General features: G+C 65.0%; 42 protein-coding genes, 1 tRNA gene and 2 pseudogenes (1 of these 45 only partly in view). 26 read left to right on the forward strand and 19 right to left on the reverse strand.

The window, feature by feature from the left end; translation table 11 throughout:
- The 5 genes from IVA98_RS17175 to IVA98_RS17195 all read left to right on the forward strand — a co-directional run.
- A protein-coding gene (locus IVA98_RS17175) for a DUF3108 domain-containing protein (protein WP_247298015.1) crosses the window boundary here: on the forward strand, window positions 1-440 show its 3' portion. It extends 370 nt beyond the left edge of the window; 440 of the gene's 810 nt are visible here — the last part of the coding sequence; its start codon lies off the left edge, out of view; it ends in the stop codon at window positions 438-440.
- Between the two features lie 602 nt (window positions 441-1,042).
- Entirely contained in the window at window positions 1,043-4,459 is a 3,417-nt protein-coding gene (locus IVA98_RS17180; RefSeq protein WP_247355236.1) for a helicase-related protein, read from the forward strand.
- 22 nt (window positions 4,460-4,481) lie between these two features.
- Entirely contained in the window at window positions 4,482-4,733 is a 252-nt protein-coding gene (locus tag IVA98_RS17185) for an RNA-binding S4 domain-containing protein (RefSeq protein ID WP_346657725.1), read from the forward strand.
- A 132-nt stretch (window positions 4,734-4,865) separates the two neighbouring features.
- Complete coding sequence (gene fdxA / locus IVA98_RS17190; protein WP_018643465.1) at window positions 4,866-5,204, forward strand: ferredoxin FdxA; 339 nt, start codon at window positions 4,866-4,868, stop codon at window positions 5,202-5,204.
- 344 nt (window positions 5,205-5,548) lie between these two features.
- The gene (locus IVA98_RS17195; protein WP_247297901.1) at window positions 5,549-6,358 is read left to right on the forward strand and encodes a CarD family transcriptional regulator; all 810 of its coding nucleotides are present in this window, start codon (window positions 5,549-5,551) and stop codon (window positions 6,356-6,358) included.
- Window positions 6,359-6,442: 84 nt separating this feature from the next.
- Here the strand turns inward: IVA98_RS17195 and IVA98_RS17200 are convergent, their stop codons facing one another.
- The 7 genes from IVA98_RS17200 to cyoA are packed head-to-tail and all read right to left on the reverse strand — an operon-like array spanning window position 6,443 to window position 13,385.
- Window positions 6,443-6,976: a response regulator transcription factor gene (locus IVA98_RS17200; RefSeq protein WP_247276317.1), complete on the reverse strand. Its 534-nt coding sequence runs from the start codon at window positions 6,974-6,976 to the stop codon at window positions 6,443-6,445.
- Window positions 6,966-8,372 (reverse strand): ATP-binding protein, encoded by a 1,407-nt coding sequence (locus tag IVA98_RS17205; protein WP_247297904.1) that lies wholly within the window; start codon window positions 8,370-8,372, stop codon window positions 6,966-6,968. Before IVA98_RS17205 ends, IVA98_RS17200 begins: the two co-directional genes overlap by 11 nt.
- On the reverse strand, window positions 8,344-9,189 hold the full coding sequence (locus tag IVA98_RS17210; protein WP_247298018.1) for an SURF1 family protein: 846 nt from the start codon (window positions 9,187-9,189) through the stop codon (window positions 8,344-8,346). Before IVA98_RS17210 ends, IVA98_RS17205 begins: the two co-directional genes overlap by 29 nt.
- Before the next feature lie 19 nt (window positions 9,190-9,208).
- Window positions 9,209-9,589: a cytochrome o ubiquinol oxidase subunit IV gene (gene cyoD / locus IVA98_RS17215; protein ID WP_247297907.1), complete on the reverse strand. Its 381-nt coding sequence runs from the start codon at window positions 9,587-9,589 to the stop codon at window positions 9,209-9,211.
- Complete coding sequence (cyoC, locus tag IVA98_RS17220; protein ID WP_247297909.1) at window positions 9,586-10,215, reverse strand: cytochrome o ubiquinol oxidase subunit III; 630 nt, start codon at window positions 10,213-10,215, stop codon at window positions 9,586-9,588. The genes cyoD and cyoC overlap by 4 nt, the downstream gene beginning before the upstream one ends.
- Window positions 10,216-12,213: a cytochrome o ubiquinol oxidase subunit I gene (cyoB, locus tag IVA98_RS17225; RefSeq protein ID WP_247297912.1), complete on the reverse strand. Its 1,998-nt coding sequence runs from the start codon at window positions 12,211-12,213 to the stop codon at window positions 10,216-10,218.
- An 11-nt stretch (window positions 12,214-12,224) separates the two neighbouring features.
- A complete protein-coding gene (gene cyoA / locus IVA98_RS17230) occupies window positions 12,225-13,385 on the reverse strand; it encodes a ubiquinol oxidase subunit II (RefSeq protein ID WP_247297915.1) in 1,161 nt (386 codons plus the stop codon).
- 181 nt (window positions 13,386-13,566) lie between these two features.
- Between cyoA and IVA98_RS17235 the strand changes: the two genes are divergently transcribed.
- Window positions 13,567-14,895 carry an MFS transporter gene (locus tag IVA98_RS17235; protein ID WP_247355237.1) on the forward strand — a complete coding sequence of 443 codons (1,329 nt, stop codon included), beginning with the start codon at window positions 13,567-13,569 and terminating at the stop codon, window positions 14,893-14,895.
- A gap of 22 nt (window positions 14,896-14,917) precedes the next feature.
- Here IVA98_RS17235 and IVA98_RS17240 read toward each other — a convergent pair whose 3' ends face one another.
- Window positions 14,918-16,408 carry a M48 family metalloprotease gene (locus IVA98_RS17240; protein WP_524536385.1) on the reverse strand — a complete coding sequence of 497 codons (1,491 nt, stop codon included), beginning with the start codon at window positions 16,406-16,408 and terminating at the stop codon, window positions 14,918-14,920.
- A gap of 34 nt (window positions 16,409-16,442) precedes the next feature.
- A complete protein-coding gene (locus IVA98_RS17245; protein ID WP_524536384.1) occupies window positions 16,443-17,243 on the reverse strand; it encodes a thermonuclease family protein in 801 nt (266 codons plus the stop codon).
- Window positions 17,244-17,498: 255 nt separating this feature from the next.
- Between IVA98_RS17245 and IVA98_RS17250 the strand changes: the two genes are divergently transcribed.
- The 4 genes from IVA98_RS17250 (at window position 17,499) to IVA98_RS17265 (ending at window position 22,620) form a co-directional block, all read left to right on the forward strand.
- Window positions 17,499-18,704: an ABC transporter substrate-binding protein gene (locus IVA98_RS17250; protein ID WP_247297926.1), complete on the forward strand. Its 1,206-nt coding sequence runs from the start codon at window positions 17,499-17,501 to the stop codon at window positions 18,702-18,704.
- A gap of 117 nt (window positions 18,705-18,821) precedes the next feature.
- The gene (locus IVA98_RS17255) at window positions 18,822-19,613 is read left to right on the forward strand and encodes an enoyl-CoA hydratase (protein WP_247333325.1); all 792 of its coding nucleotides are present in this window, start codon (window positions 18,822-18,824) and stop codon (window positions 19,611-19,613) included.
- A 2-nt stretch (window positions 19,614-19,615) separates the two neighbouring features.
- Window positions 19,616-20,362 carry a VOC family protein gene (locus IVA98_RS17260; protein WP_247297932.1) on the forward strand — a complete coding sequence of 249 codons (747 nt, stop codon included), beginning with the start codon at window positions 19,616-19,618 and terminating at the stop codon, window positions 20,360-20,362.
- Window positions 20,363-20,505: 143 nt separating this feature from the next.
- Complete coding sequence (locus IVA98_RS17265; RefSeq protein ID WP_247333332.1) at window positions 20,506-22,620, forward strand: acetate--CoA ligase family protein; 2,115 nt, start codon at window positions 20,506-20,508, stop codon at window positions 22,618-22,620.
- A gap of 173 nt (window positions 22,621-22,793) precedes the next feature.
- On the opposite strand, the gene IVA98_RS17270 is transcribed toward IVA98_RS17265, so the two are convergent.
- The 3 genes from IVA98_RS17270 to IVA98_RS17280 all read right to left on the reverse strand — a co-directional run bounded on the left by IVA98_RS17270 (window position 22,794) and on the right by IVA98_RS17280 (window position 26,050).
- Entirely contained in the window at window positions 22,794-23,612 is an 819-nt protein-coding gene (locus IVA98_RS17270; RefSeq protein ID WP_247297951.1) for an enoyl-CoA hydratase/isomerase family protein, read from the reverse strand.
- 196 nt (window positions 23,613-23,808) lie between these two features.
- Complete coding sequence (locus IVA98_RS17275) at window positions 23,809-24,969, reverse strand: acyl-CoA dehydrogenase family protein (RefSeq protein ID WP_247276331.1); 1,161 nt, start codon at window positions 24,967-24,969, stop codon at window positions 23,809-23,811.
- 16 nt (window positions 24,970-24,985) lie between these two features.
- Window positions 24,986-26,050, reverse strand: a complete 1,065-nt coding sequence (locus tag IVA98_RS17280; RefSeq protein ID WP_247297954.1) for an acyl-CoA dehydrogenase family protein — start codon at window positions 26,048-26,050, stop codon at window positions 24,986-24,988.
- Window positions 26,051-26,284: 234 nt separating this feature from the next.
- Here IVA98_RS17280 and IVA98_RS17285 point away from each other — a divergent pair, with 234 nt between their 5' ends.
- Window positions 26,285-27,070, forward strand: coding sequence for an SDR family NAD(P)-dependent oxidoreductase (locus tag IVA98_RS17285; RefSeq protein ID WP_247297955.1), 786 nt, complete (start codon window positions 26,285-26,287; stop codon window positions 27,068-27,070).
- A gap of 131 nt (window positions 27,071-27,201) precedes the next feature.
- Here IVA98_RS17285 and IVA98_RS17290 read toward each other — a convergent pair whose 3' ends face one another.
- Together IVA98_RS17290 and IVA98_RS17295 are read right to left on the reverse strand one after the other, a co-directional pair.
- Window positions 27,202-27,474, reverse strand: a complete 273-nt coding sequence (locus IVA98_RS17290; RefSeq protein WP_247276334.1) for a GlsB/YeaQ/YmgE family stress response membrane protein — start codon at window positions 27,472-27,474, stop codon at window positions 27,202-27,204.
- Window positions 27,475-27,502: 28 nt separating this feature from the next.
- Window positions 27,503-28,078, reverse strand: a complete 576-nt coding sequence (locus tag IVA98_RS17295; RefSeq protein WP_247276335.1) for a YidB family protein — start codon at window positions 28,076-28,078, stop codon at window positions 27,503-27,505.
- Between the two features lie 163 nt (window positions 28,079-28,241).
- Between IVA98_RS17295 and IVA98_RS17300 the strand changes: the two are divergent.
- A pseudogene (locus IVA98_RS17300) lies at window positions 28,242-29,242 on the forward strand (2-dehydropantoate 2-reductase).
- Window positions 29,243-29,260: 18 nt separating this feature from the next.
- On the forward strand, window positions 29,261-29,464 hold the full coding sequence (locus tag IVA98_RS17305) for a hypothetical protein (protein ID WP_247276337.1): 204 nt from the start codon (window positions 29,261-29,263) through the stop codon (window positions 29,462-29,464).
- 194 nt (window positions 29,465-29,658) lie between these two features.
- Here IVA98_RS17305 and IVA98_RS17310 read toward each other — a convergent pair whose 3' ends face one another.
- Window positions 29,659-30,288, reverse strand: a complete 630-nt coding sequence (locus tag IVA98_RS17310; RefSeq protein ID WP_247297964.1) for a hypothetical protein — start codon at window positions 30,286-30,288, stop codon at window positions 29,659-29,661.
- A 237-nt stretch (window positions 30,289-30,525) separates the two neighbouring features.
- Between IVA98_RS17310 and IVA98_RS17315 the strand changes: the two are divergent.
- The 5 genes and pseudogenes from IVA98_RS17315 to IVA98_RS17335 form a co-directional block, all read left to right on the forward strand.
- Window positions 30,526-30,845 (forward strand): annotated as a pseudogene (locus IVA98_RS17315) (alpha/beta hydrolase); the annotation flags it as partial.
- 126 nt (window positions 30,846-30,971) lie between these two features.
- Window positions 30,972-32,489, forward strand: a complete 1,518-nt coding sequence (locus IVA98_RS17320; RefSeq protein WP_247297967.1) for an AMP-binding protein — start codon at window positions 30,972-30,974, stop codon at window positions 32,487-32,489.
- A gap of 35 nt (window positions 32,490-32,524) precedes the next feature.
- The gene (locus IVA98_RS17325) at window positions 32,525-33,163 is read left to right on the forward strand and encodes an RraA family protein (RefSeq protein ID WP_247297970.1); all 639 of its coding nucleotides are present in this window, start codon (window positions 32,525-32,527) and stop codon (window positions 33,161-33,163) included.
- A 23-nt stretch (window positions 33,164-33,186) separates the two neighbouring features.
- Window positions 33,187-33,558 (forward strand): dimethylsulfonioproprionate lyase family protein, encoded by a 372-nt coding sequence (locus tag IVA98_RS17330; RefSeq protein WP_247276341.1) that lies wholly within the window; start codon window positions 33,187-33,189, stop codon window positions 33,556-33,558.
- 47 nt (window positions 33,559-33,605) lie between these two features.
- Window positions 33,606-34,562, forward strand: coding sequence for a tripartite tricarboxylate transporter substrate-binding protein (locus IVA98_RS17335; protein ID WP_247297973.1), 957 nt, complete (start codon window positions 33,606-33,608; stop codon window positions 34,560-34,562).
- Here the strand turns inward: IVA98_RS17335 and IVA98_RS17340 are convergent.
- Window positions 34,552-34,935, reverse strand: a complete 384-nt coding sequence (locus IVA98_RS17340; RefSeq protein ID WP_247297974.1) for a VOC family protein — start codon at window positions 34,933-34,935, stop codon at window positions 34,552-34,554. The two genes, IVA98_RS17335 and IVA98_RS17340, sit on opposite strands and share 11 nt — an antisense overlap.
- A 133-nt stretch (window positions 34,936-35,068) precedes the next feature.
- Here IVA98_RS17340 and IVA98_RS17345 point away from each other — a divergent pair.
- Window positions 35,069-35,145 (forward strand) — tRNA-Arg (locus tag IVA98_RS17345).
- A 126-nt stretch (window positions 35,146-35,271) separates the two neighbouring features.
- Window positions 35,272-36,411, forward strand: coding sequence for an amidohydrolase/deacetylase family metallohydrolase (locus IVA98_RS17350; protein WP_247333330.1), 1,140 nt, complete (start codon window positions 35,272-35,274; stop codon window positions 36,409-36,411).
- An 11-nt stretch (window positions 36,412-36,422) separates the two neighbouring features.
- On the opposite strand, the gene IVA98_RS17355 is transcribed toward IVA98_RS17350, so the two are convergent.
- Entirely contained in the window at window positions 36,423-37,568 is a 1,146-nt protein-coding gene (locus IVA98_RS17355) for an acyl-CoA dehydrogenase family protein (protein ID WP_247355239.1), read from the reverse strand.
- A 122-nt stretch (window positions 37,569-37,690) separates the two neighbouring features.
- On the opposite strand from IVA98_RS17355, the gene IVA98_RS17360 reads away from it, so the two are divergent.
- Window positions 37,691-38,368 carry an alpha/beta hydrolase family protein gene (locus IVA98_RS17360; protein WP_247297977.1) on the forward strand — a complete coding sequence of 226 codons (678 nt, stop codon included), beginning with the start codon at window positions 37,691-37,693 and terminating at the stop codon, window positions 38,366-38,368.
- Between the two features lie 3 nt (window positions 38,369-38,371).
- Here IVA98_RS17360 and IVA98_RS17365 read toward each other — a convergent pair whose 3' ends face one another.
- Entirely contained in the window at window positions 38,372-39,346 is a 975-nt protein-coding gene (locus tag IVA98_RS17365) for a ketopantoate reductase family protein (RefSeq protein WP_247297980.1), read from the reverse strand.
- A 153-nt stretch (window positions 39,347-39,499) separates the two neighbouring features.
- Between IVA98_RS17365 and IVA98_RS17370 the strand changes: the two genes are divergently transcribed.
- Window positions 39,500-40,303 carry an enoyl-CoA hydratase-related protein gene (locus IVA98_RS17370; protein ID WP_247297983.1) on the forward strand — a complete coding sequence of 268 codons (804 nt, stop codon included), beginning with the start codon at window positions 39,500-39,502 and terminating at the stop codon, window positions 40,301-40,303.
- Window positions 40,304-40,307: 4 nt separating this feature from the next.
- Here the strand turns inward: IVA98_RS17370 and IVA98_RS36975 are convergent, their stop codons facing one another.
- Window positions 40,308-40,442 carry a hypothetical protein gene (locus IVA98_RS36975; protein WP_256466461.1) on the reverse strand — a complete coding sequence of 45 codons (135 nt, stop codon included), beginning with the start codon at window positions 40,440-40,442 and terminating at the stop codon, window positions 40,308-40,310.
- A gap of 45 nt (window positions 40,443-40,487) precedes the next feature.
- Between IVA98_RS36975 and IVA98_RS17375 the strand changes: the two genes are divergently transcribed.
- The 4 genes from IVA98_RS17375 to IVA98_RS17390 all read left to right on the forward strand — a co-directional run bounded on the left by IVA98_RS17375 (window position 40,488) and on the right by IVA98_RS17390 (window position 44,570).
- A complete protein-coding gene (locus IVA98_RS17375; RefSeq protein WP_247297986.1) occupies window positions 40,488-41,849 on the forward strand; it encodes an FAD-dependent oxidoreductase in 1,362 nt (453 codons plus the stop codon).
- Between the two features lie 43 nt (window positions 41,850-41,892).
- On the forward strand, window positions 41,893-42,897 hold the full coding sequence (locus IVA98_RS17380; RefSeq protein WP_247297989.1) for an ABC transporter substrate-binding protein: 1,005 nt from the start codon (window positions 41,893-41,895) through the stop codon (window positions 42,895-42,897).
- Between the two features lie 82 nt (window positions 42,898-42,979).
- The gene (locus tag IVA98_RS17385; RefSeq protein WP_247297991.1) at window positions 42,980-43,753 is read left to right on the forward strand and encodes an ABC transporter ATP-binding protein; all 774 of its coding nucleotides are present in this window, start codon (window positions 42,980-42,982) and stop codon (window positions 43,751-43,753) included.
- A complete protein-coding gene (locus IVA98_RS17390) occupies window positions 43,746-44,570 on the forward strand; it encodes an ABC transporter permease (protein ID WP_247297994.1) in 825 nt (274 codons plus the stop codon). Before IVA98_RS17385 ends, IVA98_RS17390 begins: the two co-directional genes overlap by 8 nt.
- Window positions 44,571-44,763: the final 193 nt, after the last annotated feature.

A 44,763-nucleotide genomic window follows, 5' to 3' on the forward strand; every position in this document is an offset into this window, starting at 1 on the left:
GCATCGTCGTCACCGAAGCGCATCGCCGCGGCGTCTGGGATCCGATGACGGCCTCGCTGCTGCGCGTGCCCGGCAATGGCGATCCGGTGTCGCCCGAGGCCTGCCATAATAGCGCGCCCGTGTTCGACGGCCGCATGCGCTACGACTTGAAACTCGATTTCAAGCGCATGGAGAGCGTGAAGGCCGAGAAGGGCTACAAGGGCCCGGTCGTGGTCTGCGCGCTCTATTTCGTGCCTGTGGCCGGCTACATCCCCGATCGCCCCGTGATCAAATACCTCGCCGCCCAGCGCAACATCGAGATCGCCTTTGCGCCGGTGGCGGGAACGCGCATTCTGGTCCCGTTCTGGCTGAAAGTGCCGACGCCGTTGGGACCTGCGATGCTGGAAGCGACCAGCTTCATCACCTCCCCCCAGCCGCCACGCGTCGCCAAGACGCAGTAGGGGTTCTTAACCCTCCCCTCCAAGGGAGGGTAAAAGGAAGTCTTGTGAATTCAACGGCTTACCTACTGTGCATGGGGTTGTTTTCGCACTTTTTGTTTGGCAGGTCGGCGAAGCTGGAATCCATTTGACTCCCGCCTGATTCTGATTCGACTCCCGGCCGTCCCCAGCCTTAAGGAACACGTCATCAAATCGTCGCTTGTACGGCAGCCGGAGCCTTCATCTAGTGCACGCCTGTGGCGAGTCCCGCGACATGTTGCGTGAACGGAACGGGACTCGGCAGGGAGTCAGCGATTCGGCCGCGATTCGTTCTAGAGTCGTTCCGAAGCTTAAGGCGAACGGGAAAAGCGTCGCAAAGTGAGACACTGCGCGAGGTTGGGAAGACTGCTCCGCGTTCGCTGTCACCGCGCGGCTTGACCGGGCGATCCAGTACGCCGAGGCAATCGTGGTTGAGCCGATGAGCCGCGGCGGACTGGATGCCCCGGTCAAGCCGGGGCATGACAGCGGAGCGCGTGGTGGCGTTCGGAGACATCGCTGACACCTGATCGCCTCATCGTCTCAAACAGCACTGACATTCGCCCAAATCGGCACTACCTATCTCCAGAATGGCTTTTTCTTCCTCCCCCTTCGCTTCCGAGCGTGCCCCCGGTGCCGGCGTCACTGCGGTGCTCGGGCCGACCAACACCGGCAAGACCCATCTCGCCATCGAGCGGATGCTCGCGCATCCCTCCGGCATGATCGGCCTGCCGCTGCGCCTGCTTGCGCGCGAGGTCTACAACAAGATCGCCGATCGCGCGGGGCCAGAGAGCGTCGCGCTCGTGACCGGCGAGGAGAAGATCAAGCCGAAGAAGCCGCGCTATTGGGTCTCGACCGTCGAGGCGATGCCGCGCGATCTCGACGTCTCCTTCCTCGCCATCGACGAGGTCCAGATCGCCTCGGACCTCGAACGCGGCCACGTCTTCACCGACCGCATCCTCAACCGCCGCGGCCGCGACGAGACGCTGCTCTTGGGCGCTGCGACCATGCGCCCGATCATCGAGCGCCTCTTGCCGGGCGTGTCCATGATCACGCGGCCGCGCCTGTCGCAGCTCGAATTCGCCGGCGACCGCAAGATCACGCGCCAGCCGCGCCGCACCGCCATCGTCGCCTTCTCCGCCGACGAGGTCTACGCCATTGCCGAGCTGATCCGCCGCCAGCATGGCGGCGCCGCCGTGGTGCTGGGCTCGCTCAGCCCTCGCACCCGCAACGCGCAGGTGGCGATGTTCCAGAACGGCGATGTCGACTATCTCGTCGCCACCGACGCCGTCGGCATGGGCCTCAATCTCGACGTTGACCACGTTGCCTTTGCCTCCGATCGCAAGTTCGACGGCTACCAGTTCCGCCGCCTGACACCCTCGGAATTTGCGCAGATCGCCGGCCGCGCCGGCCGCGCCACGCGCAACGGCACCTTCGGCACCACCGGCCGCTGCGCGCCGTTCGAGCCCGAACTCGTCAACGCGCTCCAGAACCACACCTTCGATGCCGTGAAGATGCTGCAATGGCGCAACTCGAAGCTGGATTTCTCCTCGCTCGGCGCGCTCCAGGTGTCGCTGAACCTGGGCCCAGGGCACGAGGCGCTGACGCGCGCCCCGATCGCCGAGGACATGCGCGTGCTCGACCACGCCGCCCGCGACGTCGATGTGCGCGATATCGCGCATGGCAACGCGGCCGTGGAGCGCCTCTGGGAGGCCTGCCAGGTCCCCGATTACCGAAAGCTGTCGCCGGCCGCTCATGCCGAGCTGGTGACGACGCTGTACGGCTTCCTGATGCAAAAGGGATGCATCCCCGATAGCTGGTTTGCCGCCCAGGTCGATCAGGCCGACCGCGTCGATGGCGACATCGACACGCTGTCGGCCCGGATCGCGCAGATTCGCACCTGGACCTTCGTCGCCAACCGCCCGGATTGGCTGAAAGACCCCGAACGCTGGCAGGGGATCGCGCGCGAGGTCGAAAATAAATTATCGGATGCGCTCCATGAACGCTTGACTGAGCGTTTCGTTGATCGCCGTACCAGTGTATTGATGCGCCGCCTGCGGGAGAACACGAGCTTGAATACTGAAATCGGCAAGACCGGCGAAGTCATCGTCGAAGGCCACGTCATCGGCCGCCTCGACGGCTTCACCTTTGCACCGGACGCTGCGGAAGCCGGCTCCGATGCGAAAGCCTTGCAGGCTGCAGCGCAAGCGGTGCTCGCCGGCGAGATCAACGCGCGCGCCGAAAAGCTGGGCAATGCACCGGACGAGCAGTTCGTGCTGACCTCGGAAGGCATCATCCGCTGGACCGGCGATGCCGTGGCGCGCCTGTCCGCCGCAGACGACGCGCTGCATCCGCGCATCCGCATCATCTCCGACGAGCGCCTGACCGGCGGCCCGCGCGAGAAGGTGCAGGCCCGGCTCGAGCTCTGGCTCAAGACGCATATCGAAAAGCTGCTCGGGCCGATGTTCGAGCTGTCAAAGGCCGAGGATGTCACCGGCATCGCCCGCGGCATCGCCTATCAGCTGGTCGAGGCGCTCGGCGTGCTGGAGCGTCCGAAGATCGCCAGCGAGCTGAAGGATCTCGACCAGTCCTCGCGCGCGGTCTTGCGCAAGTACGGCGTCCGCTTCGGGGCCTATCACATCTACTTCCCCGGCCTGCTCAAGCCCGCCGCGCGCGCCCTCGCAGCGCTGCTCTGGGCGTTGAAGCAGGACAATGTCGATCTCTCCGCGCTGTCTGGCGCTCAGCATTTGGCATCTTCGGGCCGCACCTCGTTCCCGGTCGACAAGCAGCTGCCGCGCGATGCCTATCGCGTGCTCGGCTACAAGCAGGCCGGCGAGCGCGCCGTGCGCGTCGATATTTTGGAGCGGCTTGCCGATCTGATCCGCCCGGCGCTGGCTTGGCGCGAGAACTCGCCCGGCGAAAAGCCGGCCGGCGCGTTCGACGGCCGCGGTTTTGTGGTGACGCAGGCGATGACCTCGCTCACCGGATCGGCCGGCGAGGACTTTGCGTCGGTGCTGCGCGCGCTCGGCTATCGCATGGAGAAGCGTCCGCCGTTGCCGCCAAAGCCTGTGGTGACCGAGACGGTCGCGGCAGAGACGCCGCCCGTCGAGGGCAGCGCGGAGACGTCGACCGAGACCGCAGCGGAGGCCGTAGCGGGTCTGCCCGCAGAAGCATCCGCCAAAGCCGCTCCTGAAGCCGTCGCCGTCGAAGACGCCCCCGGCATGGAGCAGCGCGACGAGGGCGCGCACGAGCCAGAGCCTGCGCCGGAAGCTCCGCCTAAGGCCGCCGTCACGCCCGAAGATGCCCCCAGCATCGCGCCACCGGCGGAAGAGATTGCTGCGCCGGCAGAGGCTGCCGGCCTCGAAGCCGCTGCCGCCGAGACCGCGGCAACGGAAGCTACCGCAGCGCCTGAGGCTGCCGCGCCTGAAGCCGTCGCGCCTGAGGCTGCCGCGCCTGAGGCTGCGGCGACGCCGGCCGAGCCCGAGCTCGTCGAGGTCTGGCGTCCCGGCGGCCGTCACGAGGATCGCAAGCCGCGCCACGAGCGCCATCGCCATCAGCGTCACCATCAGCCGCGTCCGCAGGCGGGTGCAGAAGCTAGCACGGCCGCGCCCGGCGAAGCAGCCGAAGGCGCGAAGCCGGGTGAGCGCCATCGCCATGGTGGTGGTCATCGCCGCGACGCGGCCAAGGATTTTCGCAAGGGCCGCGAAGGTGGTGGAGACGGTGCGCCGCGTCCCGAGGGGCGTGACGACAGGAATCGCCGTTTCGAGGGCAAGGACCGCGACAACAAGGATCGCGATCGCAACCGTGACAACAAAGGCAAGTTCGGCGATCGCGACAAGGGCCGCGACAACCGTGGCCGCGACCGCCGCGACCGCGAGTCCGGTCCGTCGCTGCGTCCCTATGCCTCCAGCGCGAATCCGCGCGAACGCGATCGTCCTGTTGATCCGAACTCGCCCTTCGCAAAGCTCGCAGCGCTGAAAGAGCAACTGGCGGGGCGCAAGGAGTAATCCTACGACCGAGCGGCAGCGCATCGACAAATGGCTGTGGCACGCCCGGGTGGTGAAGGCGCGCACCTCCGCCGCTGAGCTGGTGGTCACCGGCCACGTTCGCGTCAACGGCGCACGCGAGACATCGCCGGGGCATGCGATCAAGGTCGGCGACGTCCTCACCATCGCGCTCGATCGCACCGTGCGCGTCTTGAGGGTCATCGCCTTCAACGAGCGCCGCGGCGATGCCGCCTCGGCCCGCGTGCTCTACGAAGAGCTCGGCGAGCGCAATTAATTGCGCGGTGCATTCATTTCTTGGCTGGTCAAACGCACACAAGTGTCATGATCAGCCGTTCCCGACCTTGCGGCGCCCGGCCATCCGCGCTACGCAAGCCGCGACTTTTGAAAGAGCTTTTCGGAGCGTTGGATGACTTACGTCGTCACTGAAAACTGCATCAAGTGCAAGTACACCGACTGCGTCGAGGTCTGCCCGGTCGACTGTTTCTACGAGGGCGACAACATGCTCGTCATTCACCCCGACGAGTGCATCGATTGCGGCGTGTGCGAGCCGGAATGCCCCGCCGACGCCATCAAGCCGGACACAGAGCCGGGCCTTGAAAAGTGGCTCCAAGTCAACGCCGACTACGCCAAGAGCTGGCCCAACATCACCCAGAAGAAAGAATCACCCGCCGACGCCAAGGAATTCGACGGCATGGAAGGCAAGTTCGAGAAATATTTTTCTCCGAACCCGGGCTCGGGAGACTAATTAGGGCCCAAACTTAACCCTAATAGCTGCGTTAGGCCCGAAAACCAGCCCTGAAGACCCCTAAATCATTGATTTTTGCGGGAAATGTGCTATATTGGGCACATTAAGCCGAACCCCGTCAGCCCCGTTGGCCCCTCTGGGTTCCCGTGAAACCAAATGTCGAACAGGGGCGTGGCAGTTTCCGCGCGCAGGCTGTGTCACAGAAAACGCGTAAAAAGAGTACTTCAGCGAGGGTTTCCCATAAGGAGGCCAAAAAAGTCGCCGCGGCCAGCCGTAGCGCATCCAAGGGTCGGACCGCGACGAAGGCGCCGGCTGCAAAGTCCTCGAAGAACAAAAGAAGCGCAATGCCTAACAAGACTGCCAAACCGGCCGCGAAAGCGACCGCTGCCAAGCCTGCTGCTGCCAAGGCTCACCCTGCGAAGGCTCACGCTGCCAAGCCCGCCGCGCCGAAGGCTCCCGTTGCTGCTGCTCATGCCAAGGCTCCTGCCGCTGCCAAGCCGGCCGCCAAGCCCGCTGCTGCGCCGAAGGTCGAGGAAAAGAAGGTCGTCACCCAGCGTCAGGGCTTCAAGGCCAACGAATTCGTCGTTTATCCCGCTCACGGCGTCGGCCAGATCCTGGCCATCGAGGAGCAGGAGATCGCCGGTGCCAAGCTCGAGCTGTTCGTCATCAACTTCATCAAGGACAAGATGACGCTGCGCGTTCCGACCGCCAAGGTCGCCAATGTCGGCATGCGCAAGCTGTCCGATCCGGCGCTGGTCAAGAAGGCGCTGGAGACGCTCAAGGGCCGCGCCCGCGTCAAGCGCACCATGTGGTCGCGCCGCGCCCAGGAATACGAAGCGAAGATCAATTCGGGCGACATCGTCGCGATCGCGGAAGTCGTGCGCGACCTCTACCGCTCGGAGTCGCAGCCGGAGCAGTCCTACAGCGAACGCCAGCTCTATGAAGCGGCGCTCGACCGTCTGTCCCGCGAGATCGCGGTGGTGCAGCACTCGACCGAGACCGAGGCAGTCAAGGAGATCGAGGCCCAGCTCGCCAAGAGCCCGCGCCGCAACGCCAAGGCGGAAGCCGCCGAGGGCGAAGCAGATACGGATGCAGAGGGCGATACCGACGACACCGATGGCGACGATACCACCGTCGCCGACGAGGCTGCATAAGCAGCTCGTCGTATCGCAACAGATCAAAAGCCCGGCCGTTCGGCCGGGCTTTTTGCTTTGGGGGACGCTTGTCCGGACGGCACCTTATTTGACCGGCCGTTTCTCCAGCTTCCTTGCCAGCGTCCGCCGATGCATGCCGAGCCTTCGTGCCGCTTCCGAGATGTTGAAATCCGTCTCGATCAGGGTCTGGTGGATGCGCTCCCATTCCAGCGTCTTGATCGATGTCGGTCGTGCATCGAGCGCGACCTCGGCGTTGCCTTCGGCCTTGTTGAAGGCGGCCTCGATGTCGTCGGTGTTCGACGGTTTTGCCAGGTAGTGGCAGGCTCCCAGCTTGATGGCCTCGACGGCGGTCGAAATGCTGGCAAAGCCGGTCAGCACCACGATCAGCATGTCGGGATCATGCGTGTGCAAGAGCTCGACGCAGGCAAGCCCGGAGGCGCCGCCGAGCTTGAGGTCGACCACGGCGTGGCCGAACGAGCGCTCCTCCAGCACCTGGCGTACCTCTTCGATCGAGGCGGCGAGCACGACCTCGTAGCCGCGGCGCTCGAACGAGCGTTTCAGTGTGCGGGCGAAGCCGGCATCGTCCTCGACGACGATGAGCGAGCGGTCAGGCGTCAAAATTCCCTCCGATCGCGAGCGTTGCGAGCGGCAGCGTGAGGCGAACGGTGGCGCCGCGCTTCCTGTGGTTCTCGGCGGTCACGCTGCCTCCTAATTTGCGCACCACGTTCACCACCAGGAACAGGCCGAGCCCGCCGCCGGCGCGGCCCTTGCTGGACTGATAGGGCTTTCCGAGCTGCGCCAGCATCTCCGGCGCAAAGCCCGGGCCGCGGTCGCTGATCGACAGCACGAGATTGTCGCCCTCGCGCTCGGCGACGAGTTCGACCCAATCGCGCGAGACCTCATAGGCGTTGTCGAGCACGTTGAAGATCACCTGCTTCAGCGCGACGTCGGAGACGATCGCGACGTCCTCGCCGAAGGTGTTGACGAAGTAGAGCGTCCGCGCCGAGCGCGCGTCGCGCCATTCCTCCACCAGCGCGGTGACAAAAGCCGTCACCATCGTCGGTGAGGAGCCTTCGCCGCGTGCTTCGCCCGCCGACACCAGGATGCCCGTCACGATCGACTTGCAGCGTTGCAGCGAGGCCTCCATCTCCGCGAGATCCTCGGCGAGCTCCTGATCGGCGGCGAGATCCGGCATGCGGCGCCAGTCGCTGAGGATCACCGAAAGCGAGGCGAGCGGGGTGCCGAGCTCGTGGGCCGCGCCGGAGGCGAGCAGGCCCATGCGCACGATGTGATCCTGCTCGGCCGCGTGCTGGCGCAGCGCCGCCAGGTGTGCGTCGCGCTCGCGCAAATTCCTGTTGATGCGGGTGACGAACACCACCAGCAGAACGGCGTTGAGAACGAAGCCCAACAGCATGCCTGCTACGGTGAGGCTGTAGGTTTCGCTGATGGGATTTGGCGGCAGGTCGAGCGGCCTGTAGGCGAGCGTCAGCCACACGAAACTCGCGCAGGTCAGCGCAACCAGCGACCAGGTCGAGCGGGCATCGAGCAGCACCGCGCCCAGCGTCACCTGGAGCAGGAACAGCGAGGTGAAGGGATTGGTGGCGCCGCCAGAGAGGTAGAGCTGCGCGGTCAGCGCGGCGACGTCGAGCATCAGCGCGACCAAAAGCTCGTTGTTGGTGATCGCCGCGCGATGGCGCACCCAGACCAGGCTGGAGACGTTGAGCAGCACCAGCGCGCCGATCACCGCACCCATCCGTTCCAAGGGCAGGGGGATGCCAAGTCCGAAATGCACGGCGCCGATGGTCACGATCTGGCCGACCACCGCGGTCCAGCGCAGCTGGATCAGCAGCGCCATGTTCTTGCGGTTGGTCTCGTCGTCGGTGGGAGCAGTGCCGATCAACTCGCCGCGCGCGTCCTCCTGCGATTGCAGCGTCACGGCCAGCTCGCCGCCATGGGCAAGCGTCCGGGGGCTCGACTTTGCGTCGTCAGGTCGGCTCGACGATCGTTCCAGCATCTGATCCCGTCCTGCGGCCAGCGGCGTCGGAGCCGCCGGCCGGTTCGTGGACGAAGCGTTTGCGGCGGAATAGCCCGCCGCCGAATGTGACGAAAAGTCGACCGGCTAGCATGAAAGCCAGGGCAAACCACGTCAGCGCGTAGATCAGGTGGTTATTGGGAAAGCGGATGACGGTCAATCCGCCGATCGGACCGCCGGCAATTTGTGATCCGGCGTCGGCATCCACAAAAAAGGGCGCGACCTCGTGGAGGCCGCGTGCCGCCGCGATCGCGGCGACATCCCGCGAGTACCAGCGGTTGTGCTGTGGCACGTTGTTCCTGAGGAATCCGCCCTGGGGCTCCGTGATGCGCAACAGACCGGTGATCTCAACCTCGCCGTCGGGATTGCCGTCCCGGCGCGTCGAGGCGTCGCGCCGCTCGGAGGGCACGAAGCCGCGGTTGATCAAGACCTGCGTGCCGTCGCTGCGCAGAAGCGGCGTCAGCACCCAATAGCCGGGGCCTTCCTCGGTCACGGCCTGCACCAGCGTCTCGCAGTCATGCAGGAAATGGCCGGTGAGAGTGACGTGCCTGTACTCGTCGTTCGCGGTGGAGATCGTGGGCCACGCAGCAGGCGAGGGAACCGGCTGGGCCGGGGCATGAACGCGCTGCTCGACCCGGTCGATCAGCGCCAGCTTCCAGGCGCGGCGTTCGATCTGCCAGATGCCCAAAGCGATCAGAACGGCAATCGCCGTGAGCGAGAGGACCGTGAGCCACAGGGAGGGGGATCGCGCAGCCTTGCCGCGCGTCCCGCCTGCCTTGTCCTTCGCGGTCCAGATCATGCTCACGTCAGAGGCTCGCTCACTTCATTCCGCTCATCTGATGAATCGGCATCATGTTGCTGTTGAGGTGGTTCATCACCCACAGCGAACCGGAAAGCGCGATCACCACCATGACGATGGTGAAGATCAGCGCCATCATGCTCCAGCCGTTCTCCGACGTCGTATTCATGTGCAGGAAGTAGATCATGTGCACGACGATCTGCACGACTGCGAAGGCCATGATGAGCAGCACGGTGATCTGCTTGCTCGGCAGCGCGCCGCTCATCACCAGCCAGAACGGGATCGCGGTGAGCACGACCGAGAGCACGAAGCCGAGCATATAGGTCGAGAACGTGCCATGGGCGTGGCCGTCGCCATGGTGATGATTGTCGGCGTGCGCGGTGTGGGTATCGGTGTTCATCGCAGAACTCCCAGCAGATAGACGAAGGTGAAGACGCCGATCCAGACTACGTCGAGGAAGTGCCAGAACATCGACAAGCACATCAGGCGGCGGCGGTTGGCTTCGATCAGGCCGAACTTGCCGACCTGCACCATCAGCGTCACGAGCCAGATCAGGCCGCAGGAGACGTGCAGGCCGTGGGTGCCGACCAGGGTGAAGAACGCGGACAGGAAGGCGCTGCGCTGCGGCGTGGCGCCCTCGTGGATCATGTGGGCGAACTCGGTGAGTTCGATGCCGATGAAGGCGAGGCCGAACAGGCCGGTGATCGCCAGCCACATCTGGGTCTGCGCGACCTTGTTCTGCTGAATCGTCAGCATGGCAAAACCGTAGGTGATCGACGACAGCAGCAGCATCGAGGTGTTCACCGCGACCAGATTCAGGTCGAACAGGTCCTTTGGCGCGGGACCGGCGGCATAGTTGCCGCCGAGCACGCCGAAGGTGGCGAACAAGATCGCGAAGATGAGGCAGTCGCTCATCAGATAGATCCAGAAGCCCAGCGCGGTGCTCCAGCCTTCCGGATGCGGGTGCTCGTCGGCGAGGTAGAAGATCGGCTCGCCGGATTGGGTGGGCTTGATCGCGACAGTCATTTACTTGGCTCCGGCGAGCAGTTTGGTGCGCGCGTCCTCGGTCCGGATGACGTCTTCAGCCGGAATGTCGAAGTCGCGGTGATAGTTGAAAGTGTGACCGATACCGACGGCGAGCATCGCAATGAAGCTCACGGCGGCCAGCCACCAGATGTACCAGATCAGGCCGAACCCCATCGCGGTGGCAAGACCGGCGAGGATGATGCCGGTGCCGGTGCTGCTGGGCATGTGGATCGGCTTGAACCCGGTGAGCGGACGCTGGTAGCCGCGCTTTTTCATGTCCCACCACGCATCGTTGTCGTGCACGACGGGCGTGAAGGCGAAGTTGTAGTCCGGCGGGGGTGAAGAGGTCGCCCATTCCAGCGTGCGTGCATCCCAGGGATCGCCGGTGACGTCCTTGAGCTGCTCGCGCTTGAGGAAGCTCACCGCGAACTGCACCAGCATGCAGATGATACCGAGCAAGACGAGGCCGGCGCCGATCGCGGCGATGATGAACCAGATCTGGAGCGAGGGATCGTCGAACACGCGCAGGCGGCGGGTCACGCCCATCAGGCCGAGCACATAGAGCGGCATGAAGGCAAGATAGAAGCCGCTGACCCAGAACCAGAACGACAGCTTGCCCCAGAACGGATCGAGCTTGAAGCCGAACGCCTTCGGGAACCAGTAGCTGATGCCTGCGAACGCGCCGAACACCACGCCGCCGATGATCACATTGTGGAAGTGCGCGATCAGGAACAGGCTGTTGTGCAGGACGAAGTCGGCAGGCGGTACCGCGAGCAGCACGCCGGTCATGCCGCCGATCACGAAGGTCAGCATGAAGGCGATGGTCCACATCATCGGCAGCTCGTAGCGGATGCGGCCGCGATACATCGTGAACAGCCAGTTGAACATCTTCGCCCCCGTCGGGATCGAGATGATCATCGTGGTGATGCCGAAGAACGAGTTGACGCTGGCGCCCGAGCCCATCGTGAAGAAGTGGTGCAGCCAGACCAGGTACGACAGGATGGTGATGACGACCGTGGCGTAGACCATCGAGGTGTAGCCGAACAGCCGCTTGCCGGAGAAGGTCGAGGTGACTTCCGAGAAGATGCCGAAGGCGGGGAGAACCAGGATGTAGACCTCGGGGTGGCCCCAGATCCAGATCAGGTTCACGTACATCATCGGGCTGCCGCCGAAATCATTCGTGAAGAAGTTGGTGCCGACATAGCGGTCGAGCGAGAGCAGCGCGAGCACGACGGTGAGGACGGGAAAGGAGGCGACGATCAGGACGTTGGTGCAGAGCGAGGTCCAGGTGAACACCGGCATCCGCATCATGGTCATGCCCGGGGCTCGCAGCTTGACGATAGTACAGATCAGGTTGATGCCGGATAGCGTCGTGCCGACGCCGGCGACCTGAAGCGCCCAGATGTAATAGTCGACGCCGACGTCGGGACTGTAGCCGATGTTCGACAGCGGCGGGTAAGCCAGCCAGCCGGTGCGGGCGAATTCGCCGATGAACAGCGAGGCCATCACCAGCACTGCGCCGCCGACCGTCATCCAGAAGCTGAAATTGTTCAGGAACGGGAACGACACGTCGCGCGCGCCGATCTGGAGCGGCACGACGTAGTTCATCAGGCCGGTGACCAGCGGCATCGCCACGAAGAAGATCATGATCACGCCGTGGGCGGTGAAGACCTGATCGTAGTGATGGGCGTTGAGATAGCCTTCGGAGCCGCCAAAGGCGAGCATCTGCTGGCCGCGCATCATCAGCGCGTCGGCGAAGCCGCGCAGCAGCATCACGATGCCGAGGATCATGTACATGATGCCGATGCGCTTGTGGTCCACGGTGGTGAACCACTCGCGCCACAGATAGCCCCAGAGACGGAAATAGGTGAGAGCGCCGAGCAGCGCGGCGCCGCCGAGCGCGACCACCACGAAGGTGCCGACGACGATCGGCTCGTGCAGCGGCAGCGATTCGAAGCCGAGCCGGCCGAAGATAAGCTTGAGAAGATCAGGAGACATGCGGGATCTCTTTAAGAATCTGACTTCGGACGCTGTCCGAGGAAGAAGGAGGACTTCAGCGGCGTGAACGACGGCCGCTTCAGGCCGGCGCCCAGCAGCGGCGCGGTGTCGGTCGGCGCCTTGATCGACGCGGTGGTCGCGGCGCCTTGCGGCGCATCCGGGGTGCAGGTGCCGGCAACGAAGCTCGGCTCCGGCCCAAGCGCCGTGCCGCGGCGGGCGTATTTGTCGTAGGCGAGCGGCAGAATGTTGTTCAGGCCCTGATGGCCGGCTCCGCCCTTGGCGTCGATCGCCATCATCTCGCTCTGGCACATCTTGCCGGTCTCGACGCACATATTGAGGATCAGGCGGTAGAGATCGGCATCGACGGTGCCCCAGCGCCGCACCGGCTCGTTCTGACTGGGCTTTTCGAGCTGGAGATATTCGGCGCGGCCGAGCGAGCCGCCGGCCGACTTGGCGCTGGCGATCCAGGCGTCAAAGCCCTTGTCGTCGAGGCCCTGGAAGTTGAAGTGCATGCCGGAGAAGCCGGCGCCGCTGTAATTCGCCGAAAAACCCTTGTAGGTGCCGGCGTGGTTGACGACGGCGTGCAGCTTCGTCTCCATGCCCGGCATCGCGTAGATCTGGCCGGCGAGCGCGGGGATGTAGAACGAGTTCATCACCGAGGATGCGGTGATGCGAAAGGTGATCGGACGGTCGACCGGAGCTGCGAGCTCATTGACGGTGGCAATGCCGTAGTCCGGGTAGATGAAGAGCCATTTCCAGTCGAGCGCGACGACGTCGACCTCGAGCGGGGCCTTGGATTGATCCACGGCGCGCTCGGCATGGATGCGGCCGAGCGTGCGATAAGGGTCGAGCAAATGCGTTCCCATCCAGGTCAGCGCGCCCAGACACACGATGATCAGAAGCGGCGCCGACCAGATCACCAGCTCGAGCTTGGTCGAGTGGTCCCAATCCGGCTCGTAGCGAGCCTCAGTGTTGGACTGGCGGTAGCGCCAGGCGAACAGCACCGTCAGCGCCATCACGGGGACGACGATCAGGAGCATCAGGACGGTGGAGATGATGACGAGGTCGCGCTGCTGGGCAGCGATATCGCCGGCGGGCGCCAGCACGACGTAGTTGCAGCCACTGAGCGCAGCGGCCAGGGGTAGCAGCGCCAGGATCTTGAGACGGGACACGGGCCGAGCCTTTAAGAATGAGTTTCCTTTGCGAGGCCAAGGGGTAGCTGCGGCGCAGCAATCCGGACATTGGACAATTTGTCCAATGTTGCAGTGCGGAATGTTGGGTCAGAGAGGTCCAGATTGCCTGGCGCCCCGCCGGGCGGTCGGCTTTGGTTTTCAGGACGTTAAGGGCGCACGCATGGCGACGGCACAGACCCCCGCAATGGCAGACCTCCACTCGGGCGAGCACGGCCACGACCAGGCCAGTCCAGGCGAGATCGCCATCGGCGTCATCATTGGCCGTACCTCGGAATTCTTCGACTTCTTCGTGTTCGCGATCGCCTCCGTGATCGTGTTTCCCCGCCTGATGTTCCCGTTCGCGAGCGAACTGACGGGCACGCTCTATTCCTTCATGATCTTCGCGCTGGCCTTCATGGCCCGCCCTATCGGCACCGTCATTTTCATGACGATCGACCGCGGCTACGGCAAGACGGCCAAGCTGATCTCGGCGCTTTTCCTGCTCGGCACTGCTACCGTCGCGATCGCGTTCCTGCCCGGCTATCACGAGATCGGCGTTGCCGCGATCTGGCTGCTGGCGCTGGCGCGTATCGCGCAGGGTTTGGCCTGGGGCGGCGCCTGGGACGGTCTCGCCTCGCTGCTGGCGCTGAATGCGCCGCCCTCCAAGCGTGGCTGGTACGCGATGGTGCCGCAGTTAGGGGCCCCGCTCGGGCTGATCGTGGCGAGCGCGCTGTTCGCCTATTTCGCCGGCAATCTCTCGGCCGACGATTTCTTCGACTGGGGCTGGCGCTATCCGTTCTTCGTCGCCTTCGCCATCAACGTCGTGGCGCTGTTCGCCCGCCTGCGCATGGTGACGACCGAGGAATATGCCTCGCTGTTCGAGACTCGCGAATTGCAGCCGGCGCGCATCTCAGACACCGTCGCGCGTGAAGGTCAGAACATCATGCTCGGTGCGTTCGCGCCGCTGGCGAGCTTCGCCCTGTTCCACATGGTGACGGTGTTTCCGCTGTCCTGGGTGTTCCTGTTCACCCGCGAAAGCCCGGTGCGCTTCCTGATCATCGAAATCGTTGCTGCCGTGTTCGGCGTCGCCGCGATCGTGATCTCCGGCATCATCGCCGACCGTGTCGGCCGCAAATCGCTGCTGATGGGATCGGCAATCGCGATCGCGATCTATAGCGGCTTCGCCCCCCAGCTGCTCGATGCTGGTGCGTTCGGCGAGACCATCTACATGGTGATCGGCTTCATCCTGCTCGGCCTGTCCTTCGGCCAGTCCTCGGGCGCGATCGCCTCGAACTTCAAGCAGACGTACCGTTACACGGCGTCCGCACTGACGTCGGATATGGCCTGGCTGTTCGGCGCCGGCTTCGCGCCGCTGGTGGCGCTTTTGCTCGCGACCAATCTCGGCGTCATCGCCTCGGGTGCGTACCTGCTGTCGGGCGCGTTCTGGACCCTGCTCGCGCTCTGGCTCAGCGGCCAGCGCGAGGCCGGCGATATGGACGCGGGGCGGTAGCCATCCGGGCTACGCGTCGACGTCAATCCGCAACGATCTTCACCCGATCACGCACCTTCACCTGCGCGTTGCGGTCGAGGCCGTTGAGCACGCGGAAACGCTCGGCGGGATGGTCGACGCCGGCCATGCGATGGGAGAGCGATTCCACGGTGTCGCCGGGCTGCACCGTGATGACCTTGATCCGTAGCGGGCGCGCGGCCTGGATCTCCTCGAGCGTCAGGCGGCGGAATGAATTGACGGTCTCGCGCGCGTTGCGGTCGCTCTCGGTCGACTTCTGCCTGGCTGCGAAGATGAAGCGGTAGACATCGCTGCCGAAGCGCAAAGCATAGACCTTGAACTGCCACTGATCGCCCTTGGCGGTGGCGGACGCCGCCGGAAAGCCGTTGATGGTGAGATCCTCGGTGGACGCCTTCTCGACACCTTCCATCCAGCCGGAGTTCAGGTAATCGCCGAGCGACTGCTCGGCGGGCACGCGCACCACGTCGAAGCGCATCGCCTGCGAGCCGCCCTCGCGCACGCCGATCACCGCCTGCGCGGTGTTGTCGAGCGTGAAATTGTCCGGCGCCTGGAAGGTAAAGCCGAGCTTGGGATGCAGGAACCTGCGGCCGCGGACAAAGCCTTCGCTGGGGTCTTCGCCATAGACGAGATTGTCGATCGCGGCGAGATAGGTCTCGCGGTCGCGCTCGGCGCCTTCGGGCGCTGCATATTGTCGCGCAATGGTCTGCGCATTCTGCACGCGCTCCGGGGTGGCCGGATGCGACGAGGTGAAATCCTGCGCGCGTGGATCGAGCGAGCTTTTCCCGGCCTTCAGCTCGGCATTGCGCTCCATCGCCGAGAGGAAGCGCGCCGCACCGTAAGGGTCAAAATGCGCGCGGGCGGAAATGCCGACGCCGATGCCGTCGGCCTCGATCTCCTGCTTGCGCGAGAAGCTCGCCATGGTGAGCTTGGTCTTGGCGAGCGCCAGCGCGGTCAGATCTGGATCGTTGCCCATGTCGGTGACGACACGGGTGACGATCGCGGCTTGGCGCGCCTGGTCCTCGCGCATCGCGGCGTGCTTGGACAGCACATGCGCCATCTCGTGGCTGAGCACGGAGGACAATTCCGAGGTGTCGCTGGCGAGCGCGAGCAGGCCGCGCGTGACGTAGAGCTGGCCGTTCGGCAGTGCGAACGCATTCACCGCGCCGGAATTGAGGATGGTGACCTTGTAGCCCTGATCGGGGCGATCGGAGGCGGCGACCAGCCGGTCGACGGTCTTGCTGACAAGCGATTCCAGCCGGGGATCGTCATAGGTGCCGCCATAGCTCGCCAGGATGCGCTCGTGCTCCTTCTCGGTGGCCGGGGTCTGCGCGACCGCGGGCTTCGGCTTGGGCATCGCGACAGCCGGTGGGGTCGCGGCGGCCTGGAACCTGCCCATGTCGCCGCAGCCGGCGAGAAGCCCGCCCAGAACAAGGCACAGCGCGGCCGGCGCAGCCCGCAGGCGGCGGCCATCACCTCGTTCGTGCCGTTCTAGCACCCCATTCACGTCGCTTAACCCGTGCCCGGCCCTTTTAGGGCCTTACCCCTGTCGGCTCGTTTGCGCCCAGCAACTCGACCTGTCCCACGAGGCGTATATCGATACGCGGCCCCGTATTCCCTTCAACCCAGCCCCGAACGCGAATACGTCGATTCTCCAAGGACTTGAGGGTAATTCCGGCGTTTTCGAATGCCGGCAGCGTGCGCCTTGAAATAGTCGCCGCAAAGCCCCGTGTCCAGTTTCGTCCGAAGTTGAGGTAGGTCATTGCCCCAGCTTGCCGGACCGACAGGACTTTGCCCTCAACCACCATAAAACGCCCAATCCCTGCCAAAATATCGTCCGGACTTTCCGCGTTTTTTATGGCCGACGGGTCAGCCCAGATGCCCATTTTTTGGCGCCGCGCCTCGGCTTCCGACCCCATCAGGGCGGCCCCGCAATCTTTGTCCGTGATCTCGGCGGAGACGATGGCATCGCCTTGGGCGAGCAGCGTCGTCTGCACCGGGGTGTTGCTTTCGCCGGCGAAGACCAGCGCGTTCTGGCGGCCGTAACGATCGGGCGTGTCGTCGCTGCCGCGGAGCGTGACGTCGCGGCCGGCGAGCAGCGAGGTCAGCGCCTGCTTCGTCGTTGCCGTCGGCTCGATGCCGGCGAGACGGATCTCGCGGCCGTCGTCGAGGCGGATGCTGCGCGCATCGGGGATCGCGGCGACACGGCCTTCACCTTGCGCTTCGAATTGGCACGGCGAGGCAAACGCAGCGTGATTTGCGACGAGAAGAACTACGACGATGAGGTGAAGCCGTTGCGCCACGTGGCCCGGAGAGGTTGCATTGAGTTTCAACTTTAACCCAAGCGTGGCGGGTCGCGAAGAGGCTTCCTCACACACCCACAATGAGTGCGGAAAGATCTCGCGTCATTTCCACCATTCCGCTTTGCGGAAAACCTCTGCGCCATCGCAAGACGTGTGTCGTGCTTCTGCTTGCTGCGCTCTCGCGCATGCGGCATGATTGCGGCAATAGCGATCGCCAAAAGCAATAACCAAGAGCAATAACCAAGCCGCCATCAGAGCACGGCACGATAAGGGAGGTCTGTTTCGATGAAGCATATTCTGTCGGGCATTTTTGCTGCCGCGTTTGCCATGAGCGCGAGCGCCGTGCAGGCGGAGGACAAGCCGCCGCTCAAGATCGGCGGCATCCTCGACATGTCGAGCCTCTATGCGGACATCACCGGCCCCGGCAGCGAGACCGCGGCCAAGATGGCTGTCGAGGACTTTGGCGGCGAGGTGCTGGGACGCAAGATCCAGGTGCTGGCGGCCGACCATCTCAACAAGGCCGATCTGTCCGCCAACATCGCCCGCGACATGCTCGACAACCAGGGCGTCGAGATGATCTACGACGTCGCGGCCTCCGCGACCGCGCTCGCCGCCGGAGAGATCGCGAAAGCGCGCAACAAGATCATCATCTTCAACGGCCCGGGCTCGATCCGCCTCAGCAACGAAGCCTGCGGTCCCTATACCGTGCACTACGTGTTCGACACGTTCGCCCAGGCCAACGTGACCGGCCTTGCCGCGGTCAAATCCGGCCTCGACACCTGGTTCTTCCTCACCGCCGATTATGCCTTCGGCCAGGATCTGGAGAAGGACACCAGCAACGTCGTCACCAAGACCGGTGGCAAGGTGCTCGGCAGCGTGCGTCATCCGCTCAACACTTCGGATTTCTCGTCGTTCCTGCTTCAGGCGCAGGCCTCCAAGGCCAAGGTGATTGGGCTCGCCAATGCCGGCGGCGACACCGTGAACGCCATCAAGCAATCGGCGGAGTTCGGCATCATGAAGGGGGGACAGAAGCTGTCGCCGCTGCTCGCCTTCGTCACCGACATCGACTCGATCGGGCTTGAGACCGCGCAGGGCCTGCTGCTGGCCGAAGCGTTCTACTGGGACATGAACGACGAGACGCGCGCCTTCTCGAAGCGCTTCCAGGAACGCGTGAAGCGGCCGCCGACCTCGGCGCAGGCCGGCGTCTATTCCTCCGTCACCCATTACCTGAAAGCGGTGAAGGCAGCCGGCACGACCGACGCTGCGGCGGTCATGAAGGTGATGAAGGAGACGCCGATCAACGACTTCTTCGCCAAGGGTGGCAAGATCCGCGAGGACGGCCGCATGATTCACGACATGTACCTGTTCGAGGTGAAGAAGCCGTCGGAATCCAAGGGCCGCTGGGACGATTACAAGCTGCTCGCCACCGTCCCCGGCAATGAGGCGTTCCAGTCGCTGGAGCAGTCGCGCTGCCCGCTGGTGAAGAAATAACCGCGTGACGCAGTCGTAACGTCATCCCGGGGCGCGAAGCGAACCCGGGATCTCGAGGTTCCGGGTTCTCGCTTCGCGAGCCCCGGAAAGACTCAATCAAACAAAGGAAGACCACCCATGAGCAACGACATGGTCCTGCAAAGGCTCGAAGGCGGGCTGCTCACCATCACGATGAACCGGCCCGAGCGCAAGAATGCGCTCAATCCGGACATGGTCGCCGGGCTGGTCGAGGCGGCGCGGCGCGCGGCCGATGATCCGGAGGTGCGGGCGGTGCTGTTCAAGGGCGCGGGCGGCAGTTTCTGCGTCGGCGGCGACGTCAAGTCGATGGCGGAGGGCCGCGCGCCGCTGCCGTTCGAGCAGAAGCTCGCAAACCTGCGCCGCGGCATGGAGGTCTCGCGCATCCTGCACCAGATGCCAAAGCCCGTCGTGGCGCAGCTCGACGGCGCGGCGGCCGGCGCCGGCCTATCGATGGCGCTGTCCTGCGACCTGCGCATCGCCAGCGAATCCTGCAAGATCACGACCGCCTTCGCCAAGGTCGGCTTCTCCGGCGATTACGGCGGGACCTATTTTCTGACGCAATTGCTCGGCAGCGCGCGGGCGCGCGAGCTCTATCTGATGTCGCCGGTGCTGACTGCAAAAGAGGCGCATGCGATCGGCATGGTGACGAAGGTCGTTCCCGACACCGAGATCGATGCTGCCGCGCACGAGCTCGCGCTGTCGCTGGCGCAGGGCCCATCGATCGCGCTCGGCTTCATCAAGCGCAACATCAACAATGCCGAGCATCTGGCGCTGGAGGATTGCTTCGACGGCGAGGCGATCCATCACACCCGATGCGGCGACACCGAGGACCACAAGGAGGCCGCCAAAGCCTTCGTCGAGAAGCGCAAGCCGACCTTCAAGGGCGCATGACGATGGCGCCCTATATCCGGCTGCGGCAGATCTGCCTGGTGGCGCCGCAGCTTGAGCCTGTCATCACGGATATCGCCAGGATCATGGGCCTCACTGTGTGCTATCGCGACGGCAATGTCGCGAAATACGGTCTGGAGAACGCGCTGCTCCCGGTCGACACGATCCTGCTGGAGGTCGTGGCGCCCTTCAAGGACGGCACCACGGCCGGTCGCTTCATCGAGAAGACCGGCGGCCGTGGCGGCTACATGGCGATCTTCTGCTGCAACGATCCGGACGAGCGCGGCCGCAACGCCAGCGCGCTGGGCGTGCGCACCGCCAACGTCATCGACCATGGGCCCTATCACGGCGTGCAGCTCCATCCCCGCGACTGCCGCGCCGCCTTCATCGAGTTCAATCACACCGAAGGCAGCGACGACATTCTTGGCCTCTATCCGCCGGCGGGACCCGACTGGCAAAAATTCATCCGCAAGGATGTGACGCAGGCGCTGACGACCGTGGAGATGCAAAGCCCCGACCCGCAGGGGCTGGCGGAGCACTGGGGCAAGATCATTGGTATTGCGCCGCGCGACGCCGAACTGAAGCTGCCCAATGCAAGCTTCCGATTCGTGAAGGGGGCCAGCGAGATCATGAGCGCGCTGGAGTTTCGGGTGGCTGATGTGGCGCGCGTGCTGCATGCGGCCAAGGCGAAGGGGCTGGCCGTTGCCGGCAACGAGTTCTTGTTAGGTGGTGTAACGTTCCGCGTCGCTTGAGTTGTCGCCTCATGTCTCGTCGTATCGTCGTGCCCGGGCTTGTCCCGGGCATCCACGTTCTTGGGCTGGAATGACGGCGTTGGATGGTCGGGACAAGCCCGGCCATGACGGATAGGCTGATCGAAAAAGAACAGGGACACGCCATGCCGCATCCGCTCGACAGCTTCTTTGCGCCCGCGAGCATCGCGCTGATCGGGGCCTCGCGCGATCACGAGAAGATTCCGGGGCGGCTTTTGTCGATGCTGCGCAAGAACGATTATCCCGGCAAGATCTATCCGGTGAACCCGAACTATGCCGACATCGACGGGCTCGCCTGCTGTAAATCGATCGCCGAGATCGGCGCGCCGATCGATCTCGCTGTCATCGTCATTCCGGCCCGCGCAGTGCTGCCAGCGCTCGAGCAATGCGCCGCCGCCGGGGTCAAGAACGCCGTCATCATCTCCTCTGGCTTCGCGGAGGAGGGCGGCGACAGCGCGGCGATGCAGGACGCGATCGCGGCGCTGGCGAGACGCACCGGCATGCGGATTTCCGGCCCCAATGCCGAGGGCTTCTTCAGCCAAATGCAGCGCGTGGCGGCCACCTTCAGTCCCGCAGTGGACGTCAAGCCGGGTGTGGTGCCGCTGGTCGCTACGCAAAAGCGGATCGGCATCGTCGCGCAGAGCGGCGGCATCGGCTTTGCCTATCATCATCGTGCGAGGGCGATCGGTATCGCCGTGAGCTACGTTGTCAGCACCGGCAACGAATCCGATCTCGGCGCCGGCGAGTTCCTGGACTATTTGGTGCAGGACGACTCGACCGACGTCATCCTGCTGTTCATCGAAGGCATCCGTGACGTCGACAAGTTTCTGGCCGCGGCGCGGCGCGCCGCCGAGACGAGAAAGCCCGTCATCGTGACAAAAGTCGGCCGTTCCGGCGCAGGCCAGCGCGCGGCGGCCTCGCACACGGCGAGCATGGCCGGCTGGTCGGCGGCCTATGACGCGGTGTTCGCGAAATACGGATTCATCGTCTCCAACGATCTCGACGAGGCGCTGACGATCGCGGCGCTGCTCGCCAGCAATCCGCTGCCAAAGGGCGATCGCGTCGCCGTTGTCACCGTCTCCGGCGGCGCCGGCATCTGGGGCGCGGATGCTGTGGCACTGCAAGGCTTGCAGGTGCCGGAGCTCTCCGAAACGATCCAGGCCGGGATCCGAACGCTGATGCCGTCCTACGGCACCGCACGCAACCCGATCGACGTTACGGCGCAAGGCGTGACCTCCGGCGGATTGCAGAAGAGCGTCGACCTGCTCACCGCCTCCGAGGAGGTCGACGCGGTGCTGGTCGTGCTCTCACTGTCGAGCGAGGTGCGCAAACCGTTCGACGAGGCCGAGCTGACGCCGGCGCTGGCGGCGCAGAAGAAGCCGGTCGCGTTCTATTCCTACACGGTGCCCTCCGACTTCGCGCGGCGGGAGCTCGCGAAGTCTGGTGTCGTGGTCCTCTCCGGTCTGACTCATGTCGGCGTCGCGATGCGGCGGCTCGTCGACTACGCAATGTTCAATCTGCCGAAGCCCGCGGACGAGACGCGGTTGCCGGTGCGCGACCTCTCTGCGCATTTGAAGCAGCAGGCATTGTCCGAGGCCGACAGCAAGGCATTGCTCCGCCGCGCCGGCATCGCGCTGCCGGACGAAGTGCTGGTGACGGACAAGGCCGGGCTGGATGAAGCCGTCGCCCGCGTCGGCTTTCCGCTGGTGATGAAGATCCAGTCGCCCGACATCGCGCACAAGAGCGAAGTCGATGGCGTGCGCGTCAACATCACCACAAAGGGCGAGGTCTTCCTGGCGTTCGAAGCGTTGCTTAACAATGCGCGCAGGCAGCGGCCGGCGGCGGTCATTCAAGGTGTGCTGGTTGGGCCAATGGCGAAGAAGGGCGTCGAGATCATCGTGGGGACGATGACGGACAGGACATTTGGCCCGATGGTGATGGTGGGGCTCGGCGGCGTCACGACCGAGCTATTCCGCGATGTGGTCTATCGTCCGGCGCCTGTCGGTGCGGAGGAGGCCGGCGCGATGCTGGCAGGATTGAAGGCTGCGCCGCTCCTGAACGGCTTTCGTGGAGGGGCGAGGGCGGATGTCACGGCGCTGGCGCAGCTCGTCGCCGATGTCTCCGTGCTTGCCGCGCGGCATGCAGCGGAGATCGCGGAGATCGAGCTCAATCCGGTGCTGGTGCATGCCGAGGGGCAGGGCGTGACGATCGTCGACGCGCTTGTAGCGAGGCGCACTTAAACTCTCTCCCCTTGTGGGAGAGGGTGGCTCGCCGTGTCGCGGCGCGACGGGTGAGGGGTATCTCTCCGCAAATACGGGCTTGATCGCATGGGATAGATACCCCTCATCCGGCGCTTCGCGCCACCTTCTCCCACAAGGGGAGAAGGAAGAAAGAGATGCCTTCACCCGACGAGCTACCTTCCTTTAAAATTCGCCACGCGCCGTTCTTCCGTCGCCTTCACGCCCTCCTTAAAATCCTCCGTCGCGCGCAGCCGCGTCTGCTCGGCGAGCTCGTGATTGGTCGCCGCCATGACGCGGTCGGCCAATCCGGCGCGCATCGTGGCGCGGGTGGAGAGCAGGCCGAGCGGCGAGCATTCGGCGATCTCGCTGGCGAGCTTCATCGCGGCCGCCTTGACCTGGTCCTGCGGCACCAGCTCGTTGGCGAGGCCCCATTTGTAAGCCTCCTCGCCGGTGACGCGGCGGCTGGTGTAGAACATCAGCTCGGCGTTGTTCTTGCCGATCAGCTCGGGCAGCGTCACGGTCAGGCCGAAGCCGGGATGGAAGCCGAGCTTGGTAAAGTTCGCGGAGAAGCGGGCTTCGGGACAGGTGACGCGGAAGTCCGCGGAGACCGCCAGGCCCAGGCCGCCGCCGATGGCAGCGCCCTGCACGGCGGCGACGATCGGCTTCTTGGCGCGGAAGATGCGCACGGCCTGGATGTAGAGATGGTTGATCGGCCCGAGACTGTCGGCCGGATCGCCCTTGGCGGTCTTCTCCGCTTCGCGCGCTTCCTGCGCCTGCCGCGCCGGATCGCCGAAATTGGCGCCGGCGCAGAATGCCTTGCCCTGTGCCGATAGAACCGAGGCGCGGATTTCGATGTCGCGGTCGAACTCGTCGAGCGCATCCGCGATCTGGTTGATCAGCGAGATGTCGAAGAAGTTGAGCGGCGGGCGGCGGATCTCGATGGTGCCGACATGTCCGACCTTCTCGACGCCGATGTCATTATAGGTGCTCATAGGTTGTCTCCAAACATCTCGATCTCTCAGTAGCGAAGAACCACCTCTCCCATCGGGAGAGGTCGGCGCGTAGCGCCGGGTGAGGGGCTGCGGTCCTGGTGAGGGCGTAACCCCTCATCCGATTTGCTGACGCAAATCGACCTCTCCCTATGGGAGAGGTGGCCGGAGCGAGCCGCGATCGTGTCGCCCATTCGTCCTAACGCAAGCCCAGTCCGCGGGCGATGATGCCGCGCAGCACCTCGGTGGTGCCGCCCTGGATGGTTAGTTTCGGTGCGGTCTTGATGGCGAAATCGAGCTGCCGCTCCAGCGTCTCGCGGTTGGTCGCGGTCTCCTCGACGAAGGCGGCGAGATCGCGCACCCGGTGCGGCAGCTGCTGCTCCCAGACCGTGCCGATATCCTTGACGATGGACGCTTCCACCACCGGCTCCTTGCCGGCCTGCAGCATGCCGGCAACCGAAACCGACATGCGCCGCATGGTGTGGAGCTGCGCAACCAGGCGCCCGATGCCCTCGGCGCTGCGCGTGTCCGGGTTGGGGCCGATCGCGCGCACCAGCTCGGTCAGCACGTAATAGGTCTCGAGGAAGCGTTCGGGGCCTGAACGCTCATAGGCAAGCTCCGATGTCGCCTGTTTCCAGGCGCCATCGACCTCGCCGAGCACATGATCGTCGGGAATGAAGTGATCGGTGAAGACGACCTCGTTGAACTCGTACTGGCCGGTGATCTGGCCGATCGGGTTCACCTTGATGCCCGGCTGCTTCATCTTAACCAGGAACTGGGTCAGGCCGTGGCGGCGGTTTTCCTTGGTCGGCGGCGAGGTCCGGAAGATCGCGATCATGTAGTCGGCGATATGCGCCGACGAGGTCCAGATCTTGGTGCCGTTGATGAGATAGCCGCCGTCGGTCTTGGTGGCGCGCGTCTTTGCCGCGAACAGGTCGGAGCCGGAGTTCGGCTCGCTCATGCCGATGGCAAAGCAGATCTCGCCGCGGCAGATGCGCGGCAGGATCTCCATCTTGATGTGCTCGGGCGCGTATTTCAGCAGCACCGGCCCGCTCTGGCGATCAGCGACGAAGAAGCGCCGCGTCGGCGCATTCGCCACGCGCATCTCCTCGGTCACGACGTAACGTTCGAGGAACGAGCGCTCCTGGCCGCCATATTTTTTGGGCCAGGTCATGCCGAGCCAGCCCTTGGCGCCGACCCGGCGGGAGAATTCCGGCGCGTCGGTGTCCTCGCGGTTGGGCTTGTGCGGATCAAAGGTGCCGGCGGCAATTTCTTCGGCGAGGAAGGCGCGCACTTCCTTGCGCAATTGCTCGCATTTTTCGGGGAGGCGGATCGGATCGAAACGGAGGGCAGCGGTCATTGTCGTCGTCCCCTGATCAGCGCGAAGCCACGAGCGGCCACAATTCATCGGCGCCGCGGTTTGCAACGAGCCTGCCGAGCTCGACGGCCCAATGGCTCTCCGACCCGAAATCGTCGCGCCAGGCCAGCGCCCGCAGCGAGTAGCGGTGCAGGATATGCTCCATGGTGAAGCCGATCGCGCCGTGGACCTGGTGCGCGATAGCGCCGCCTTTTTCCGCAGCTTCCGCGCAACGGATTTTTGCGGAGGCGGCTTCGAGATAGACCTCGTCGTCGAACGCCTTGGCGTTCGCAATCGCATCGGCGGCAGAGGTCGCGGCCGCCAGCGCTGCGGCGGATTCGCCGGCGAGGCGTGCGAGATTGTGCTGCACCGCCTGGAATTTCGAGATCTTCTTCTCGAAGGCGACGCGCTCGTTGGAATAGCGCACGGAGATATCGAGCATGGATTCCAGCGCGCCGGCGATCTGAAGGCTGCGCGCGACGCCGCCCATCAGCATCAGCGTGGTCTGCTCAAAGCTTTGTGGCGCGGGCTTGAGGGTGACGGGCTGAACCTTATCGAGCGTCACGGTGTCGCTGTGATCGTAGCCGACATTGAGCCCGGCTTCGATCCGGGACTTGTTCGCATCGACCAGCGCGATGGACAGGCCGTCCTTGCCCTGCGCCAGCACCGCAAAATGCTTCGCCGCCTTGGCAAAGGGCACGCCGCGCGCGCGGCCGGAGAGCGCGCCTTCGGCATCGAGCGTGATGTGGTCCTTTGGCGAGGCCGGCAGCACCGTCATCTCGCCCTCGGGCGAGGCAATCTTGGCCTGCGCAAGCAGCCAGCCCGCGAGCATGGTCTCGGCCAGCGGAACCGCGACCGCAAAGCGGCCCGCAGCATTCAGAAGGGCAAAGCCGTCGGCAAGGCTGGCGCCGGAGCCGCCGAGGTCGTCAGGCACCCACGATAGCGGCAGGCCGGCCTCGCTCAGCGCCTGCCACAGCGGCGCCTGCCACGAATTCTTCTTGTCGTTGTTGATGGTTTGCGGATCGGCGAGATCGGCGAAGATTTTTTCCGCGGTCTCGACGACGATATTGTCACTCTCCGCCACAGCGTTCCCCGTGCTTTGCCATTGGCGCGTCCGTCCCCTTGATGGGCGCGCGGTCTCTTCTTGCGCCCGATGATCGGAAAAAGCCATGGCCCTGACAAGCGTTGATCGCAGGCCAACCTGCGGCGCGGGCATGGGCGACAAGCTAATTCCGCTTAGCGGAGTTTGCTCGATTTGCAGGGCGCGGCAAACTCGCTAAACAGGACGCCGACATCAGATCAGGGAGGGACATCAGGGATGGCAAAGGACAGCTTGTGCGCAGTCGTGACGGGGTCGGCATCCGGCCTGGGTGCTGCAACCGCGGAAATTCTCGCGCGGAGCGGGGCCCGGCTCGTCATCAATTATTCCTCGAGCCAGAAGGAAGCCGAGGCCACGGCTGAGCTCTGCCGCAAGGCCGGCGCCGCGGAAGTCCTGGTCGCGCAGGGCGACGTCTCAAAGGATGACGATTGCCGCAAGATCGTCGCAGCGGCGGCCGGGTGGGGTCGGCTCGACGTGCTCGTCAACAATGCCGGCACCACCAAGCACGTCGCTCACGCCGATCTCGACGGCTTGTCGGCGGAAGATTTCCAGCGGGTCTATGGCGTCAACACCATCGGCCCGTTCCAGATGGTACGCGCGGCACGCAGCCTGCTCGAGGCCGGCGCCAAGGCTTCGGGCCGGCCGTCGGCGGTGGTCAACGTGTCCTCGGTCGCCGGCATCAGCGGCGTCGGCTCGTCGATCGCCTATGCCGCGAGCAAGGGCGCGCTCAACACCATGACCTTGTCGCTGTCGCGCGCGCTGGCGCCGCTGATCCGCGTCAATACGGTCTGCCCCGGCTATATCGACACGCCCTGGTTCACCAAGGGCCGCGGCGAGGCCGGCGCAAAACAGGTGCGCGACAGCGTGGTCGCGAAAGTGCCGCTCAAGGTCGCCTCGAGCGCGGAAGACATCGCGCAGCTCGTCTGCTTCCTCGCGATGCCGGCCTCCAGCAACATGACCGGCGAGGTCGTGCGCATGGATGCGGGGATGCATTTGATTACGTGACCCCTGTCATTGCGAGCTAAGCGAAGCAAATCCAGAAAGCGTCCGCGGCGACGGTCTGGATTTGCTTCGTCGCAAGAGCTCCTCGCAATGACGCCGTGTGAGGCGGCAGGCTCCCCTACGGCCTGCGGCGATTACCCCTTGATCACGCCGCTGGCCACCAGGCGGTGCCAGATGAACAGCACCACCACGGCGCCGATCGTGGCCATGATGAAGCCGGCGCCCTGGTCGGGGCTGTAATGGCCGATGGCCTGGCCGACGAAGGTCGCGAGAAACGCGCCGGCGATGCCGAGGATGGTGGTGAGGATGAAGCCGCTCGGATTGTTCGGCCCCGGCGCGAGCCAGCGCGCGATGAGGCCGGCAACGAAGCCGACGAGGATGATCCACAACAGGCCGCCCATGCTCATGACAGTGCTCCCCTCTCTTTGACGACAATCAGATGCGGCCCGAGAGCTCGTCCTCGGTCGGCAGCCTTCCGTCCGGCGTCAGATGGTCGACCACCTGCGGCAGATACTGGCTGAGGCCGGAGAGCAGCTCCTCGCGCGACAGGCCGCTCTGGGCGGACAGGCTGTCGATCTGGTCGGCGCCGAGCGCGCTGGCGAGATCGCCCGGTGCAATCGGCTTGTTCTCGCCCTTGCCGACCCAGGAATTTGCGGCGTCGCCATGGCCGCTCTGCTGGAGCTGGTTGAGGAGATCGCCAAGCCCGCCGCTCAGCACGGTGCCGGCCGCGCCGCCCGCTAGCAGGCCGCCAAGGCCGCCCTTCAGCAAGCCTCCGAGACCGCCAAGCCCGCCGCTGTCTGCGGTGTTCACCGGCGGCGGCGCAGGCGTCGGCGACGGTTGCGGGGCCGTGCCAGATTGGTTTGCGGTGATATGCTTGAAGGCTTTCCAGGCGAGCAGGCCGAGCAGCGCCATGGTCATCGGCGACATGCCGCCGGAGGATTGCTCGGAGCTGGGCGTGCTGGGGCCGCGCGGGCCGTTCTGCATGCCGTTGAGGACGTCGAGTAGACCCATCGTGCTCTCCCTTTGGCGTCTCGTTCGGCGAGCGCTCGCCGCTGACAGGCCCCCGGGGCGAGAACATATGGGGCAGTCATGACGGTTACAAGGCGGCTGCGACGCGATGGGCAGCCGGCTTCGCCTCTGCTATCGAAGGCCGGTCATTCAGGGAGCCAGATCAGTGCTTACGGATCGACCGATCGTGGTGGCCGGCGCCGGCGCTATCGGCTGTTTCGTCGGCGGCATGCTGGCGGCCGCGGGCCGCCGCGTCGCGCTGCTGGTGCGGCCGCGGGTGAAGAGCGAGATCGAACGCTTCGGCCTGCGGCTGACGGACCATGACGGCTCCGAGAACAAGCTCGGTGCTGGCCAGCTCGCTTTGTCGGAGGACCCTTCGATCTTCCACAGCGCCGGCATCGTGCTGGTGACGGTGAAGAGCGCCGACACCGCCGATGTCGCGGAGCAGATCGCGCAGCATGCGCCGCCGTCGTGGTCTCGCTTCAGAACGGCATCGGCAATGTCGCGGTGCTAGGCGAGCGTCTCGGCGGCCGGCGCGTGCTCGCCGGCATGGTGCCGTTCAACGTGATCGCGATGGGTGAGGGCCGTTTCCACCGTTCGACGTCCGGCGATATTCATGTCGGAGAGGATGCGGAGAACACGGCAGCGGCGCTCTCGGTTCCGGGGCTCACCATGCGCGCGAGCCGCGACATCACCGGCGTGCAATGGGGCAAGCTGATCATCAATCTGAACAACGCACTCAGCGCGCTATCCGACATGCCGCTCGCCGCTCAATTGGCGAGCCGCGACTGGCGAAGGCTGTTCGCGGACCAGATGGCCGAGGGCCTCGCCGCGCTGAAGGCCGCCGGCATCGCGCCGGTTTCGGCAACGCCGATCCCAATGGGATGGACGCCGACCTTGCTGAGGCTGCCAGATGTAATCTTCAATGCGATCCTGGGCCGCACGATGAAGATCGACCCAGAGGCGCGTTCCTCGATGTGGCAGGACCTGAAGCAGGGGCGCAAGACCGAGATCGACTATCTTCAGGGTGCGGTCATCGCGCTGGCCGAACAGAACAATATCGGCGTGCCGCTGATGCGCCGCATTGTTGCGTTGATCAAGGAAGCCGAAGTCGTGGGCAAGGGCCCACCCGGGCTGACGCCACGGCAGATTCGCGGATTAGCGTGAGCGCGAAGGAGCAGTGCGATGAAGCGTTGTTTGATGATCGGGCTCGCGCTGGCTGCGCTCTGCGGCGCATCCACGTTCGCTGATGCAAGGCCGCCGACGGTCGTGAACTCTCCGGGCTATGACGCGCGATTGCAGGAGAGCCGCAAGGCGTTGAGCGCTCCGCCAACGGCAGCGGCGCCCGCAATCAAACCCAAGCGCACTAAGAAGAAGCACGCGAACTGACGCCACGCTCTGCGCCGCCGTCCGGGACAAGGGCGCGCCCAAAGCGCGCGCCAATCCCCGACCCATAATCACAGGATTGGGTGTGGCGAAGACTCGTGGTTGCCGACTGCGTGCGACAACTCCTCCCTGCGGCGATGGGTCTCGGATCTGCGCTTAAGGTTGTCCGGGACGACAGCGGAGTTGGGAGCGGCCAGCTAACCCTTCTTCGCCGGCTTGCTCTGCGTTGGATTGAACAACTTCTTCAAATCGTTCAAGCTTTCCGACAGGCGCGGCCACTCGCAGGAGAAAGAGCCCTTGGTGCAGGGCGCGCCCTTCGGCTTCGGGCCGACAGTCTGCTGCACTTTCGGCCGCTCAACCGGGACGGGCACGCGTACGCGTTCGACCTCGGTTCGCAGTGCGATCTGCTGGAGCTGCTGGACCTGTTGTTCCTGCTGCTCGCGCTGCTGTCGCGCGGTGGCTTGGGCCGCTTCATTGCTGCGGCGCTGACTGGCGAGATAGGCGGTGTAGGCTTCGTCGATCTTCTTCTGCTCCTCGGGGGTCGGATTCGGCCCGGCGATGTCGAAGGTGCGATCCTGGAGGAAGTCGTAATAGGAATAGCCGCCGCCTGCCTTGCGGCGCCCCGCGAACTTGGCGTTGCAATCGGCGAGCGCGGCCGTCTTCTCGGCCTTGGTCGGGGATTTCTCGGCGGCGTCGGCGCATTGCTCGAAGTCGACCGGCGCGCGCTTCCACCATTGCGCCTGGGCATGCGGCAGCGTCAGCAGAAATAATCCTGCTGCGGTAACGAGAAGCGGCGCCGCACGACGCGATGCAACTACGACCGACATTTTACGAGAGCATTCCTTGCCCGACTCAACCCCACCTGAGTCGAGCCGGATTTTTGCCTCTTTATCGCCGGCTTGTCACCCATGGAACCCGGGAATTTCATGGCTGGGCTGCTGACATTTTTTGCTTGACGTGGCGCGGGAGTCACAGCCGCGCGGCAGGTGATGCGCTTAAACTTTTATTGGTCTGAATTCGAAGGAGAATGTCCGTTATGCGAGCGCTGGCAGGTATCGTCGCAACCGCCCTGGTGCGAACGTGGCGCCGGCCGCGCTCGAACAGCGCTATGTCGAGCGCGAGGTGATCTATCTGCTCGGCACCCTCGACGCCAGTCCGGAGCATCTCGCGCTCGACAAGAGCTGCATGGCGAAGGCGCAAGGCGCCACGCGCAACCGACGCGGCCATGCCTATGCGGAGGCGATGGCCAAGCGCAATCACCGCACGCCCAATCACAGGATCTGGGGACGTTCCCGGCGTCGGCCATGACGGCGACAAGATGCTGACCTCGCGATGCGGGCTCGCGGCGCTGTTCGACAGTGCGGGCTGCGGCGCGGAGCGCTGATGCGCATGCCTTGAAGGCTTGTGCCTCGAAGGCTTGCGACTTGAAGGCTAGGCTTTGGCTGTTACACTTCGCGCTGTGAGCGCCTCATCGTGAGGCGGCGCCAAGAAGACGAAGTGGAAACGCCTGATGCTGCTGCCCCTGTCCGACGTGCCGCGCTGGTACGCTGAGCGCAAACCGCACGGCACGATCGCCGTCCGTCATGGGCAGGAGACACTGACATGGGACGAGCTCGAGCGTGGCGCCAGCCGGCGCGCGCGGGCGTTCATGGCCAAGGGCGTCAAGCCCGGTGACTTCGTCGCGATCGGATTACCCAACAGCAACGCGTTCTTCGAGACATCCTTTGCGGTGTGGAAGTGCGGGGCAACGCCGACCTCGCTGTCGTGGCGGCTGCCGCGCGGCGAAGCCGCCGCGGTGCTCGACATCCTCAAGCCGGCGCTGGTGGTCGGCGGCGAGGCCGATTGGAACGCGCCGAACCGTCTCCCGGCTGATTTCGTGCCGCAAGGTTTTTCGGACGAGCCGCTCAACCCGCCGGTGGCGCGCTACTGGAAGGCCATGACCTCAGGCGGCTCGACCGGCCGTCCCAAGGTGATCCTCGACCATCATCCGGCAGTGACCGACACCATCGCTGCGCCGCCGCTTCATATCCCCTTCGGGGTCTCACTGCTCAATCCCGGCCCGCTGTATCACAATGCGCCGTTCATCGTGTCGCATTACGCGCTGTTCGCCGGCGGCAAGCTCACCGGCCTCGTCAAGTTCGACGCTGAGGAGACGCTGCGGCAGATCGAACGCGAGCGCGTGCAATGGGTCAATTTCGTGCCTACCATGATGCACCGGATCTGGGCGCTGCCGGAGACCGTGCGCAACGCCTACGATGTATCGAGTCTTCAGACGGTTTTCCATATGGCAGCTCCGATGCCGCCCTGGCTGAAGGAGAACTGGATCGCCTGGCTCGGGCCCGAGCGGATCTGGGAGCTCTATGGCGGCACCGAGCGCCAGGGCGCCTGCATCATCTCCGGTACGGAATGGCTGACGCACAAGGGTTCGGTCGGCAAGATCGGCGACATGGCGAAGCTTCGCATCATCGGCGAGGACGGCAACGATGTCGCGCTTGGCGAGACCGGCGAGATCTATTTCCTCAACAATGACGGCACGGACGCGACCTATCACTATCTCGGCGCCGAGCCGAAGCGCCGTGCCGACGGCTGGGAATCGCTTGGCGATATCGGCCGGCTGGATGCGGAAGGCTATCTCTATCTCGGTGACCGTCTTGCCGACATGATCCTGCGCGGCGGCGCCAACATCTATCCGGCCGAGGTCGAGGCCGCCGTCTCCGCCTGTCCCGGCGTGCGTTCCTGCGTCGTGGTGGGATTGCCCGATCCGGAATTGGGCCAGCGCGTCCACGCCATCATCGAGCCGGAGCCCGATGCCGACGGTCAGGCCGTCGCTGATGGCGTCGCCGATTTCCTGAAGGACAAGCTCAGCCGCTACAAGCACCCGGAGAGTTTCGAGATCGTCAACGCGCCGCCGCGCGATGATTCCGGCAAAGTCCGCCGCACCCTGTTGCGCGACGAGCGCGCGGCGTGGATGAAGGAGGGGCGCGCCTTCCGGATTTGGCCGGCGAAGGCGCGGGCGCACGCCGAATAAGACAAAAACACGGACAAGAACACGGAAGGACCGACATGACGATCACCATCGCAGCGAGCAGCGTGCCGAAGCCTCCGGCGAGCATCATCGCAGGTTTCGGCGACGCGCCGACCTCGGTGATCTCAGACAATCTGGCCCGGCTGCCGGGCGCAGTGGGGTTAAGGCCCTATCATCGCGGCGGCAAGCTGGTGGGAGCGGCCTTCACGGTGCGCACCCGTCCCGGCGACAATCTCGCCATCCACCGCGCGCTGGAGCTGGTCGGCCCCGGCGACGTCATCGTGGTCGATGGCGGCGGCGACGAGACGCGAGCCCTGGTCGGCGAGATCATGAAGAACATCGCGCAATGGCGCAAAGCCGAAGGCTATGTCATCGACGGCGCGATCCGCGACGTTGCGGCGTTCGCCGCCGACGACTTTCCCTGCTACGCCCGCGCGGTGATCCATCGCGGCCCCTACAAGAACGGCCCCGGCGAGATCAACGTGCCGGTCACGATCGGCGGCAGCGTGATTGCGCCCGGCGACATCGTCGTCGGCGACGAGGACGGCGTGGTGTCGTTTCCCGCCGCGGGCGCCGCGGCTCTGCTGGAGGCGGTGCGCGTCCAGGTCGCGCGCGAGGAGGAGACGCTGAAGGCGATTCGCGAGGGGCGCTACCAGGGCTCCTACGGCAAGTCCTGATCAGGCGGCGACAAGAGGATGGCATGAGCCAGAAGAATGAATTCCACAATATCGATGATCCCAGCGACGGGCTGTTTCGCGAGCTCGCGGCTGGGGTGACCACGCGCATCTTCTCCGGCGAGCAGGCGATGCTGTCGGTGGTGACGCTCGCGCCCCACGCGCAGGGCACGCTGCACCATCATCCCGAGGAGCAATGGGGCGTGCTGCTCGACGGCTCCGCCATCCGCGTCCAGGGCGATGAGGAAATCCCGGTCAAGAAGGGCGATTTCTGGCGCACGCCCGGCAACGTGCCCCACACCATGCGCGCCGGCCCCGACGGCGCCCGCGTGCTGGACATCTTTAGTCCACCAAGGCCAGAATACAGGAAACCGGGATCCGGTTTCGGGACGACCTGAAGCGCTCAAAAGAAAAAGCAAAGCGCGGGGGATCAAAGGGAGGGACCATGACCATCACGCGACGTACGCTCCTGGCTGCGCCGGCCATCCTCGCAATGGCGCCGGCGGCGGCGCAAGGGAGCAAGATCACGCTCGTGGTGCCGTTTCCGCCGGGCGGATCGACCGACGCGATGGCGCGGCTGTTGCAGTCCAATCTGCAAACCAGGCTTGGCCGCATCGTCGTGGTCGAGAACAAGTCGGGCGCCGCTGGCGCGCTCGGCGCGGCGCAGGTGGCCAAGAGCCCGGCGGACGGCTCGACATTTCTGGTGACGTTCGATTCCCATGCGGTGATTCCATCCATCCTCGACAAGCCGCCGGTGGATGTCGAGCGTGAGCTGATGCCGGTCCTGCTGATCGGCACCGCGCCTTACGTGATCGCGGCCGGCGCCGGCCGTCCCTACAAGAGCTTCGCGGACGTGGTGGCGGCCTGCAAGGCGACGCCCGGCGCGGTGAAATATGCCTCGGTCGGCATCGGCACGCTCGGCCATCTCGCCATGACCGTGCTCGGCAGCAAGGCCGGTGTCGAGATCATGCACGTACCCTATCGCGGCGGCGGCCCGGCGATGAACGACGTGCTCGGGGGCCATGTCGATCTGATTGCAGGATCGGCGGCGCTGGTCGCAGCCCAGCTCGGCACCAACATGCTGCGACCGATCCTGCAGCTTGGCCGCGAGCGGCTGCCGGCGTTGCCCGACACGCAGACCGCGATCGAGGCGGGCTTTCCGGACTTCGAGACGCTCGCCTGGTGGGGCATCTTCGCGCCCGCCGGCACGCCGCCGGACATCGTTTCGGCCATGGCGACGGCCTCCAAGGAGATCCTGAGTGAGCCCGCGACCGCCGCCCAGCTCAAGGACACCCAGCACATGACGCTGCTGCTCGAGGACGGCGCCGCGTTCAAGGGCTTCTTCGACAAGCAGGTCGCTTATTGGGGCAAGGTGGTAAAGGACAACAATATCAGGGCGTAGCTATCCGGCCTCTTCGAACTCCGCGGAGCGGCCGCGCGAAACTGAGCTCATGGCCATCGGGGTCGGTAAGATGGAAATAACGTTCGCCCCATTCCGCATCGCGCGGCGTGGTCGAGGGCTGCCATCCGGCGGCGCGAGCGCGCTCGTAGGTCGCGTCGACATCGGCGACATAGAAGATGACGCGGCCCCACCAGGACCAGCGCTTGTCGTCGGGCTGCGCGGTCAGGTTGAGATAGCCGGTCCCGGCGCGAAAGCTGGTAAATGCCGCGGCTTCGCCACCGTGGAGGAGCTCGAATCCCAGAGAATGATAGAAGTGAACGGCGCGCGCCATGTCGTGCGTGCCGAGGGTGATGGCGCTGATGCTTTCGATCATGGGATGCTCCGCACGTCAATCCAGACGCGATTGTACAGCCTCCTCGCTCGGCTTGGCGATGACCCGCCTTGCGGCTGGCGAACGGCATCCTGCTCTGCTATGAGGGGGCCGAACCCGCAACTCCGGGTTCCGCGGTCCCGTAGCTCAGCCGGATAGAGCGGCGGTTTCCTAAACCGTAGGTCGGAAGTTCGAGTCTTCCCGGGATCGCCATTTTCAGGGCCACCGTTACGGTTTGCTACGCCGATCGGCGCAAAAATTGCTAGAAGCAAACGGCTTCCTTCCTTGCTGGTCCGGCCGACGTGCCCGCCACACCCTACAGCACTTCCGGAGACGACGATGCCTTTCGACTTGATCCTGCGCGGCGGCCGTGTGGTCGATCCGTCCCAGAAGCTCGACGCCGTGACCGACGTCGCTTTTGCCGGCGGCAAGGTGGCGGCGGTCGGCAACGGGCTCAAGGCGGATCCGGGCACCGAGGTCCGTGACGCGTCACGCTACATCGTGACGCCGGGGCTGATCGATCTGCACACCCATGTCTATTGGGGCGGCACCTCGCTCGGCATCGATGCCGAGGAATTCTGCCGCCGCTCCGGCGTCACCACGGCGGTGGATACCGGCAGCGCCGGACCGGGCAATTTCGCAGGCTTTCGCAAGCATGTGATCGAGCCGAGCCAGGTCCGCATTCTCGCTTATCTCCACGTCTCGCATGCCGGCATATTCGGTTTCTCGCACCGGATCATGGTCGGCGAGAGCGAGGAGCTGCGGCTGATGAATCCGATCGATGCGGCCAAGGTCGCCGATGCCAATCGCGATCTCATCGTCGGCATCAAGGTGCGCGTGGGCCTGCACTCCTCGGGCACGTCCGGAACCGTGCCGCTCGACATCGCGCTCGAGGTTGCCGAGGAGGTCGGCATGCCCCTAATGGCGCATATCGACCATCCACCGCCGAGCTACGAGGAGGTGCTGGCCCGCCTGCGCCCCGGCGACGTGCTCACCCACGCGTTCCGCCCCTTCCCCAACACGCCCGCGACCGCGCAGGGCACGGTGAAGAAGGCGGTGCTGGATGCACGCGAGCGCGGCGTGCTGTTCGACATCGGCCATGGCAAGGGCTCGTTCGCGTTCAAGACCGCGCGCGCGATGCTCGCCAACGGCTTCTATCCGGACACGATCTCGTCCGACATCCACATGCTGTGCATCGACGGCCCCGCCTATGATCAGGTCACGACCATGTCGAAATTCCTGTGCATGGGCATGGAGCTACCGGATGTGATTGCGGCCTCGACGGTGAATGCGGCGATGGCGCTGCGGCGCCCGGAGCTCGGCAGCCTCAAACCGGGCAGCGTCGGCGACGCCACGCTGATCTCGGTCAAGCAGGGCCAGTTCGATTACGAGGACGTCGTCGGCGAGCACCTGATCGGCGATCGCAAGATCGTCTCCGACGGTGTCGTCATCGGCGGCCGCTGGTGGCATCCGAATTGAGCAGGACGCGACTACAGCGACCTTGCAATCAACAGCTTCATGATCTCGTTGGTGCCGCCGTAGATCTTCTGGATGCGGGAATCGATGAAGATGCGTGAGATCGGGTATTCCTGCATGTAGCCGTAGCCACCGAACAGCTGCAGGCATTCGTCGGCGGTCTCGACCTGCTTCTCCGAGCACCAATATTTCGCCATCGACGCCGTGACCGTGTCGAGGTCTTTGGCGATCAGGCGCTCGATGCACCAGTCGACGAAGACGCGCGCGATCATCGCCTCGGTCTTGCGCTCGGCGAGCTTGAACGCGGTGTTCTGGAATTCCATCAGCGGTTTGCCGAAGGCTTTCCGCTCCTTGGTGTAGTCGGTGGTGAGCTTGATCGCACGCTCCATCGCGGCGACGGCGCCGACCGCGAGCGCGAGGCGCTCCTGCGGCAATTGCTGCATCAACTGGACAAAGCCCTGGCCTTCCTCGTTGCCGAGCAGGTTGTCCGGCGGCACGGTGACATTGTCGAAGAACAGCTCCGAGGTGTCGGAGGCGTGCAGGCCGATCTTGTCGAGGTTGCGCCCGCGCCGATAGCCTTCAGTGCCAGCAGTCTCGACCACGATCAGCGAGATGCCTTTCGCGCCCGCCTCGCCGGTACGCGCGACCACGATAACGAGGTCGGCGGCCTGGCCGTTGGTGATGAACGTCTTCTGGCCGTTAATGACGTAGGAATTGCCCTGCTTCTTCGCCGTGGTCTTCACGGCCTGCAAATCCGAGCCGGTGCCGGGCTCGGTCATGGCGCTGGCGCCGACCATCTCGCCCGAGGCCATCTTCGGCAGCCAGCGCTTCTTCTGCTCCTCCGAGCCATAATTGAGGATATAGTGCGCGACGATGGCGCTGTGCACGGAGACGCCTGTCGTCAGCTCCGGCACCGTGCTTTCGAGATCGTCCAGCACCGCCGCGTCGTAAGCGAAGGTGGCACCCAGCCCGCCATATTCCTCCGGCACGCTCGCCAGCAGCGCCCCCATCTCGCCGAGCCCGCGCCAGGCGAAGCGGTCGACCATCTTCTGCTCGCGCCATTTTTCGGCATGCGGCGCCAGGTCCTTGGCGAGATATTTCCGGAACTGGTCGCGGAAGATTTCGAGCTCTTCGGTCATCCAGGAGGAGCGGTAGGACATGGTTACCTCGGTCAATGCGGCTGTCCGGCTTGGTAGGCCGGCAGGGCGCGGCAATTATTGTGTTTTCAGGCTGCGCCAGTGACGCTACCAAGGCGGCCAGAAATGCATCAGGGTGTCTGATCTTGGCTGCCAAAACTCAAGAGCTCAAGCTCGACATCGAGCGCGTCGGCACAGTCTCGGCGATCCTGACGCAGCCGGCCGAGGCGCGCGCCTGCTACGTGCTGGCGCACGGCGCAGGCGCCGATATGCGGCATGCGTTCATGGAGAAGGTCGCACAAGGTCTCGCTGAGCGCGGCATCGCGACGCTTCGCTTCAATTTCCCGTACATGGAGAAGAAGCAGGGGCGTCCCGATCCACCGGCGGTCGCCCACGCCGCGATCCGCGCGGCGGCCCTGGAGGCGGCGCGGCTATGCCCGGGACTGAAGCTCGTGGCCGGCGGGAAGTCGTTCGGCGGGCGGATGACCTCGCAGGCGCAGTCCAAGGCCCCATTGCCTCACGTCAAAGGGCTCGCCTTCCTCGGCTTTCCCCTGCATGCCGACAAAAAGCCGTCGGTCGATCGGGCCGAGCATCTCGCCGGCATCGCAATCCCGATGCTGTTCCTGCAAGGGACGCGCGACGGGCTTGCCGATCTCGGCCATCTCAGGCCTGTCGTCGCGCGGCTCGGGGCGAAGGCGACGCTGCATGAGACCGAGGGCGGCGATCATTCCTTCGCGGTCCTGAAAAAGTCCGGCCGCAGCAATGACGAGGTGCTGACAGAGGTGCTCGACACGCTGGCGGCTTGGATCGATGGGCTTGCCTGAAGGTCACGCCGCATAGAGCCCCTTGTCGCGCGCCTTCTGGATCGCCAGCGCGGCGATCAGGTCGAGGGCCGGCGTCGATAGGCCGGCGGCGCGCGCGAAGGCGGCCGGCGCCTTCACCAGCACGTCGATCTCCATGGCGCGACCGAGCTCGTAATCCTGGAGCAGCGATGGCTTGTGATTGGGGGCGGGGCCGCTGCGGGTCACGCGCTTGACCTCGGGGATGAAGTGCTGGGCGATGTCGTTGGCCTCGTTCAGCATGCGCGGGATGACTTCAGTGAAGGCGGGATCGTCGCGCACTCCGCGCGCGGTCTGGCCGGTGAGCAGGCACAGCACCGACAGCGACATGTTGGTCAGGAGCTTTGACCAGATCGCCTCGCGGATCTCGGCCACCGGCGGCGATTCCAGTCGGGCATCGTTGAAGACACTGCGCAGTCTGGTGATGCGCTCGGAATTGCGGTCGTCGCATTCGCCGATCAAGAGGCGGTTGCGGTCCGGGGTGAGGTTCTGCACCACGCCGGGCGCGATCACCTCGTTGGACGAGAAGACGACGCCGCCGACGATGCGTTCCTTCGGGATGCAGGCGCGCAAGCGCCCGCCGGGATCGAGAAACGAAATGTCCGGCGGCGTGGGGTGTCGCGGCGGCAGGCCGATGCTGTACCACCAGGGAATGCCGTTCTGCGCGAACACGATCGCGGTGTCGTCCTGGAGCAGCGGCTTGATGCTGGAGACCAGTCCCTGAAGCGCGGTTGCTTTCAGCGTCGAGATCACGACGTCCTGCGGCCCGAGTTGGGCCGGATCGCCGGACGCGATCACCTTGGCGCCGACCTCGGAATCGCCGACGCGCAGCTTGAGGCCGCCGGCGCGAGCCGCCTCCAGATGCGCCCCCCGCATCACGCAACTGACCTCATAGCCCGCGCGTGCCAGCCGTACCGCAATGTGGCTGCCGACGGCGCCCGCGCCGAAAATGCAGATGCGCATGTCTATGTCCCGTCCTGATCTCTTGCCGCCTGGTGCCAGCATGACACAAGCCGCCATGCGATGGACGCGGCCGCCCCACGCCGGAAAGATATGGATCAGAGCGCGCGGCCTCGGCCATAGTGCGCGGCAAACAAATCGACCGGAGGATCGCCGATGACCACCAATCCAGTGTTGTGGACCCTCGACGAGCGCGGCGTTGCGACCGTCACCCTGAACCGTCCCGAGGTCAACAACGCCTATGACGACGCCTTGATCGCGGGCGTGCTCGCGGCCATGGACGATCTCGGCAAGAAGCAGAGCCTTCGCATCGTCGTGCTCCGGGGCAATGGCAAGCATTTCCAGGCTGGCGCCGACCTCAAATGGATCAACGGCGTGCGGCCGCAATCGACTGAAGCGAACAAGGCGGCCTCGCGAGCGACCTTCGAGGCCGTGCAGCGGCTCAACACGCTGCCGGTTCCAACGGTTGCGCTGGTGCAGGGTGGCTGCTTCGGTGGCGGCACCGGCGTGATCGCGGCCTGCGACATCGTGATCGCCGCGGACAACGCCCTGTTCTCGATCACCGAGGTGCGCTGGGGCCTGACCGCCGCCATCATCATCCCGCAGCTCTGCGACGCCATGAGTGTACGGCAAGTCCGCCGCTACGCGCTGACCGGCGAGCGCTTTGGCGCCGAGGACGCCCGCCGCATCGGCCTCGTTCACGAGGTGGTGCCGCTCGCCGAACTGGAGGCCGCAGGCAGCAAGGTGGTGGAGCAGTTGCTCGCCAACGGGCCGGAAGCGATGGCCGAAACCAAAAAGCTCGCGCTGGAGAGCTCGTTCGGCGGCATGGCGGTGGACGATGCCGCTTACACGCGCCTCGTGCATCTGCATTCGGTCAAGCGCCAGAGCGCAGAGGCGGCGGAAGGGCTGGCCTCGTTTGCCGAGAAGCGGGCGGCGAATTGGCGGAGCGGCAAAGGTTAGGCGTTCAGTAGCCGCGGTAGAAGTTGTTGATGCTGCGATAGACGGCATCATCGTCCTGCCGCATCCGGCGCAGCGTTTCGAGTGTCTTGCGCTCGTCGATCGGGGGCTTGTTTTTGGTGGATTGTAGCTCAGTGCGCACTGATCCATAGTCGGCCCCAAGTAAGAGTTGGGAACAGGACGCATCATGCGGGCGATGATCGAAGAACCGGCACGACAGGTGCCGCTCTATGGCGAATATGAAGTCGTCGTGCTCGGCGGCGGCCCGGCCGGCATCGTTGCGGCGGCGTCAGCGGCGCGCGCAGGGCGGAAGACTCTGCTGGTCGAGCGCTACGGCTTTCTCGGCGGCATGGGCACGGCAGCCGGCGTCACCAATTTCTGCGGCCTGCACGGCAATGTCTATGGCGAGCATCGCCGCTTGGTGCAGGGCATGGCCTCGGAGCTGCTGGCGCGGATCGACCGGCTCAACGGTCTCAATGCGCCGCACCTGATCCTCGGAAAGGTCTTTGCCCAGGCCTATGACACCGCCGCCTATAAGATTGCGGCCGACGAGCTGCTTGCGAGCCACAAGGTGCACATCCTCTTTCACGCACTCGGCGCCGGCGTGGTGATGGGCGATGACCGCCGCATCGATGCGCTGATGGTCGAGACCAAGGCGGGCCGGCAGGCGGTGCGATCCGAGATCTTCATCGACTGCTCGGGCGACGGCGATCTCGCGGTGTGGGCCGGCGCGCCGTTCGAGATCGGCGACGAACATGGCCATCCGATGTACCCCTCGATGATGCTGCGTCTCAACGGCATCGATCCCGCGAAGGCAGGGGAGGCCTGGCGAACCATTCCGCAATTGATGGAGAAGGCCACTGCCGCCGGCACGCACAAATTCCCGCGCAAGAGCGCGATCGTGCGGCCGCAAAAGTCCGGCATCGAATGGCGGGTGAATTTCACGCAAGTCGCGCGCGAGGACGGCCACGCCATCAACGGCGTCGAGCCCGACGACCTCACCCGCGGCGAGATCGAGGGCCGCAAGCAGGCGCTCGCCGCGTTCGAGTTCCTGCGCACCGTGCCGGGCTTCGAAAAGTCCTACATCGTCGACCTGCCGCCGCAGCTCGGCATCCGGGAGACCCGCCGCATTAAGGGCGGCTACCAGCTCAGCGGCGCGGACGTGCTCGGCTGCGCTTCGTTCGAGGATTCGATCGGCGTCAATGGCTGGCCGATCGAGGCCCATGTGCCCGGCGACGTGGTCTTCACCTTTCCGCCGATCCCGGACTCGCGCGGCTATAACGAGCTGCCGTACCGGATGCTGGTGCCTGAGGGGGTCGACAATCTCCTGGTCGCCGGCCGCTGTGCCTCCATGACCCATGAGGGCCAGTCGGCGGCACGGGTCTCCGGTGCGTGTTTCGTGATGGGGGAGGCGGCCGGTTCCGCCGCCGCCCTGGCGCTGGCCGGAAACCGGATGCCACGTGACATCCCCGTTGAAAAATTGCAGGAAGCGTTGAAGCGACAGGGCGCCTTCATCGGGCGGGACCAGACGGTGCCCGAGGGCCTGTAGCGGACTGCAAGAGAACGACCAAGAGAACCACTGGAGGAATGGGATGATGGGGATTGCGCGGCTCGCGCTAGTGGGGCTTTTGGCGATCATGGCGACGGGCACGGCCCGGGCCGAAGAGGCGCTGAAGGCCAAGATCGGCGTGCTTCGTCTGTCGTCCTCCGCGCCGGTCTTCATTGCGCAGGACAAGGGCTATTTTCGCGACGCCGACTTGGAGGTCGAGCTGAAATTCTTCGACGCGGCGCAGCCGATCGCGGTCGCCACCACATCGGGCGACGTCGATTTCGGCATCACCGCCTTCACCGCCGGTCTCTACAATCTCGCCGGCAAGGGGACGCTGAAGGTGATCGGCGGCATGAGCCGCGAGAAGGCCGGCTATCCCCTGATCGGCTATTTCGCCAGCAACAACGCCTATGCCGCCGGCCTCAAGACGCCGAAGGATCTTGCGGGCAAGCGCGTGGCGGTGACGCAGGTCGGATCGAGCTTTCATTACTCGCTCGGGCTGCTCGCCGATAAATATGGCTTCAAGCTCGCGGACGTGAAGATCGTGCCGCTGCAATCGCTGTCGAATGCCGCGGCTGCGCTGAAGGGCGAGACTGTCGATGCGGCGCTGCTTCCGGTCTCGACGGCGCGAAAGCTGATCGACGAGGGCGGCGCGAAATTGTTGGGCTGGGTCGGCGACGAGACGCCCTGGCAATTAGGGGCGGTGTTCGCTTCGCCGAAGACGCTGACCAACAAGGCCCTGGTGACAAAACTGCTCGCCGCTCTGGCGAGGGCCGATCGCGAATATCACGACGTCATTCTCGCGGCGATGAAGGACGGGGTTGCGCCGGTCAACGACCAGACCAAGCCGCTCTTGGAGATCATTGCCAAGTATACCAACCTCCCGGTCGAGCAGGTCGTCGGCAACTGTGCCTATATCGACCCCAACGGCAAGCTGGATGTGAAGAACGTCGACAACCAGATCAAATGGCTTCAGGAGCAGGGCTTTGCCGACAAGGGCTTTGATGCGAACGCGATCATCGCGAAGGACTATGTGAAGGCGGATTGATGCTGACGATGCAGACTCTCGTGACGGGCAACCTGCCACCTTCCCCTGCCTCTCCAGGGAAGGGTGAAGACGGCGGGCGCGCATGGATCTGATCGCCAACCACATCTCTCATCGTTTCGGCGACCTCGCCGTGCTCGACGACGTCTCGTTCACCGTCAGCGCCGGCGAGGTCGTGGCGATCGTCGGTCCCTCCGGCTGCGGCAAGAGCACGCTGCTGTCGATCCTCGGCGGCCTCTTGCAGCCGAGCTCGGGGGCGCCCGAGCTGCGCGGCCAGCCGCCGGCGGACAGCCTTAATCCGCTGACCTTCGTGTTTCAGGATTTCGCGTTGCTGCCATGGGCGACGGTCGAGGAGAACGTCGAATTCCCCTTGCTGCACACGCAGCTTTCAGCAACGCAGCGTCGCGCGCTGGTCGAGGACGCGCTGCGCCGCACCGGCCTGACCGAATTTCGCAAGACCTATCCAAAACAGCTCTCCGGCGGCATGCGCCAGCGCGTCGGCATTTCGCGCGCGCTTGCGGTCAAACCTGCGATCCTGCTGATGGACGAGCCGCTGTCGGCGCTGGATTCGCAAACCCGCGAACTCCTGATGGAGGACTTCGTTCGCCTGCTCGCCGACGGCGGCATGGGCGCGGTCTACGTCACCCATAATCTCGAAGAGGCAGCGCGGCTCGCCGACCGCATCGTGGTGCTGTCGCGGCGGCCCGGCCGCATTCGCGAGGTCGTGACCGTGCCGATGACGCGTGCAGAGCGCGGCGAAACCGCTGCGCGGGAAAAGCTGCTGGCGCTGCAAAACCAGATCTGGTCACTGATCCGCAACGAGGCCATCGACGCCGAACGCGAGGTTCAGCATGCTTGACCGCGCGCCGGCGGAAGGCGCTTCGAAGGACCAAGCCACTCGACGCGTCCGCTTCCGCGGTGCGGGCTTCGTGCCTGCGTCGAGCCGCTTCGGCGGCTGGATCGCGCTCGCGCTCGTCATCGCGATCTGGCAGGCCGCCGGCAGCGCGGCCTTCGTCAATCCGCTGTTCCTGCCGGCGCCGTCGGCGATCATACGTGCGATCTATCAGCTCGCGATCTCTGGCGCGCTCTGGCAGCACGTTTCGGCCTCGCTGCTGCGCATCGGCATGGGCTGGCTGCTCGGGACGGCGGCGGGCGTTGCCGTCGGGTTCGCCATCGGCCTGTCGCGGCTCGCGCGCAGCGTCGGCATCACCTTCATCTCGGCGCTGTTTCCGATCCCGAAGATTGCGCTGCTGCCGCTCCTGATCCTTTGGCTCGGCATCGGCGAAGAGCCAAAGATCGCGACCATTGCGCTCGGCGTCTTCTTCTCGACCGCGATCTCGGTCTATAGCGGCGTCGACGCGGTGCCGCGCAACTTGATCCGCATGGCGCAGAGCTTCAACGTTCCGTTTGCCACCATCGTGCGCAAGGTGATCTGGCCTGGCGCGCTGCCCGCGATTCTCGCTGGCTTCCGCATCACCGCCTCGGTCGCGCTGCTGCTCGTCGTCAGCGCCGAGATGATCGGCGCGCAATACGGCATCGGCGCGTTCGTGCTCCAGGCCGGCAATCTGATGCAGACGGATCAGCTGCTCGCGGGTGTGGTGATCCTGTCGGTGTTTGGCCTCGTGGTCGGCAAGGTGATCGGCTGGCTGGAGACAAGGCTGCTGCACTGGCGGTAGGGGCATTCACGACGGCTGTAGGGCGGGCAAAGCGAAGCGTGCCCACCACGTCTTCATCATTCGCGGAAGCATGGTGGGCACGGCGCAAGTGCGCCTTTGCCCACCCTTGTATTAGCCTGATCGGTTATGTTGAGCCGTTCCGTGAGGAATGGCCCAGCCCGGGTGGCCGCCCGAGCTGGGTCGCCGTTCGATC

Origin of the sequence: Bradyrhizobium sp. 160, from assembly GCF_023073735.1 — a bacterium.
GTDB lineage: Bacteria > Pseudomonadota > Alphaproteobacteria > Rhizobiales > Xanthobacteraceae > Bradyrhizobium.

Coding starts and splice junctions, on each gene's coding strand:
- IVA98_RS17180 (WP_247355236.1), top strand. CDS start 1,043: ATGGCTTTTTCTTCCTCCCCCTTCGCTTCCGAGCGTGCCCCCGGTGCC.
- fdxA (WP_018643465.1), top strand. CDS start 4,866: ATGACTTACGTCGTCACTGAAAACTGCATCAAGTGCAAGTACACCGAC.
- IVA98_RS17195 (WP_247297901.1), top strand. CDS start 5,549: ATGCCTAACAAGACTGCCAAACCGGCCGCGAAAGCGACCGCTGCCAAG.
- IVA98_RS17205 (WP_247297904.1), bottom strand. CDS start 8,372: ATGCTGGAACGATCGTCGAGCCGACCTGACGACGCAAAGTCGAGCCCC.
- IVA98_RS17210 (WP_247298018.1), bottom strand. CDS start 9,189: ATGATCTGGACCGCGAAGGACAAGGCAGGCGGGACGCGCGGCAAGGCT.
- cyoD (WP_247297907.1), bottom strand. CDS start 9,589: ATGAACACCGATACCCACACCGCGCACGCCGACAATCATCACCATGGC.
- cyoC (WP_247297909.1), bottom strand. CDS start 10,215: ATGACTGTCGCGATCAAGCCCACCCAATCCGGCGAGCCGATCTTCTAC.
- cyoB (WP_247297912.1), bottom strand. CDS start 12,213: ATGTCTCCTGATCTTCTCAAGCTTATCTTCGGCCGGCTCGGCTTCGAA.
- IVA98_RS17235 (WP_247355237.1), top strand. CDS start 13,567: ATGGCGACGGCACAGACCCCCGCAATGGCAGACCTCCACTCGGGCGAG.
- IVA98_RS17250 (WP_247297926.1), top strand. CDS start 17,499: ATGAAGCATATTCTGTCGGGCATTTTTGCTGCCGCGTTTGCCATGAGC.
- IVA98_RS17255 (WP_247333325.1), top strand. CDS start 18,822: ATGAGCAACGACATGGTCCTGCAAAGGCTCGAAGGCGGGCTGCTCACC.
- IVA98_RS17260 (WP_247297932.1), top strand. CDS start 19,616: ATGGCGCCCTATATCCGGCTGCGGCAGATCTGCCTGGTGGCGCCGCAG.
- IVA98_RS17265 (WP_247333332.1), top strand. CDS start 20,506: ATGCCGCATCCGCTCGACAGCTTCTTTGCGCCCGCGAGCATCGCGCTG.
- IVA98_RS17270 (WP_247297951.1), bottom strand. CDS start 23,612: ATGAGCACCTATAATGACATCGGCGTCGAGAAGGTCGGACATGTCGGC.
- IVA98_RS17275 (WP_247276331.1), bottom strand. CDS start 24,969: ATGACCGCTGCCCTCCGTTTCGATCCGATCCGCCTCCCCGAAAAATGC.
- IVA98_RS17285 (WP_247297955.1), top strand. CDS start 26,285: ATGGCAAAGGACAGCTTGTGCGCAGTCGTGACGGGGTCGGCATCCGGC.
- IVA98_RS17290 (WP_247276334.1), bottom strand. CDS start 27,474: ATGAGCATGGGCGGCCTGTTGTGGATCATCCTCGTCGGCTTCGTTGCC.
- IVA98_RS17295 (WP_247276335.1), bottom strand. CDS start 28,078: ATGGGTCTACTCGACGTCCTCAACGGCATGCAGAACGGCCCGCGCGGC.
- IVA98_RS17305 (WP_247276337.1), top strand. CDS start 29,261: ATGAAGCGTTGTTTGATGATCGGGCTCGCGCTGGCTGCGCTCTGCGGC.
- IVA98_RS17310 (WP_247297964.1), bottom strand. CDS start 30,288: ATGTCGGTCGTAGTTGCATCGCGTCGTGCGGCGCCGCTTCTCGTTACC.
- IVA98_RS17320 (WP_247297967.1), top strand. CDS start 30,972: ATGCTGCTGCCCCTGTCCGACGTGCCGCGCTGGTACGCTGAGCGCAAA.
- IVA98_RS17325 (WP_247297970.1), top strand. CDS start 32,525: ATGACGATCACCATCGCAGCGAGCAGCGTGCCGAAGCCTCCGGCGAGC.
- IVA98_RS17330 (WP_247276341.1), top strand. CDS start 33,187: ATGAGCCAGAAGAATGAATTCCACAATATCGATGATCCCAGCGACGGG.
- IVA98_RS17335 (WP_247297973.1), top strand. CDS start 33,606: ATGACCATCACGCGACGTACGCTCCTGGCTGCGCCGGCCATCCTCGCA.
- IVA98_RS17340 (WP_247297974.1), bottom strand. CDS start 34,935: ATGATCGAAAGCATCAGCGCCATCACCCTCGGCACGCACGACATGGCG.
- IVA98_RS17350 (WP_247333330.1), top strand. CDS start 35,272: ATGCCTTTCGACTTGATCCTGCGCGGCGGCCGTGTGGTCGATCCGTCC.
- IVA98_RS17355 (WP_247355239.1), bottom strand. CDS start 37,568: ATGTCCTACCGCTCCTCCTGGATGACCGAAGAGCTCGAAATCTTCCGC.
- IVA98_RS17365 (WP_247297980.1), bottom strand. CDS start 39,346: ATGCGCATCTGCATTTTCGGCGCGGGCGCCGTCGGCAGCCACATTGCG.
- IVA98_RS17370 (WP_247297983.1), top strand. CDS start 39,500: ATGACCACCAATCCAGTGTTGTGGACCCTCGACGAGCGCGGCGTTGCG.
- IVA98_RS17375 (WP_247297986.1), top strand. CDS start 40,488: ATGCGGGCGATGATCGAAGAACCGGCACGACAGGTGCCGCTCTATGGC.
- IVA98_RS17380 (WP_247297989.1), top strand. CDS start 41,893: ATGATGGGGATTGCGCGGCTCGCGCTAGTGGGGCTTTTGGCGATCATG.
- IVA98_RS17385 (WP_247297991.1), top strand. CDS start 42,980: ATGGATCTGATCGCCAACCACATCTCTCATCGTTTCGGCGACCTCGCC.
- IVA98_RS17390 (WP_247297994.1), top strand. CDS start 43,746: ATGCTTGACCGCGCGCCGGCGGAAGGCGCTTCGAAGGACCAAGCCACT.